Origin of the sequence: Companilactobacillus sp. (genome assembly GCF_022484265.1) — a bacterium.
Classification (GTDB): domain Bacteria; phylum Bacillota; class Bacilli; order Lactobacillales; family Lactobacillaceae; genus Companilactobacillus.
On sequence record NZ_JAKVLR010000001.1, the window covers coordinates 922,742 to 980,412 of the forward strand.

The 57,671-nt window shown below is 37.8% G+C and carries 60 protein-coding genes (2 of these 60 running past the window's edge); 10 read left to right on the forward strand and 50 right to left on the reverse strand.

The genetic code is table 11. The features are described from left to right. The 16 genes from hprK to LKF16_RS04700 form a co-directional block, all read right to left on the reverse strand. A protein-coding gene (hprK, locus tag LKF16_RS04625) for an HPr(Ser) kinase/phosphatase (RefSeq protein WP_291469089.1) crosses the window boundary here: on the reverse strand, positions 1-154 show its beginning. Its footprint begins 806 nt before the window's first position; 154 of the gene's 960 nt are visible here — the first part of the coding sequence; the start codon lies at positions 152-154; the stop codon falls past the left edge of the window. Between the two features lie 65 nt (positions 155-219). After that, a complete protein-coding gene (locus tag LKF16_RS04630; RefSeq protein ID WP_291469090.1) occupies positions 220-585 on the reverse strand; it encodes a phage holin family protein in 366 nt (121 codons plus the stop codon). Then, on the reverse strand, positions 586-873 hold the full coding sequence (locus LKF16_RS04635; protein ID WP_291469092.1) for a PspC domain-containing protein: 288 nt from the start codon (positions 871-873) through the stop codon (positions 586-588). 55 nt (positions 874-928) lie between these two features. Further along, positions 929-1,612: a phosphate signaling complex protein PhoU gene (gene phoU, locus LKF16_RS04640; RefSeq protein WP_291469095.1), complete on the reverse strand. Its 684-nt coding sequence runs from the start codon at positions 1,610-1,612 to the stop codon at positions 929-931. Positions 1,613-1,623: 11 nt separating this feature from the next. Continuing rightward, entirely contained in the window at positions 1,624-2,388 is a 765-nt protein-coding gene (gene pstB, locus LKF16_RS04645; protein ID WP_291469097.1) for a phosphate ABC transporter ATP-binding protein PstB, read from the reverse strand. Positions 2,389-2,400: 12 nt separating this feature from the next. Then, complete coding sequence (pstB, locus tag LKF16_RS04650) at positions 2,401-3,210, reverse strand: phosphate ABC transporter ATP-binding protein PstB (RefSeq protein WP_291469099.1); 810 nt, start codon at positions 3,208-3,210, stop codon at positions 2,401-2,403. 1 nt (position 3,211) lies between these two features. Continuing rightward, positions 3,212-4,099: a phosphate ABC transporter permease PstA gene (gene pstA / locus LKF16_RS04655; protein WP_291469100.1), complete on the reverse strand. Its 888-nt coding sequence runs from the start codon at positions 4,097-4,099 to the stop codon at positions 3,212-3,214. Beyond that, positions 4,099-5,019: a phosphate ABC transporter permease subunit PstC gene (gene pstC / locus LKF16_RS04660; protein WP_291469101.1), complete on the reverse strand. Its 921-nt coding sequence runs from the start codon at positions 5,017-5,019 to the stop codon at positions 4,099-4,101. Before pstC ends, pstA begins: the two co-directional genes overlap by 1 nt. Continuing rightward, a complete protein-coding gene (locus tag LKF16_RS04665; protein WP_291469102.1) occupies positions 5,020-5,895 on the reverse strand; it encodes a phosphate ABC transporter substrate-binding protein PstS family protein in 876 nt (291 codons plus the stop codon). A 111-nt stretch (positions 5,896-6,006) separates the two neighbouring features. Further along, positions 6,007-7,656 carry a sensor histidine kinase gene (locus tag LKF16_RS04670; protein ID WP_291472676.1) on the reverse strand — a complete coding sequence of 550 codons (1,650 nt, stop codon included), beginning with the start codon at positions 7,654-7,656 and terminating at the stop codon, positions 6,007-6,009. Continuing rightward, the gene (locus LKF16_RS04675; RefSeq protein ID WP_291469105.1) at positions 7,656-8,324 is read right to left on the reverse strand and encodes a response regulator transcription factor; all 669 of its coding nucleotides are present in this window, start codon (positions 8,322-8,324) and stop codon (positions 7,656-7,658) included. The genes LKF16_RS04670 and LKF16_RS04675 overlap by 1 nt, the downstream gene beginning before the upstream one ends. 2 nt (positions 8,325-8,326) lie before the next feature. Further along, positions 8,327-9,443 (reverse strand): peptide chain release factor 2 gene (gene prfB / locus LKF16_RS04680; RefSeq protein WP_291469107.1). Its coding sequence is split into 2 segments (ribosomal slippage): positions 8,327-9,370 and positions 9,372-9,443, totalling 1,116 coding nucleotides; the frame shifts between segments, so codons are not numbered across the junction. 48 nt (positions 9,444-9,491) lie between these two features. After that, positions 9,492-11,852 (reverse strand): preprotein translocase subunit SecA, encoded by a 2,361-nt coding sequence (gene secA, locus LKF16_RS04685; RefSeq protein WP_291469109.1) that lies wholly within the window; start codon positions 11,850-11,852, stop codon positions 9,492-9,494. Between the two features lie 234 nt (positions 11,853-12,086). Then, entirely contained in the window at positions 12,087-12,635 is a 549-nt protein-coding gene (gene hpf, locus LKF16_RS04690; RefSeq protein WP_291469111.1) for a ribosome hibernation-promoting factor, HPF/YfiA family, read from the reverse strand. A gap of 98 nt (positions 12,636-12,733) precedes the next feature. Beyond that, positions 12,734-13,417 (reverse strand): ComF family protein, encoded by a 684-nt coding sequence (locus LKF16_RS04695; RefSeq protein ID WP_291469113.1) that lies wholly within the window; start codon positions 13,415-13,417, stop codon positions 12,734-12,736. Further along, the gene (locus LKF16_RS04700; RefSeq protein WP_291469115.1) at positions 13,414-14,736 is read right to left on the reverse strand and encodes a helicase-related protein; all 1,323 of its coding nucleotides are present in this window, start codon (positions 14,734-14,736) and stop codon (positions 13,414-13,416) included. The genes LKF16_RS04695 and LKF16_RS04700 overlap by 4 nt, the downstream gene beginning before the upstream one ends. Positions 14,737-14,767: 31 nt before the next feature. On the opposite strand from LKF16_RS04700, the gene LKF16_RS04705 reads away from it, so the two are divergent. Further along, positions 14,768-15,406 (forward strand): YigZ family protein, encoded by a 639-nt coding sequence (locus tag LKF16_RS04705; protein WP_291469117.1) that lies wholly within the window; start codon positions 14,768-14,770, stop codon positions 15,404-15,406. 165 nt (positions 15,407-15,571) lie between these two features. Here the strand turns inward: LKF16_RS04705 and LKF16_RS04710 are convergent, their stop codons facing one another. The 13 genes from LKF16_RS04710 to LKF16_RS04770 all read right to left on the reverse strand — a co-directional run bounded on the left by LKF16_RS04710 (position 15,572) and on the right by LKF16_RS04770 (position 29,981). After that, a complete protein-coding gene (locus LKF16_RS04710; protein WP_291469119.1) occupies positions 15,572-16,669 on the reverse strand; it encodes a glycosyltransferase family 4 protein in 1,098 nt (365 codons plus the stop codon). Positions 16,670-16,785: 116 nt separating this feature from the next. Next, on the reverse strand, positions 16,786-18,351 hold the full coding sequence (gene rny / locus LKF16_RS04715) for a ribonuclease Y (RefSeq protein ID WP_291469121.1): 1,566 nt from the start codon (positions 18,349-18,351) through the stop codon (positions 16,786-16,788). A 134-nt stretch (positions 18,352-18,485) separates the two neighbouring features. Continuing rightward, positions 18,486-19,580: a recombinase RecA gene (recA, locus tag LKF16_RS04720; protein WP_291469123.1), complete on the reverse strand. Its 1,095-nt coding sequence runs from the start codon at positions 19,578-19,580 to the stop codon at positions 18,486-18,488. Between the two features lie 93 nt (positions 19,581-19,673). Further along, on the reverse strand, positions 19,674-20,219 hold the full coding sequence (locus tag LKF16_RS04725; RefSeq protein WP_291469125.1) for a CinA family protein: 546 nt from the start codon (positions 20,217-20,219) through the stop codon (positions 19,674-19,676). A gap of 24 nt (positions 20,220-20,243) precedes the next feature. After that, positions 20,244-20,828, reverse strand: a complete 585-nt coding sequence (gene pgsA / locus LKF16_RS04730; RefSeq protein WP_291469127.1) for a CDP-diacylglycerol--glycerol-3-phosphate 3-phosphatidyltransferase — start codon at positions 20,826-20,828, stop codon at positions 20,244-20,246. Positions 20,829-20,930: 102 nt separating this feature from the next. Further along, complete coding sequence (locus tag LKF16_RS04735) at positions 20,931-21,782, reverse strand: helix-turn-helix domain-containing protein (protein ID WP_291469129.1); 852 nt, start codon at positions 21,780-21,782, stop codon at positions 20,931-20,933. A gap of 59 nt (positions 21,783-21,841) precedes the next feature. Continuing rightward, positions 21,842-22,561: an elongation factor P 5-aminopentanone reductase gene (ymfI, locus tag LKF16_RS04740; RefSeq protein ID WP_291469131.1), complete on the reverse strand. Its 720-nt coding sequence runs from the start codon at positions 22,559-22,561 to the stop codon at positions 21,842-21,844. Position 22,562: 1 nt separating this feature from the next. Continuing rightward, entirely contained in the window at positions 22,563-23,804 is a 1,242-nt protein-coding gene (yfmH, locus tag LKF16_RS04745) for an EF-P 5-aminopentanol modification-associated protein YfmH (RefSeq protein ID WP_291469133.1), read from the reverse strand. A gap of 1 nt (position 23,805) precedes the next feature. Next, on the reverse strand, positions 23,806-25,083 hold the full coding sequence (yfmF, locus tag LKF16_RS04750; RefSeq protein ID WP_291469135.1) for an EF-P 5-aminopentanol modification-associated protein YfmF: 1,278 nt from the start codon (positions 25,081-25,083) through the stop codon (positions 23,806-23,808). Continuing rightward, positions 25,080-27,524, reverse strand: coding sequence for a DNA translocase FtsK (locus LKF16_RS04755; RefSeq protein ID WP_291469137.1), 2,445 nt, complete (start codon positions 27,522-27,524; stop codon positions 25,080-25,082). Before LKF16_RS04755 ends, yfmF begins: the two co-directional genes overlap by 4 nt. Before the next feature lie 79 nt (positions 27,525-27,603). Continuing rightward, complete coding sequence (locus LKF16_RS04760) at positions 27,604-28,053, reverse strand: DUF1149 family protein (RefSeq protein ID WP_291469139.1); 450 nt, start codon at positions 28,051-28,053, stop codon at positions 27,604-27,606. 11 nt (positions 28,054-28,064) lie between these two features. Continuing rightward, positions 28,065-28,574 (reverse strand): tRNA (uridine(34)/cytosine(34)/5-carboxymethylaminomethyluridine(34)-2'-O)-methyltransferase TrmL, encoded by a 510-nt coding sequence (gene trmL / locus LKF16_RS04765; protein WP_291469141.1) that lies wholly within the window; start codon positions 28,572-28,574, stop codon positions 28,065-28,067. Positions 28,575-28,751: 177 nt separating this feature from the next. Next, positions 28,752-29,981 carry an AI-2E family transporter gene (locus tag LKF16_RS04770; RefSeq protein WP_291469143.1) on the reverse strand — a complete coding sequence of 410 codons (1,230 nt, stop codon included), beginning with the start codon at positions 29,979-29,981 and terminating at the stop codon, positions 28,752-28,754. Positions 29,982-30,051: 70 nt separating this feature from the next. Between LKF16_RS04770 and LKF16_RS04775 the strand changes: the two genes are divergently transcribed. The 3 genes from LKF16_RS04775 (at position 30,052) to LKF16_RS04785 (ending at position 32,655) form a co-directional block, all read left to right on the forward strand. Then, positions 30,052-31,071, forward strand: coding sequence for a lactonase family protein (locus LKF16_RS04775; RefSeq protein ID WP_291469145.1), 1,020 nt, complete (start codon positions 30,052-30,054; stop codon positions 31,069-31,071). 26 nt (positions 31,072-31,097) lie between these two features. After that, entirely contained in the window at positions 31,098-31,934 is an 837-nt protein-coding gene (locus LKF16_RS04780; protein WP_291469147.1) for an undecaprenyl-diphosphate phosphatase, read from the forward strand. An 82-nt stretch (positions 31,935-32,016) separates the two neighbouring features. After that, positions 32,017-32,655, forward strand: coding sequence for a copper homeostasis protein CutC (locus LKF16_RS04785; protein ID WP_291469149.1), 639 nt, complete (start codon positions 32,017-32,019; stop codon positions 32,653-32,655). A 62-nt stretch (positions 32,656-32,717) separates the two neighbouring features. On the opposite strand, the gene LKF16_RS04790 is transcribed toward LKF16_RS04785, so the two are convergent. The 4 genes from LKF16_RS04790 to LKF16_RS04805 all read right to left on the reverse strand — a co-directional run bounded on the left by LKF16_RS04790 (position 32,718) and on the right by LKF16_RS04805 (position 37,199). Next, positions 32,718-33,551 carry a carbohydrate ABC transporter permease gene (locus tag LKF16_RS04790; RefSeq protein ID WP_291469151.1) on the reverse strand — a complete coding sequence of 278 codons (834 nt, stop codon included), beginning with the start codon at positions 33,549-33,551 and terminating at the stop codon, positions 32,718-32,720. Positions 33,552-33,553: 2 nt separating this feature from the next. Then, complete coding sequence (locus tag LKF16_RS04795; RefSeq protein ID WP_291469153.1) at positions 33,554-34,432, reverse strand: carbohydrate ABC transporter permease; 879 nt, start codon at positions 34,430-34,432, stop codon at positions 33,554-33,556. A gap of 50 nt (positions 34,433-34,482) precedes the next feature. After that, a complete protein-coding gene (locus LKF16_RS04800; RefSeq protein ID WP_291469155.1) occupies positions 34,483-35,739 on the reverse strand; it encodes an ABC transporter substrate-binding protein in 1,257 nt (418 codons plus the stop codon). Positions 35,740-35,939: 200 nt separating this feature from the next. Next, the gene (locus tag LKF16_RS04805; protein ID WP_291469157.1) at positions 35,940-37,199 is read right to left on the reverse strand and encodes an ABC transporter substrate-binding protein; all 1,260 of its coding nucleotides are present in this window, start codon (positions 37,197-37,199) and stop codon (positions 35,940-35,942) included. Positions 37,200-37,304: 105 nt separating this feature from the next. On the opposite strand from LKF16_RS04805, the gene LKF16_RS04810 reads away from it, so the two are divergent. After that, a complete protein-coding gene (locus LKF16_RS04810; protein ID WP_291469159.1) occupies positions 37,305-38,345 on the forward strand; it encodes an ABC transporter ATP-binding protein in 1,041 nt (346 codons plus the stop codon). A gap of 64 nt (positions 38,346-38,409) precedes the next feature. Beyond that, positions 38,410-38,784 carry a GNAT family N-acetyltransferase gene (locus LKF16_RS13070; protein WP_363305302.1) on the forward strand — a complete coding sequence of 125 codons (375 nt, stop codon included), beginning with the start codon at positions 38,410-38,412 and terminating at the stop codon, positions 38,782-38,784. A 64-nt stretch (positions 38,785-38,848) separates the two neighbouring features. Here LKF16_RS13070 and LKF16_RS04815 read toward each other — a convergent pair whose 3' ends face one another. From LKF16_RS04815 to LKF16_RS04835, 5 genes are all read right to left on the reverse strand, one after another. Continuing rightward, a complete protein-coding gene (locus LKF16_RS04815; RefSeq protein ID WP_291469161.1) occupies positions 38,849-40,543 on the reverse strand; it encodes a DUF4091 domain-containing protein in 1,695 nt (564 codons plus the stop codon). Positions 40,544-40,747: 204 nt separating this feature from the next. Further along, the gene (gene mgtE, locus LKF16_RS04820; protein ID WP_291469163.1) at positions 40,748-42,121 is read right to left on the reverse strand and encodes a magnesium transporter; all 1,374 of its coding nucleotides are present in this window, start codon (positions 42,119-42,121) and stop codon (positions 40,748-40,750) included. Positions 42,122-42,126: 5 nt separating this feature from the next. Further along, a complete protein-coding gene (locus LKF16_RS04825) occupies positions 42,127-43,032 on the reverse strand; it encodes an RluA family pseudouridine synthase (protein WP_291469165.1) in 906 nt (301 codons plus the stop codon). Beyond that, a complete protein-coding gene (locus tag LKF16_RS04830; RefSeq protein WP_291469166.1) occupies positions 43,022-43,831 on the reverse strand; it encodes an NAD kinase in 810 nt (269 codons plus the stop codon). The genes LKF16_RS04825 and LKF16_RS04830 overlap by 11 nt, the downstream gene beginning before the upstream one ends. Continuing rightward, positions 43,828-44,484, reverse strand: coding sequence for a GTP pyrophosphokinase (locus LKF16_RS04835; RefSeq protein WP_291469168.1), 657 nt, complete (start codon positions 44,482-44,484; stop codon positions 43,828-43,830). Before LKF16_RS04835 ends, LKF16_RS04830 begins: the two co-directional genes overlap by 4 nt. A gap of 143 nt (positions 44,485-44,627) precedes the next feature. Between LKF16_RS04835 and LKF16_RS04840 the strand changes: the two genes are divergently transcribed. After that, entirely contained in the window at positions 44,628-45,290 is a 663-nt protein-coding gene (locus LKF16_RS04840; RefSeq protein WP_291469170.1) for a DsbA family protein, read from the forward strand. Between the two features lie 8 nt (positions 45,291-45,298). Here LKF16_RS04840 and LKF16_RS04845 read toward each other — a convergent pair whose 3' ends face one another. The 8 genes from LKF16_RS04845 to LKF16_RS04880 form a co-directional block, all read right to left on the reverse strand. After that, entirely contained in the window at positions 45,299-45,487 is a 189-nt protein-coding gene (locus tag LKF16_RS04845; RefSeq protein ID WP_291469171.1) for a hypothetical protein, read from the reverse strand. After that, positions 45,484-46,155: a competence protein CoiA gene (locus LKF16_RS04850; protein ID WP_291469173.1), complete on the reverse strand. Its 672-nt coding sequence runs from the start codon at positions 46,153-46,155 to the stop codon at positions 45,484-45,486. The genes LKF16_RS04845 and LKF16_RS04850 overlap by 4 nt, the downstream gene beginning before the upstream one ends. 87 nt (positions 46,156-46,242) lie before the next feature. Next, on the reverse strand, positions 46,243-47,016 hold the full coding sequence (locus LKF16_RS04855) for an SDR family NAD(P)-dependent oxidoreductase (protein WP_291469174.1): 774 nt from the start codon (positions 47,014-47,016) through the stop codon (positions 46,243-46,245). A gap of 30 nt (positions 47,017-47,046) precedes the next feature. After that, positions 47,047-47,520, reverse strand: a complete 474-nt coding sequence (locus LKF16_RS04860; protein WP_291469175.1) for an S-ribosylhomocysteine lyase — start codon at positions 47,518-47,520, stop codon at positions 47,047-47,049. Positions 47,521-47,564: 44 nt separating this feature from the next. After that, complete coding sequence (locus LKF16_RS04865) at positions 47,565-48,407, reverse strand: MetQ/NlpA family ABC transporter substrate-binding protein (RefSeq protein WP_291469176.1); 843 nt, start codon at positions 48,405-48,407, stop codon at positions 47,565-47,567. A gap of 755 nt (positions 48,408-49,162) precedes the next feature. After that, a complete protein-coding gene (locus LKF16_RS04870) occupies positions 49,163-49,837 on the reverse strand; it encodes an adaptor protein MecA (protein WP_291469403.1) in 675 nt (224 codons plus the stop codon). Between the two features lie 126 nt (positions 49,838-49,963). Further along, positions 49,964-50,362 (reverse strand): transcriptional regulator SpxA, encoded by a 399-nt coding sequence (gene spxA / locus LKF16_RS04875; RefSeq protein WP_291469177.1) that lies wholly within the window; start codon positions 50,360-50,362, stop codon positions 49,964-49,966. A gap of 261 nt (positions 50,363-50,623) precedes the next feature. Beyond that, positions 50,624-51,355, reverse strand: a complete 732-nt coding sequence (locus tag LKF16_RS04880; RefSeq protein WP_291469178.1) for an MBL fold metallo-hydrolase — start codon at positions 51,353-51,355, stop codon at positions 50,624-50,626. Positions 51,356-51,394: 39 nt separating this feature from the next. On the opposite strand from LKF16_RS04880, the gene LKF16_RS04885 reads away from it, so the two are divergent. Further along, a complete protein-coding gene (locus tag LKF16_RS04885) occupies positions 51,395-51,847 on the forward strand; it encodes a hypothetical protein (RefSeq protein WP_291469179.1) in 453 nt (150 codons plus the stop codon). Here the strand turns inward: LKF16_RS04885 and LKF16_RS04890 are convergent. Further along, a complete protein-coding gene (locus LKF16_RS04890) occupies positions 51,844-53,850 on the reverse strand; it encodes a hypothetical protein (protein WP_291469181.1) in 2,007 nt (668 codons plus the stop codon). The genes LKF16_RS04885 and LKF16_RS04890 overlap by 4 nt on opposite strands. Continuing rightward, positions 53,831-54,601 (reverse strand): ABC transporter ATP-binding protein, encoded by a 771-nt coding sequence (locus LKF16_RS04895; RefSeq protein WP_434735158.1) that lies wholly within the window; start codon positions 54,599-54,601, stop codon positions 53,831-53,833. Before LKF16_RS04895 ends, LKF16_RS04890 begins: the two co-directional genes overlap by 20 nt. 77 nt (positions 54,602-54,678) lie before the next feature. Between LKF16_RS04895 and LKF16_RS04900 the strand changes: the two genes are divergently transcribed. Both LKF16_RS04900 and LKF16_RS04905 read left to right on the forward strand, forming a co-directional pair. Then, complete coding sequence (locus LKF16_RS04900; protein WP_291469183.1) at positions 54,679-55,353, forward strand: response regulator transcription factor; 675 nt, start codon at positions 54,679-54,681, stop codon at positions 55,351-55,353. 9 nt (positions 55,354-55,362) lie between these two features. Continuing rightward, the gene (locus LKF16_RS04905; RefSeq protein WP_291469185.1) at positions 55,363-56,355 is read left to right on the forward strand and encodes a sensor histidine kinase; all 993 of its coding nucleotides are present in this window, start codon (positions 55,363-55,365) and stop codon (positions 56,353-56,355) included. A 65-nt stretch (positions 56,356-56,420) separates the two neighbouring features. On the opposite strand, the gene LKF16_RS04910 is transcribed toward LKF16_RS04905, so the two are convergent. Together LKF16_RS04910 and LKF16_RS04915 are read right to left on the reverse strand one after the other, a co-directional pair. Beyond that, a complete protein-coding gene (locus tag LKF16_RS04910; RefSeq protein WP_291469187.1) occupies positions 56,421-56,843 on the reverse strand; it encodes a hypothetical protein in 423 nt (140 codons plus the stop codon). A gap of 418 nt (positions 56,844-57,261) precedes the next feature. Further along, positions 57,262-57,671: the end of a heavy metal translocating P-type ATPase gene (locus LKF16_RS04915; RefSeq protein WP_291469189.1), read on the reverse strand. It continues 1,663 nt past the right edge of the window; only the last 410 of its 2,073 coding nucleotides appear in the window; its start codon lies beyond the right edge, outside the window; it ends in the stop codon at positions 57,262-57,264.

Here is a 57,671-nt window from a genome sequence, read left to right on the forward strand (position 1 = left end):
CACTAGGATAATAGTCAAAATATCCTGTCAATTCGATCCCGGGACGAGAAATATCACTCGTTGTGATACGCTTTTTATCCAATAATTCTTGTCCACCGTAGACTTTTAAATTATTTTCTTTAACTAATTCAGAAACAGTAACGTAGTTTGCCATACTTTAACCTCTTCATAGCCTTTTTATTAATTCTATCATCAATTGTGAAATAAAAAAAACGCGTTTTAGACGCGTTTTTGAAAATTATCCATTGTAAAACTATTAATAATTGAATTGCAAATGGCCAAAATAACTGCCACGACCAAAGCGGAACCGAATCCGTTGAAATAAAAGCGTTGGGCTCCCATGATTGCGGAAGTCAACTCTAAGGTAATTGCACTGATCACAAATGAGAATAATCCAAACGAAATAATTGTGATCGGCAATGAAATGACGTGTAGCAACGGCTTCACAGTCCAATTCAATAGCACCAATACGAAACTAGCGATGATAGCTGTTAATACCGTATCAATTCGGAACATATTCGGTAAAACTCGTGCGATTGCCATAAATAACAAAGTATAAATCGCAGTCTTGATCAGTAATTTCATCTATTTCCTACCCTTTTTGTGGGAATCACGTTGATCGATCCGACGTTGAACTCGACGCAAAACATCAGTCATGTTTCCCTTAAAATTAGTTTGTTGGATATTACGATTTTCTGGCATTAACAATACGCATGCGATATATAAAATAATCGATGTAAAGTAACTGAATGGCGTGATCAACACGAATGCCAGTCTAATCCAAGTAGAATCAATTCCGAAATACTCACCTAGACCACCACAGACACCTGCCAACAATCTATCGGTACTTGATCTAGTTAACCGTTTTTTCATGATATCCACCTCAACTTGTTACAAAATATATAACAATGCGGCGGAAAATACAAGATTACTCGTTTTCGTCGTCCGCCACATGCTTCTGACTTAGTTCTACCACATGTCCGGTGTTAAGGTAAACAACCCATTCACAAATGTTAGTTGCATAATCGCTGACACGTTCCAAGTAACTTTCCACAAGCATGTATGATGAACCGCTCAAAACATTGTCAACAGACTTTTGCATAGCAGCGATACTTGCATCGTTGATCTGTTTTCCCTCACGATGAATGTCGCCATCTTGTTCAGCTACTTCGCGCGCCATCTTGCTATCTTCTTTTAGATAAGCTTCTAGAGAATCTTCAACAATCCCCGTTGAAAGGTCTCCCATGTCAGCAATATCTTTTTCGATCTCAGGAATTCTGATCTCGCCTTTAACACGAATCGTCTCTTGAGCAATACTTACTGCATGATCGCCCATTCTTTCCAAATCAGAACTAGCCTTCAAGACCGTAACGACCATCCGTAAATCTGACGTTACAGGTTGTTGCAAGGCAATCATTTCAAACGACTTCTTCTCAAGATCAACTTCACGTTTATTGATAAAACGGTCATTTTCAATAACTTCTTTGGCAAGAGCCTTGTCATGATTTACGTAAGCCTTAACGGATTTCATGATTGCTTCACTAGCCATCATCCCCATCTCCGAGAATCTTAGATGTAAATTGTTTAACTGCTCTTCGAATGTACTTCTCATATTGTTTCCCCCTATCCGAATTTACCGGAAATATAATCTTCTGTTTGTTTTTCTGCTGGATTTAAGAAAATCTTCTTAGTATCGTTTACTTCAATTAAATCGCCATTTAGGAAAAAGGCGGTCTTATCGGAAATTCTTGAAGCTTGTTGCATATTGTGGGTAACAATAACAATCGTATATTGATCCTTTAAAGTCAAGAGCATGTTTTCAATTGAAGCCGATGAAATCGGATCCAAAGCTGATGTTGGTTCATCCAATAAAATCACATCAGGTTTAACTGCTAACACACGTGCAATACATACACGTTGTTGCTGTCCGCCTGATAATGACAATGCACTATCATGTAATTTATCTTTAACGTTTTCCCATACTGCAGCGTTTCTTAAACTAGTTTCAACCGCTTCATCCAAAGTTGCCTTGTCTTTGACGCCAGCAAGTCTCAAGCCATAAACCACATTGTCATAAATTGAAAATGGGAATGGATTAGGTTGTTGGAACACCATTCCAACACGTTTTCTTAATTCAACCGTGTCGACGTTTGGCGCATAAATGTTTTCACCATCCAAAGTAAAGTTACCAGTAATTGTAACATCTGGTATCAAATCATTCATGCGGTTCAAACAACGTAAATAGGTCGACTTCCCACATCCGGAAGGCCCAATTAAAGCAGTAATTTCGTGTTCATTGAAATCTAGATTAATACCCTTGAGGGCTTCTTTTTTTCCATAAAATAAATGGACGTCTGATGAAGTTAATAATTTTTTGGCTTCAACCATTTTTGTCTTCCTTTATCCAAAATGTCCGGATACATACTCTTCTGTTGTCTTGATCTTTGGACGAGTAAATATCTTTCGAGTTTCATTAAATTCCACAACTTGACCCAAGTGGAAAAATGCTGTGTAATCACTGATTCGTCCAGCTTGTTGCATGTTGTGAGTAACGATGATGATCGTATAGCGATCTTTCAAACTTAGCATTGTTTCTTCAACGTTTGAGGTTGAAATTGGATCCAGGGCACTGGCTGGTTCGTCCATCAACAAAATATCAGGTTTCATTGCAATTGCTCGGGCAATGCAAAGTCTTTGCTGTTGACCACCAGAAAGTGCCAAAGCACTCTTGTGCAAGTCATCTTTGACTTGATCCCACAATGAAGATTGCTTTAAAGTCGTTTCAACGATCTCATCAAGTTTTTTCTTGTCATGTAAGCCATGACGTTTTAATGCAAAAGTAATATTGTCATAAATTGATTTAGAAAACGGATTTGGACGCTGAAATACCATTCCAATATGTTTTCTAGTCTCATAGATATCGACATCATTTTTATTGATGTCTAATCCTCGATACAAAATTTGACCTTCAACTCGAGCTCCAGGGATATTATCATTCATCCGGTTGAGTGATCTCAAATATGTCGACTTACCAGAACCTGAAGCACCGATCAACGAAGTGATCTTGTATCTTTCAAACTGTAAAGACGCAGGCTGCATAGCTTGCTTATCGCCATAAAACACTTCCAAATTCTTAGTTTCCATGGCAATTTCATGTTCATTTTCATCAAGATGATAGATGTATTGTTCGTCTGTATTTTGTTCTTGCATATTATTCTCCAGTCATCTTCTTATATACTAAGTTTCCAATATATCTAGACAACAAGTTAAAGATCAACACAGCGATGATCAAAACTGCTGAAGCTCCGGCTGATACTTGCACCGCATCTGGGATCAATCCTTCTGAATTGACTTTCCAAATATGAACGGCCAAAGTCTCGGCTGGTCTAAATAAGTTCAATGGACTCGTAATACTGAAGATATTGAAATTGGTGAAATCTAATGGCGGAGCACTTTGTCCAGCTGTATAGATCAAAGCAGCAGCCTCACCAAAGACTCTTCCGGCACCAATGATCATCCCAGTAATAATTCCTGGTAAACCATCAGGAATAATGACATGGATCACTGTTTCCCATTTTGAAAGGCCAAGCGCTAATCCAGCTTCACGTTGAGACTGTGGCACTGAACGCAATGAATCTTCAACATTTCTTGTCAAAATTGGCAAGTTGAAAACAGTTAGTGTCAGAGCACCAGATAAAATTGAGAATCCAAACTTGAAACTAATTACAAAAATCAAGAAACCAAACAATCCAACCACGATCGATGGCAATGAACTTAATACTTCAATGGAGATCCGGATAATTTCAACTAGCTTATTTTTACCAGCATATTCTGATAAGAAAATTCCGGCTGAAATTGAAATTGGAATCGAGATCAACATTGATAAAATCAGTAGGAAAAATGAATTGAACAGCTGAACTCCAATACCGCTACCAGCTTGGAAAGCTTTCGAAGCTGACGTCAAAAAATGCCAGTTAACGTAACGCAGCCCACTACCCAAAATGTATAGCAATAATCCGGCCAAGATCAAAACGATAATTCCTGACATCACATAAATAACGGCAGTCGCAATTTTGTCTTTTGTTTTTTCACTAAACATTAGAATTCACCTCGCTTAGCGATAGATCTGATAATGAAGTTGAAGATCAATGACATTAATAGCAGCAATAGTGCCAATGACCATAACGCATTATTCGAGGTCGAACCTAAAATTGTGTTTCCCATGTTCATCGTTAAAACACTAGTTAATGTTGATGAAGGAGAAACTAAGTTTTGTGGCAACAGCATCGCATTACCAATAACCATTTGAACAGCCAATGCCTCACCAAAGGCACGAGACATACCAAAAACGACCGCAGTCAAAATTCCTGGTGTAGCTGATCGTAAGATAACTTTGGAAATTGTTTGCCAACGTGTTGCTCCAAGAGCTAGTGATGCTTCACGATAATATCTTGGCACTGCTCTTAATGCATCGACTGACATTGACGTGATCGTTGGCAGGATCATAACGAATAAAACAAATGATCCGGCCAAAATACCAAAGCCTGATCCACCAGCTACGCTTCTAACAAACGGTACCACGATTGTTAAACCGATAAAACCATAAACAACTGAAGGAATACCAACTAGCAATTCAATAACTGGCTGTAAAATCTTGCGTCCCCATTTTGGCGAGATCTCAGTCATAAAAATTGCCGCAGCAATCGCAAACGGAGTTCCGATCAAGGCTGCGATCACGGTAACCGCGAACGAGCCGACGATCATCGGTGCTGCACCGACGATTGGATGACCGGCACTATCTAATTTATTTGGTGACCAAACTGAATGAGTTAGAAAATCGATGGGATTAACGCCATCTTTAAAAAAGATGATCAATCCTCTCGAAGCTACAAATCCAATGATAGTAACAACTAAAATCACAATAATAGCAGTAAAACTAAATGATATAATCTTCCCCTTAGTTTCTCTTTTAGCTGAGACAGATTTCTTGAGTAAACTCTCTTTAATCGGATCTTTCAATTACTTTCCCTCCTGAGAAACAGGCGTCACGTTACCCTTAGTATCCTTTTGGAATTTCATTTCCTTAATAGGTACATAACGCAATTTCTTAACTACATTATTTTGAATATGGGTAGTCATAATGTAATCCAAAAACTCTTTTGTCATCCCTGTTGGTTCGCCATTAGTATACAAATGTTCGTATGACCAAATTTTCCATTTATTGTTCTGAATATTTTCGATAGTTGGTTTTACGTTATCGATCTTCATCGTTTTCACGGTGTTATTCAAATAAGGCATAGCAAGATAACTGATCGAACCCTTAGTGTTATCAACGATCTGGCGAACCATTCCACTAGAATCTTGTTCTTGAGCTCTCACGAATTGTGCATTCCCCATCACATCCGCTTGAAATGCTGCACGCGTTCCACTTCCGTCTGCACGGTTGATGATCGTAATCGGCAAATCTTCACCGCCAACTTGTTTCCAGTTAGTGATCTCTCCGGAAAAAATTTGACGTAGTTGCTTGAGCGTCAAAGTATCGACCGAAACGTTCTTATTGACCACTGGGACCATGCCGACAGCACAAATTCGATGATCGATCAATTTTGACGAATCGATTCCACTCTTTTGTTCGGCAAATAGATCTGAATCCCCAATGTCAACAGCACCTTGTTGAATTTGACTAAGGCCTGTTCCGGTTCCACCACCTTGAACATTGACGAATTGGTTAGGATTATTCTGGGTGAACTCTTCACCAGCTAATTCAACCAACGGTTGTGCAGCAGAAGAACCAACAGCTGTGATAGTTTGTTGTCCCTGGCTACCTTTGCATCCCGTTAAGACAAAGACAGCTGAGAAAAGCAGGACAAATAAAGCGACAATTCTTTTTTTCAATATTCTCACCTCTACCACAGTATATTAATCTAATGATGTATATTTTTTGTATAAAAAAGTGCTTACAAAAAAAGATTGAGTAAAATACTCAATCTTTATTAATTATCTATTCTATAAAGGTATTTCAAAAGTGAATTTGGTTCCTAATCCTAGATTAGATTCGACTTGTAAATTGCCATCTAAACTATCAAGGGTTTCCTTAACGATTGCCAATCCTAATCCAGTACCACCCGTTTCAAGGCTTCGTGAACGATCAACACGGTAAAATCTCTCAAAGATCCGTTCTTGATCTTTTTGCGAGATACCGATACCGGAATCGCCAACGATCACTCTCAGACGATTTTCGACCTCATCGTGATGAACTTCAATGTCGATGCTGCCATTTTCGGTATTGTACGAAATAGCATTTTTGATCAAATTGTTCAAAATGAGATTGACCTTCGACTTGTTGATCGAAACCTCTTTGTTGCCAAAGAACTGTTTGTTGACCTTCAAGTGGTGCTTGTCGATCGACACTGCCAAACTCTTCAACAATCCGTCGATATCTTTTTCCATATCAACTAGTTGAGTCTCATCGTCATCCTTTTTGATCTTGGACAACGATAAGATATCTTGGATCAAATCAGTCAGACGAACGCTTTCGTCATGAATGATATTCAAGAAATGCTCACGTTTTTGAGGATCGTCTTGAGCTCCATCAAGCAAGGTCTCTGAGAATCCCTCGATCGAAGTGATTGGAGTTTTCAATTCGTGACTGACATTGTTGACGAAGTCGACTTGCATTTGTTCCATGCGACGACTAGCTGTCAAATCATATAAAATAACTAAAATTTGCTTGTCGTAATCTTCTTGCGAATGAACTAAGTGAATGACGTTAGCATCGACATAGCGTTGCGAATTACCAACAAGTTGAATCTCGCGACGATAGTTTTTATTTTTACGCAATGCGTGTTCGATCATTCGACTTAAGCCATAAGTTTTAACATCCTCGATAAATGGATGAATATCGTCTGAAATATTTTGGTCCAACAATTGTGCCATCGACTGGTTGTGCATTAGGACTTCGCCTTGAGAATTCAAGAGCATAACGCCAATTGGCAAATGTCCAATCAAACTCTTAAAGCGACGTTCACGTAACTTGGCATTGTCACGCAACTCACTGATATCTTGGTTGATCTTGTTAGTTTGCTCAACCAAATTATACAGATCGTCATCCGGCGAAAGAATCAACGACGTAATGTCCTTATTTTTACGAACTCGACGCAAGTTAGCTGTCACGCGGTCAATATCATTCTGGATATTTTGACGTTTGCGATAATATAGCAAGATTGTCGAATCCGTAATGATAAAGTACATGATCGTCAACAGTGCAAATGAGACCCAGTTTTGATACCACAGACGAGAATATTTTTTGGCAACGACGTAGTTACCGTTATTAAAACGATAAAACATCGTCCGATATCCAAATGAGACGTCAGTGGCATATTGTTCGCTCATTGAAAGGTTGCCACGGTGAATCTGGTCTGACGCTTGTTTAGAGATCTTGGAATCATCATTGATGTTCACATATTTTAAACTAGTGACATCAGCAGCGTCTTCCTTAGTATGGTTCTTTCGCAACTCAGTAAATGACTCCACTTCTTCAGAAAAAGAATTTTGTTGCGAATTACTGAGGATGTTATCTGCAAACAGCGATAAAGCGATAAAAAGGAGAATCGAGATCGAGATTGCTATTACTGGTCCAAATCTTTTTTTCATCATTACACCTCTAAAATATAACCAAAACCGTGAACAGTTTTGATGATTTGTGGGTCTTTAGTTTCCTTTTCGATTTTATCACGTAAATGGCTGATTTGAATGTCAACCATACGAATTTGTGAATTTGAATTAATTCCCCAAACATTGTCAAAAATCTGATCGCGTGAGACCACGATTCCCCTGTTTTGAATCAAAAATTCCAACAATTCGTATTCTTTTCGTGTTAATGAAATATCTCGACCATCCATCTTCAAACTTTTGAGTGCCTTATTAAGTTTAAACTCATGTTTGGTTGAATCATCTTTGTTAGTTCGTCTTAACACCACTTCGATCCGTGCCAGCAGTTCCTTGACGCTAAACGGTTTCGTGACATAATCATCGGCACCGCTGACGAGGCCATCGATTTTATTTTCTTCAGTATCTACGGCTGTTAAAAAGATGACCGGTGTCATATCGCCACGCGAACGCAGCTTTTTTAAAACATTTAATCCGTCGACTCTTGGCAACATTTGGTCAAGTAAAATCAAATCAAATTTACCATCGGCTAATTTATCTAAAGCCATCTGACCATCGGTTGCAGTGTCAACTTGATAGTTATTGCTTTCTAGATTATATTCGATCAATTCCAAAATTGATGGTTCATCATCAACGCATAAAATTTTGTTTGTCATAATTACTTTGGACTATCCCCTTGAAGTTTCCATTGCAAATAGGCATAAATAAATGGATCTAAATCACCGTCCATCACGGCTTGACCGTTACCGGTCTCATAATTTGAGCGATGGTCTTTGACCATTGTATATGGATGGAATACGTATGAACGGATCTGCGAACCCCAGCCGATATCCATTTGCTCGCCTTTGATTTCAGCATTACGTTTAGCTTGCTCTTCTTGTTCTTTTTGAAAAAGTTTTGCTTTCAACATACTCATCGCAGTTTGACGATTCTGCAATTGCGAACGCTGTGCTTGAGAACTGACTACTATGCCAGTGGGTAAATGGGTAATTCTGACTGCAGAAGACGTTTTATTGATGTGTTGTCCACCAGCACCTGATGAACGGAAAACATCGACACGCAGGTCGTCATCATTAACCTCGATGTCAATTGAATCATCTAACTCTGGCATGACATCTACTGAGGCAAATGAAGTATGCCGTCTACCGGCAGAATCAAATGGAGAAATCCGAACGAGACGATGAACGCCACGTTCTGATCTCAATAATCCGTATGCATTAGTTCCTTTGATCATGATCGAAACACTCTTGATACCTGCTTCATCGCCGGGTTGATAGTCTTCGACTTCGACGCTGAATCCATGTTGATCAGCCCAACGTTCATACATCCGTAACAGCATGGCACCCCAATCTTGAGATTCGGTACCACCAGCTCCTGGATGAATTTCTAAAATTGCGTTGTGCGAATCATATTGTTCAGACAAAAGCATCGTCAATTCATAAGAACGCATTTCTTTATCAACAGTTTCTAAGTTAGCTTCCATGTCGTTTAAAAGATCATCGTCAGGATCATCTTCATACAATTCAGCCGAGACTTCTAAATCTTCAGAGGAACTTTCGATTTTTTTGAAATCGAGGTATTTGGCTTTTAATGAATTAGTTTCGTCGATCAATTTTTGAGCTTTGGCGTGATCATCCCAAAAACCATCCTCGGTCATCTTTGCTTGATTTTCAGCAATACTTTCCTCGAGGTTATTGAGGTCAAAGAGACCTCCGGAACTGATTTATTTTTTCTTCAATCTCTTGGATTCGACTTTTAATTTCTCCAAATTCCATATTTTCACCCTTTAAACAAAAAAAGCAGGCCTTAGGCCTGTTTTTTTGTTATCTTTCCATGTTTTGTCTAATTTCGGCCTTCATGAACAATCTAGTTACATCATATTCAATATCTGAAATCATTTCTTCAAACATACGATATCCTTCTTCTTGGTACTCAACTAAAGGATTAAGCTGTCCATAACCACGTAAACCAATTGATTGACGTAGTTGATCCATGGCATCGATATGGTTTGTCCAGTGTTCGTCAACAACACGTAGGATTACAACCTTTTCAAATTCAAGCATTTGTGCTGGATCGCCAAGATCTTCAGCTTTCTTATCATAGTTATCGTGAACCATGTCCATCAAGAACTTCTTGATTCCATCGGCATCACGCATTTGAATGTCAACAACACTGAAGTTTTCATCAGAAGTAAGAGCTGCTTTAGCAAAATCAACGATTGCAGGCAAGTTCCATTCTTCTTTTTTACCTTGAGTATGAACGTCTACTTGAGCGTCAATTGTACGTTCGATCATTGGCATCAGAACCTTATCAAGGTCTTCATCCTCAGAAATAACATCCATTCTCTCTTTATAAATAACTTCACGTTGTTCACGCATAACATCATCATATTGAAGGGTATTCTTACGAGTATCGTAGTTGTTACCTTCAACACGTTTTTGAGCTGATTCAACTTGACGTGTCATCATTCTACTTTGAATAACAGCATCGTCGTCTTCGATTCTAAGTGTTTGAAGCACACGCTTGATACGTTCTGAACCAAAACGTTTCATCAAGTCATCTTCAAGTGACATGTAGAATTGTGTACAACCAGGATCACCTTGACGTCCTGAACGTCCACGAAGCTGGTTATCAATACGACGAGACTCATGTCTTTCAGTACCAATAACAGCTAAACCGCCAAGTTCAACAACACCAGGTCCAAGTTTAATATCAGTACCACGACCAGCCATGTTAGTAGCGATAGTAACAGCACCACGTTGACCAGCGTTCATAATGATCTCAGCTTCCTTGGCATGGTTCTTAGCATTAAGAACGGCATGAGGAATGCCTTTTTGATCAAGTAATTTTGAAAGATATTCTGATGATTCAACCGCAACAGTACCAACTAGAATTGGTTGACCCTTAGCATGTCGTTTCTCGATATCTTTAACTACAGCGTTGAACTTACTCTTGATAGTTGGGTAAAGGACATCGTCGTAATCCTTACGGATAACTGGTTTGTTAGTAGGAATTGAAATAACTTCCATGTTATAGATTTCTCTAAATTCTTCAGCTTCTGTCTTAGCTGTACCAGTCATACCGGCAAGTTTGTCATACATACGGAAGAAGTTTTGGTAAGTAATGTTGGCCATTGTCTTAGTTTCATCTTGGATCTCAACACCTTCTTTAGCTTCAATAGCTTGGTGCAATCCATCTGAATAACGACGACCTTCCATTACACGACCAGTAAATTGATCAACGATCTTAACTTGATTGTCTTGAACCACGTAGTCGATATCTAAACTCATGATTTCATTGGCACGCAAAGCTTGATCCAAATGGTGGTTCAAAACTGTGTTGTCAATATCATACAAGTTATCAAGACCAAAGTAATCTTCAGCCTTACGGATACCAGTTTCAGTTAAACTGATTGACTTTGTAGGCCAATCGATCTTGTAATCATCTTCATCAAGCGTCTTAACGAATCTATCAGTACGAACATACATTGCTGTAGATTTTTCAGCAGCACCTGAAATGATCAAAGGAGTTCTAGCCTCATCAATTAAAATTGAATCGACCTCATCAACGATGGCATAGTTCAAAGGACGTTGTACCATTTGTTCCTTATAAACAACCATGTTGTCACGTAGGTAATCAAAACCTAGTTCTGAGTTTGTTGAGTAAGTGATATCGCAATTGTATGCATCACGCTTTTCTTCAGCATCCAATTGGTTAACGTTAAGTCCAACAGTCAGACCTAACCATTTGTATAATTCACCCATCTCTTTAGCATCACGGCCTGATAAGTATTCGTTAACTGTAACAACGTGAACACCTTTACCAGCTAATGCGTTTAAGTAAACAGGTAGAGTGGCTGTCAAAGTCTTACCTTCACCAGTTTTCATTTCGGCAATGTTACCTTCATGAAGGGTGATACCACCAATTAATTGCACTCTAAAAGGATAGAGACCTAGAACTCGTTTGGCACCTTCACGGGCGGTTGCGAAGGCTTCTGGCAAAATATCATCCAATGTTTCGCCCTTTTTAAGTCTCTCTTTAAATTTAGGTGTCTTAGCTTGAAGTTCTTCGTTTGATAATTTGCTAAAATCGTCAGCATAAGCTTCGATCTTGTCAGCAATTTTACCCATACGTCTGACTTCTCTTTTATCGCTTTCGACCCATCTTCTTAATGGATTTGCCATATTTGTATATCTCTCCTAAACGTTATAAACATATCTACTATTCTATCATTATTTAATGTACTTTTAAACTTAATATTGTCCACAGTACAAAGTACACTTCCAGATTTTTAATTTTACACCTATTTTGTTAAATGTCTAAATTATCTGCCCAATCTTAACTTTTTGACTTGAAAAATTAATATAACCGCAAAAAAAGAGCTTGGGAAAAATCCCAAGCTCGATAAATATAATCTATTATTCGTTTGTTTCGATCAAACCATACTTGCCATCGTTACGTTTGTATACGATGCTTGCGCCGTTAGTTTCTGAATCTTCAAAGATGAAGAATTCATGGCCTAACATTTCCATTTGAAGAACTGCTTCTTCGGCATCCATAGGTTTCAATGAAAGACGTTTTGTTCTAACGATTTGTGATTCGTCTTCTTCAACGTCTTCTTCAGGAACATCATCTAAAGGAATATCCTTGATTCCTGGTTGGTCGCGGTCTTTACGGTTGACCTTAGTCTTGAATTTTCTGATTTGTCTTTCAAGCTTGTCAATTACTAGATCGATACCTGCGTACATATCGTCGTTCATTTCTTCAGCTCTTAAAGTGATATATGGAAGTGGTATTGTAACCTCTACCTTTGTACCCTTTGATGGGTAAATCTTCAAGTTTACATGTGCAATGGGATTGCTGTTTGGACTAAAGTACTTTTCCATCTTCGTAACTTTTTTTTCAACGTAATCACGAATTGCAGGTGTTACCTCAATGTTTTCGCCTCGTACATTAATTGTTAACATAAAAATCTCTCCTTCCGATGATCAGGAATTACTTCAGAGCCAAGATCAACTCTTCACTATGATTATATAATTCTATCATCAAACTGGCAACGGTTTCACTAACGAGTTAATGAAAAAGTATGAATATTTTGAAAACCGACAAAAGTTAACAATTGTCTCGCATGCAACAGCGTTCGGCCGGTTGTATAAATATCATCGAGAATTAAAACCTTGCTATCAATCGGTTTTTTCGGAAAATCGGGCTTGATATTGAAAGTCTGAGGGGTCAACATTCGCTCAATTTTATCCTTTTGAGCCTGTGGTTTATCGGCATCTTCTTTCAGAAAAATATCGTTTAAATCAAAAATATTTTTGTACATCTCCAAAACTGGATCAAAACCACGTTTTTTCAAATGAGAATTGCTGGCTGGAATATAGGTCACCAAATCGTATTGATGTTGACTTTGCCATTTTCTGAGGTCAGATTCAAACGCCTGGGCAATCAAAATATCGCCATATCTTTTGTAGCGTTTGAAATAATCGTGCATAAATTCATTGTATTTAAAAATTGCAAAATGTTGATTAAAAATATTGTATTTTTTCTGCCAAATTTGGCAATCCAAACAAATCGGTTCTGGATCATCCTTCAAACAATACTGACAATGAGGGTTTCGTCCCAATTTTTCTAATTCTTTGCGACAAAACGTACATAAATGATCATCATCCAATGCTTTCCACTTTAATATTTCTTGAATCGATAAGTTCTTTTTGACTGCTTGTCCACAATTTAAGCACTGAGTCATTTCGTAAAGGCCTGCCGATTGATCTCTTTGATTTCACGACAAGCTTGTTGAACGCTGCGAGTGTAGTACTGATAATAAAAATGTACTTCGTCATTTGGATGATCCTTAGCTCGTCCGGCACGTCCCGCAATTTGGATCAGTGCAGTTTTGGAAAATTCTCTAGCATCGGCATCAATTACGATCACGGTTATTTTATGAAAGGTCACGCCTCGCTCCAAAATTGTGGTCGTCAAAATAATTGAAGCTTGTTCGTCGCGAAATTGTTGGACCTTCTCAATTCTTTGACCATCTTTTGAACTCACAGAAACAATTGAAACTTTTGGGAAGGCTCGTTTCAACTTTTGTTCAAATCTCAATAAGGCAGAGATTCGCGGGAAAAAGATCATGGCTCTTTGGTGATTTTTTACGATATTGGAAATACGATGTTTCAATCTCGGATTGATCTTCCAAAAGTCGCTAGCTTTGAATAATAAGTGACAATGGGGCTCTGGCAGTGGATGTCCGTGAAACCTTCGATGCAATTTCGAGATACTTATTTCACTTCGATTAACCCGATGTAACAATTCAACCGGCGGCGTAGCTGATAAATAAACGATGCTGCCGGATTTTTTCTTAGCTTTTGCGATAGCCCGTTCCAACATTTCATCACCAGCTAGTGGAAAGGAATCGACCTCATCGATCACTAGTACATCAAAGGCCGCTTCAAACCGGACCAATTGGTGAACGGTCGCTACCATAATCTGACACGGAAAATATTGTTGGTCAGTCTTACCGTGAAATAAACCAATCGAGGTTCTTGAAAAAGCTGCCTGAATCCTTGGATGCAATTCTAGACAGACATCGATCCTGGGTGAACAAATTGCAATTCTCTTCCCTGCCTGAATAACTTTTTCGATTAGTGGGAAAATGATCTCAGTTTTTCCAGCACCTGTGACTGCCCAGATCAAATGATCTGATTTATTTGCATATGCAGCGAGTAGCTCAAGGGAGACTTTTTGTTGCAGGTCAGTTAGCTGTCCAGTCCAACTCATCGGATTTTGCTGAATTGGAAATTTCAGATTACTAGTCGTGATCACTAATTTATCGTCGGTCAACAATTTGCCAAAATTCAGACAATTGCGACAATAAACTTTTTGATCAACGAAAAGATCTGTTTTAATCACAGATAAACACCGTCGGCAGACTGTTTTCCCATCCTTAGTCTGACTGGCTGGAACCACCTGTGCTCCCCGTTTCTTTAATTGACTAATCTGTTGATTACTTAGTAAGCTAGTATTAATGATTCTTCCACCGGAAAGTTCTTCTATATTATTTGTCATATAGTAAATTACGCATTGAAAGGTACTTATTTTGAAAAATTACAAAACTATCGCAAAAACTGCCGATTATCTCAAAGAAATCAAAAAGTCTAAATTTACAGTCCACTTGGCTCAGACTAATTCTGAAGCAGAAGCTAACGATTTTATCGAAAAAATCAGAACTCAAGAATCTGGTGCGACCCATAATTGCTTTGCCTTCATCGTTCAAGAAAATGTGTTGATCGAACGAATGTCTGACGACGGCGAACCTAGTGGAACAGCCGGTTCACCAATTCTCAACGTTCTTCAGCAACAAGGATTGGAGAACGTGACCGCAGTGGTGACGCGTTACTTTGGTGGCATCAAATTAGGTGCCGGTGGATTGATCCGGGCTTATTCTTCCACCACAGCTGAAGGTATCAAAGAAATTGGTTTAGTTGAAAACCGTCTCCAACAAGGTTATCAGTTACGTATTCCCTATCACATGTATGACAAGTTTGAGAATTATGCTAAAAATGAAAAAATTATTCTCGAGAACAAACAATTCTCAACTGACGTCTCCGTCGAAATTTACTTTGACCTGTCAAATGAAACTGAAGAATTGCAAAAGATGGTCGACAGTTTTCAAAATCAGATCAAGTATGAAAAAACAGACCAAGAGTTTAAACAAATCCCAATTGAAGCAAACTAAAAATATTAAATTTTGACATAACTCCAACATCAACAAACTTGCGGCATAAACGTGCGACAAAACATATCTCCCTCCGCCTAAATACAAAGAGGATCTAATTCAAAATACGAATTAGATCCTCTTTTATGTTGGTGCCCAGGAGATGACCATGTTTTGTCACACTCACTACTTTTTATTTTGATTATTCTTTTCGAGTCGTTTAATGAACTTTTGAATTGCGTGCAGCAATGGTTGGCGATTATCGCCGATCAAGCCGATCGATTCGACGAATAGTTCCAAGCCAATCAGCAATGCGACTGCTAATAATAAGCTACCCCAGAAATTAGATAGCGGCAATAGCAATGAAATGAAGGCAAATACTAAAGCCAAGCCATAAATTACCAACACAGTTTGACGATGCGATAATCCTAACTGCATTAATCTATGGTGCAAATGATGCTTGTCGGCTTGCGTAATTGGTTTCTTATTTAAGAATCGACGCAACATTGCATAGACAGTATCAGTGATTGGGACACCTAAGATGACCACTGGGATCAACATAGTAACGAAGGTAACATTTTTTAAACCCTTCAGTGAGAAGACAGCAATCATGAATCCAATAAACAGCGCTCCGGTATCGCCAAGAAAAATACTGGCTGGGTGGAAGTTGTGCGGCAAAAATCCAACCAACGCCGCAACTAAAGCAAATACCCAGATAGAAACATAAACGTTGGTAAGGTTTAAGAAGAAGTAACCCACGATTCCCATGGTGAACAACGCAATTATGGAAACACCAGTCGCCAATCCGTCTAACCCATCAATCAAGTTGACCGCATTGGTAATGGCCAAGATCCAAATGATCGTGATTGGAAAACTCCACCAACCAAGTTGGAACGTACCCAAATATGGAACAACAATTTCATTCATTCGGATTCCAGCTAAGAAGTAAATTACCAATGAGGCAACGAAAATCCCCGCCATTTTAGCTTTTGGCGACAGTTCTCGAATATCATCAATAATACCAGTCAAGATAATGATAACTTCAGCTAAGAAAACACTGAACAATTCATGACTAGGGAACTGATTACGCAACAAAACAAAGGTCGAGAAGGTAAAAGCAATAAAGATTGCTAACCCGCCCATTGTTGGCATCGGTTTTTTATTAACTCGCCGAGCATTGGGATTATCGACCGCTCCCAAAATATAGGCCAGTTTTATAACAAAGGGAGTTATCACGGCTGACAAGATCATCGTCAGGAATAACTTTACAATCACACTAAACATACTCGACATTTCCCCAAAACTCACTTTCCAATAATATTTCAATTATAACAATACCGTGAGCTAATACCAAAACATTATAAAAAAAAAGATAGTGATTTCACTATCTCCCCTAAAATCTATTTAGCTAATTCAACTTTTCTAACCTCACGTACCACAGTGACTTTAATATGTCCTGGATATTCGAGGTTAGCTTCGATTTCATTTTTGACGTCTCTTGATAAAATTGCTGCTTGATCATCAGAAATCTCTTCTGGTTTAACCATAATTCTGATTTCATGACCCGCTTGAATAGCATAACTGTGATCAACACCCTCATGTTTATTCGCAATTTCTTCAAGTTTTTCAAGACGGTGAATGTAGTTTTCCATAGATTCAGATCTTGCACCTGGTCTAGCAGCAGAAATTGCATCTGCGGCTGCAACGATGGTGGCAATCAATGAAGTTGGTTCTACATCACCATGATGAGAAGCAATCGTATTTACGACCACTTCTGGTTCTTTATACTTAGTGGCTATATCCACACCAATTTCTACGTGTGAGCCATCTACTTCACGATCAATAGATTTACCTATATCGTGTAATAACCCTGCTCGTTTTGCTAAAGTAACATCTTCACCCAATTCACCAGCCATAACTGCGGAAATCTTGGCTACTTCGATTGAGTGACTTAAAACATTTTGACCATAACTAGTACGATATTGCATACGTCCAATAATTTTAATAAGATCCGGATTGATTGAGCTGATTCCCAAACTGTAAACAGTTTGTTCACCAATTTCACGGATATGATCATCCATTTCTTTTCTAGCTTTATCAACCATTTCTTCAATACGTGCCGGATGGATACGACCATCCTCAATTAATTTCTCCAAAGCCATCCGTGCTATTTCCCGTCTGATTGGGTCATAAGCACTTAATGCAACCGCTTCCGGAGTATCATCAATAATCAAGTCGACACCTGTCAAAGCTTCGATAGTCCGGATATTACGACCTTCACGGCCGATAATACGTCCCTTCATATCTTCGTTTGGCAATGTGACTGTTGATACTGTAGATTCTGAAACGGTGTCTGCAGCACTTCTTTGAATAGCTGCGACGATTAATGACTTAGCTTCTTTGTCAGCATATTGTCTTGCTTGTTCATTACTTTCGTTGATCATTGTGGCACGTTCGTGAACAAGATGCTTGTTTAGATCATCTAAAATTATTTTACGTGCTTGGTCCCTAGTTAAGTTACTTACTCTTGTCAATTCCGCTTTTTGTTCTTCAAGAGTATTAGTCAATTGTTTATCTTTTTCATCAAGTTGTTTTTCTTTAGCGGAAATATTATTTTCGTTCTTCTCAATATTTTCTTCACGTTTTTCCAACGATTGATCTTTACGATCTAAAATATCCTGACGTTCAAGATTGCGATCTTCTTGTTTCTTAACATCTTGACGACGTTCATTAAGTTCGCTTTCTTGTTTCTCGCGGTACTTGTGTGCTTCATCCTTAGCTTCAAGAAGAGTTTCCTTCTTGAGAGACTTAGCAGACTTTTTCGCATCTGAAATAATATCTTCAGCTGTTTTCTTAGCTTGTGAAAGTTTCTTCTCATAGGAGTCTTTACAGAGAGCATATCCGAAAAAGGCACCTACAATCAATGTTATTAAGGCAAAAAAGAGGGTTATGATAGCATTCGGCATGCTATCACCTCCACTTATTTACTAATTAAATTTGTTTGTAAAATCTTAATATGTACAAAACTTTTACATACAACTTTATATTATAGAATAAAATCAGCATGTCAACAAAACAATCTGCAAAAAAAACGAGACCATTACTTGGTCTCGTTGTCTGAATCCTTAAGCATGTCAATGCTTTCGCCGGTTTTGTCAGTGTCTGCATCTTTTTTATCATCTGATTTATCTTCGTCGGCTTGACCGTCCATATTATAAGCTGCACGAACTTTTGCCATAATCTCGTCCATTTTTTCAGGATTTTCTGACAAGAAGGTCTTAGCATTTTCACGACCTTGTCCAATTCGCTCATCTTCATATGAATACCAAGATCCAGCCTTCTTGATAATGTCCTTTTCGACGGCCATATCAACTAGTTCACCAGTCTTAGAAATACCATGACCATACATGATATCAACGATTGCTACCTTAAATGGAGGGGCAACCTTATTCTTAACGACTTTGATCTTAACCTTGTTACCAATTACATCGCTACCATCTTTGATTTGTTCTGAACGACGTACTTCTAGTCTAATTGTTGAGTAGAACTTCAAAGCTCTACCACCAGGAGTAGTTTCAGGGTTACCAAACATGATACCAACCTTTTCACGGATCTGATTGATAAACAAGGCGATTGTCTTAGTCTTGTTGATCGAGCCAGAAAGCTTACGTAAAGCTTGTGACATCAAACGAGCTTGCAAACCAACGTGGGCGTCACCCATTTCACCTTCGATTTCTGCTCTAGGAACTAAAGCAGCAACTGAATCGACTACAACAATGTCGACCGCACCACTGGAAACCAGTGCGTCAGCAATTTCTAGTCCTTGTTCACCTGTATCAGGCTGTGACAGAAGCAAATCATCGATATTTACTCCTAAAGCGGTAGCATAGGCAGGATCCATGGCATTTTCAGCATCGATATATGCTGCTGTACCGCCTTGCTTTTGAACTTCAGCAACGGCATGCAAAGCAACGGTTGTTTTACCAGAACTTTCTGGTCCATACACTTCAATAATTCTTCCTCGTGGAAAACCACCAACTCCTAGTGCATTATCTAGAGCCAATGATCCAGTTGAGACAGTTTGAATTTGAGTATTCAAGTCGTCTCCCATACGCATAATGGCACCCTTACCAAAGTCTTTTTCGATCTTCTTTAGGGCAACATCTAATGCTTTTTGACGTTCATCTTTTGCCAAATTGTCTTCCTCCTAATGCTTTCATCATTATAAATAGTATTAGTAAATCGTCCAAAAAGCAAGAAAAAAGCAAACATTTGTTCGCTTTTTTTTCTAGGCAATATTTCTAACGAGTACAAAGGCAGATATAACAGCCTTTCGACGAATAGCATTTCGACTTCCATCAAAATGAAATTCTTTTACTTCAACGTTATTACTGATTTTATCGTACACTCCAATATAAACTGTTCCGACCGGACTTCCTTCTAGCGGATCTGGTCCAGCCACTCCGGTCAAGCCAACTCCGATATCCTTTTCTAAGATGATCGCAGTTGATTCAGCCATCTGTTGTGCCACTGGTGCGCTGACCACAGTATGCATTTTGATGACCTTTGAAGGTATGTGCAACATCTGTTCTTTCATTTCGTCAGAATAGGTCACATAACCTCCCTCAAAGACTTTTGATGCATGAGGTACGTCTGCTATCGTTGACTGGAATAATCCAGCAGTCAAGCTCTCAGCAGCCGTAATGGTCTTGTTATCAGCTAATAGCTTCGACACAGTTTCTTCGGGAATATTTTGGTATTCCTCAGGAATACCATTTTCAAAATCTGCAACTTCGATCTGTTCACGAAAGTTTTCAAAAATATCTTTATCCATTGTTCTCTCTTCTAAATTACGACATTATTTTTTAAATACATCTCTGGCTTGCCAGAAGTAATCAAATCCGGAATATAAAGTAAAGAATAAGCAAATGTATAAGAAAATCTCACCGATTGGGAAATTAATAGCTGAGAAGAAGATGTTGTGCATTAACAAGAAGATAATTGCCAACATTTGGGTGGTAGTTTTGATTTTACCAGGCATTTGAGCAGCCATAACTGAGCCGCCTTCTTCAAGTAGCAACATTCTCAATCCAGTAACTGCAAGTTCCCGACAAACAATGATTGCGATAACCCAAGCTGGTGCCATCTTCAATCCAACTAAAAAGACAAATGCAGTCATTACTAACATTTTGTCAGCTAACGGATCTGCGAATTTACCAAAATTAGTCACGATCTTATTCTTTCTAGCAATTTTACCATCAGCTAAGTCAGTCAATGATGCAATGATGAAAACAATTGTTGCAATCACATGATTCATCGGTATGAGGTCATCCATCACATAAATGTCACCCCAGCTAGTGAAATTAAAGGCCAGTAAAATAATAAAGACCGGGATCAAAATAATTCTGAACATTGTTAATTTATTTGGTAAATTCCATTCCATTGTTAGCTTCCTCCACATTATCTATAAGTCATAAATCCCTTGATACCAAGAAATGGCGCCACTCTATTCTCTTAAGCAGACACCATTTTCTTTTTCAAAAAACTATTCAATATTAAATGTTAGTGTTCTTACAATCGAAGAACTATTGCTTGTTGTACCCAGATCTACACTCTTACCAGCCACGGTGATCTTAGTGTATTGGATATTACCAGTGTGGATACTAAATGTCTTAGTATCAGCAGGTACGCTAGTAGACTTCTTATCGCCAGAACTGATTGCTTGTTGCCAAACCATGTTGCTAGTTCCCTCAGTAAATGAGATCCAAGCTTGGCCACCATCAGCAGAAACGACAACATCAGTATCTTTGTTTGCGGGCAAGTTCTTGATTGTGTAAGTACCTTGCGTTGCTGATTCTTTGATACTTACTTCATTAGTAGTTGCCTTCTTAGCAGTAGATTTCTTCTTAGTTGAAGAACTGCTCTTTGACTTGGACTTAGATGTCGTTTGGCTGCTAGTATCCTTCGGAATCGTAACTTGAGACGAGCTCTTGCTACGATTTACCATACCAAAAATGATCACGCCGATAATAATGATAACTACGATTCCGACAATAATTTGAGGAACATAGTTACGCAAGCCTGATAAAAAGGAATTTGAACTTTCAGAGATAGCTCGTTTCTTGGTTGTATCTTCTTGTGTAACTTCTTCATGTGGTTGAGAATCAGGAATCTCAGCCTTGTATTCATCTAGCAATTCATTGCTATCTAAATCAACAGCTTCGCAATATTGCTTGATAAATGCACGAACATAAAAATCACCAGGAAGATGATCAAACTGACCTTCTTCAATGGCAATCAAATATCTCTTTTGAATCTTTGTGACTTGTTGCAAGTCATCAATTGTATAGCCCTTTTTGATACGAGCATTTCTTAACTTTTGGCCAATTTCGTCCATTTCATACCACCATTAACTAATTTTTATAAGTATAACATATCATAAGTATCATCGTTGAATTACAGGAGCCATCCACCTGCAAAATAAATGGTTTGTCCTGTTAAATAATTCGATTTAATTTGTACTAAATATCCAACCAGATCAGCAATCTCATCTGAGTTAGCTAATCGATTGGCCGGGATCTCTTCACGAACGGCTTCTAGATCTTGACTAGAAAACTCATTGTTCATTTTCGTATCTACAGCCCCGGGAGCCACTACATTGACTGATATTCCCAAAGACGCGACCTCTTTAGCGTAAGCATCTGCAAATGAAGACATCGCGCCCTTCACCGTGCTGTAAACAACTTCCATTGCTGAGCCAATTTTCCCATAGATGGAACCAATAAAGACGATTCGTCCATGATGTTTAGTAGCCAATTTATCCTGCAGTTCTTTAAGAATCAAGATTGGTTGCTTGATGTGAATGTTCCACAACGAATCCAATTCCTGCTCATCCATATCTACCAATAATTTATAGTAAGTATTTCCTTGGGCAAAAATTATTGCATCAAGTCCAAAAATTTGCGAGGTCAATTTATCTACATGATCTTTTTCCATATCATATTGAACTGGAATAAAGTCCTGATGTGGATATTGATTTCTTAATTCTTGATACAAGTGATCGATCCGCTCACGATTCTTATTGTAATGAAGGTAAAGCGACCAACCTTTATTAGCTAAATTTTTCGCAGTGCTAGCTCCGATATCGCCGGAACTACCCATTATCAATGCATACATATTATTTTCCATCTGCAATCAAATTATAGTAAGTAAAATTATCATTCTTAAAAACATCTTTTGATGCTTGGAGGACTTCTTCTAGACTGATTGAATTGAGCAATTGGACCAATTGTAAATAATCCACGTCATAAAATTGCAATTCAGCGATTTGATTAGCAATCGCATCAGGTGAATTTTGAGCAAAAAGATATGCTCCAATTGCATCGCGTCTGATCCGTTCAAATTTATCCTTGGTTAATATTTTATCGAGATCATTGTTAAGGAAATAATCACGCAAATATTTCTGAAATTCATCAGGTTTATTCGTCGACCCACTAACAATGATAAAACAATAGTCATTTTCTGCAACAACATTATAAGAAAAACTATCGTCGATGAGGTTTTTATTAGTCATAGTTTGATAATTTTCTGATGATTCTCCAATCAACGTTTCCATGATCATATTCAAAATATATTGATACTTGACCAAGTCGTAGCCTGTCAAGTCAGTATCGATCCGAATTCCAAAAGCAGCTCGACTCTGACTGATCTTCATAGTCGATTGACCGCCAGGACCGATTGGCTCAAATTTATTTTTTTCAATTTCAGTTTGACTATCCATTGATTCAAATGGCGACTGTTCAACCACATCAACGATCTTGTCAAAATCGACATTTCCAACGATCACTAGATCCATATTTGCTGGACGATAACTATTCCGATAAGTAGCCAAAAGATTATCCTTATTGATCATTTGCAATGACTCCGAAGATCCCGCAATATCGGCAGAGATCGGATCATGTGGATACAACTGACTCAAGATCTTTTGTTCAAGGACCCATTCTGGCATATCCAAATACATTTGGATCTCTTGATTGATAATGCCACGTTCAGATTGAACATTCTGCTCAGTGAAGTATGGATGCTCCACCAAATCTAGCAGCACCTTGAGGTTGTCGTAAGGATTTTCTAAGGTTTGAAATAAATATGCTGTCTTTGTATAGCTAGTATATGCGTTTGAATTAGCACCATATTCAGCAAACTTCTCGGACACATCATAACCAGGCTTTGCAAAAAGTTTATGTTCGATAAAATGGGCGATTCCAGCTGGCAAATGTTTTCCAGAACCTAGATTGGTATCAACTGAACCAAAATCGGTCATGGCTACACTATAAGTTTGTTTGTAACCAGGAAGCGGTACAGCAATTACCTGAAAACCACTCGGCATCGTTTTAATTAATTTTGTGAGTTTTTCTGCCATACTATTCTCCAATCAACTTGTATTCAGCAATCAAATGTAAATTATTTGCTACGGAAATAATATGCTTTCGATCTAGTTTGGCTAATTCTTGTTTATATTCTTCTTCGTCGAGCATTGCTTCTGGGTATACGCATTCCCAAATACTACGCATAATATAGTGTTGAATACTATCCGAACTAATGGCTCGTCTAGTAAAAAGCACCTTTTTAGCATGTTCGATCTGATCATCAGTGAATTTGCCATCTTTCATAAATTGCAACTGATCATTGATCAAGGAAATTGCTTGATCCATTGAACTTGCATCAAGTCCGGCAGAAATTGACAAAAGATGATTATTGGGCTGATAAGTACTTGAAACTGAATAAGCTAAACTATTTTTTTCTCTGACTTGTAGGAACAATTGCGATTGATCATCCCCACCAAAAATCAAATTCATTGCTTGAGGAGCAATGTGACTTGAACCCTTTTCTAATTTATCTGATACGTATCCAATAGCTAAACGACTTTGGTTAACTTCCTTGTGGTCAGCTTTTTTAGCAGGATTTTCGATCAGATCGTCAAAGTTCTCAAATTTGATTTTTAAATCTGAACGTTGTTGTTTCAGCAAAACATCTGCAAACTGGCTCTTAAATAAATCCAGGAATTTTGAGCCATCGACATTCCCAACCACGTTGATCAAGACAAAATCATTTTTGACGACATCACGGTAGTAGTCCAATAACTCAGCATTTTCAAGACTAGCAAGTTGCGTCTTATCCCCAAAAAGCGGGATCAACTTGTCAGGATTAGCATGATGAATTAATTTAGACAACTCAAGCATGCTGACCAAATCCTGATTATCAACAACAGCTTCTAAGTTCGACATCATGTTTCGTTTCTCGACGTCAAATGCGGTTTGGTCAAATTCATGTTCGTTCTTCAAATTTGGCTCAAAAATAATTTCTCGCAATAATTCCAAATTATTTTGAACTTGGTTAGTGTCGCCGATCAAAAAGCCTGGATCAGCAAATTCAATACTGAATCCGAGGTCATTAAAATTTAACAACGAACGTGTATAGGCACTGATTTCAGCTCCATATAATTCCATTTCACGATCGTTTAAGGCTTTGAAACTTGGAAATTTTTCGGTCGAATTACTCAGGACGTTAGCTAATAAACGTCGTTTGGTAGATTCATCTTTATTGATCGGACGTAAAAAATCGATTTGGATCTTAATCGTCCGAAATTGATTTAATTGTTTAACGTTTAGTACTACATTTTTGGCTAAGGTTTCTCTCAATTTTCCACCTGTTTTTTCCGTATAGATTCTAACTGTTCAGGAGTCAGCAATACTTTTCTAGGCTTGCTTCCTTCTGATGGACCGACAATGCCTTTTTCTTGCATTTGGTCAACGATCCTAGCAGCTCTATTATACCCAATTGAAAACCTTCTTTGTAACATGGATACGCTGGCTGACTGTTGGTTGACGATCAAATCGACAGCATCGTCCCAATATTCATCGTTTGGCTTGTCTTTGCCGCCTTCGCCACCATCTTCAGAAACATCGGTTGGGATCATATCTTGATCATATTCGGCTTGTTGTTGCGAGCTAACAAAGTTAACAACGTTTTCAACTTCTTCTTCAGAAATATAAGCACCTTGTAAACGGACTGGCTTGCTTTTTCCAATTGGTTGAAAAAGCATATCTCCTCGTCCTAATAGTTTTTCGGCACCAACCGAATCCAAAATAGTTCTTGAATCGACACCACTAGATACCGCAAAGGCAATTCTAGAAGGAATATTTGCTTTGATCAAACCAGTAATAACATCAACTGATGGACGCTGGGTAGCAATGATAATGTGCAATCCAGCCGCACGTGCCATTTGAGCTAGACGAACGATGGCTGCTTCGACTTCGTGTCCGGCGACCATCATCAAATCAGACAATTCATCAACGATAACTACGATAAATGGCAAACGTTCCATTTGCTTATCTTTAGGGGCTGTCTTGTTGTACTCATCAACTTCTTCGTTGTATTCACCAATATTACGATGATTAGTTTCGGCAAAAAGCTTATAGCGTCGTTCCATTTCAGTCACGGCTTTTTGCAAGGCACCAGCCGCCCTTCTGGCATCAGTAACTACAGGAATCAACAAATGTGGAATCCCATTGTAGACGTTTAACTCAACCATCTTTGGATCGATCAAGATGAGTTTGACTTCGTTAGGCTTAGCTTTCATCAAAATACCAGTAATGATGGTATTGATGGCAACTGATTTACCTGAACCAGTCGAACCGGCAATCAACAGATGGGGCATTTTGGTGATATCTGCTTCAATGATATTTCCCGAAACATCTTTACCTAGTGGGACGACTAACGGATTCTTGTTAGCCTTTTGATGCTCCGTGATGTCCTTGAATGAAACCGAAGAGACAGTCTTATTAGGAACTTCGATCCCGACAAATGACTTACCTGGAATCGGTGCTTCAATACGAATATCTTTTGCTGCTAATGCTAGTGCCAAGTCATCAGCTAAGTTGACGATCTTGCTGACCTTAACACCGATAGCTGGTTGAACTTCGTATTTAGTGATTGTCGGACCTAAGCTAGCTTTTTTGACATCAACGTCGACGCCAAAACTCTTAAAAGTACGTTTTAATTTATCTTTATTTTCATCGATCAATCGAACTTCAGCACTCTGATCAACGTTAGGAACTTGTTTCAACAAGTCGACCGATGGCAATTTATAGTCGTCATCAGAAACGTTGTTATGTTCTGCTGCTGAACGTGGAGTTGGCAAATCTTTATCAGCGGTCGCTCCATCAACGCCATAAGGTTTTGAAACCACTTCAGCTTTATGTGCGATTGGTTCAGGCGCGGAACTATCTTGATTTGGCACATCGATGACAAAACCAGTATCTTCATCTCGTGGACGTGTGTCATCAGATTTAGCATCAGGTTCAGAATCATTTTTGTGAGCAAAGCTGTTCACATCTTGATACTTGTCATCTTCACGTTCAACTGCTGCTGTACTCTTAGCCTTTGGTTTAGCAACGGGCTTATCTTTATCCTTGTTGTCGACGTAGTTTTCATATCGTCCGGAAAATGCATCTTTTACAGCGACTAAGCCGTTGCGACAGTGTTGCATAAATGACTTAGTCACATTTGAGAATTGTTCCATGGTTACGTTAAATAACATTAAAATTCCGACTACGATCAGTAAAATCGAAACCAGTGTCGTTCCTAAACTTGAAAATAGAGGCATGCAAATACTGTATAAATAAGAACCGAGCATTCCTCCGCCGACTGAGTGGTAAACCGAGTTGCTGCCCATATCAGCCGTGATGGTATTCCAAGTTACCAGGTTGTAGTTATGATACAAGTCAAGTTTTGAGAACATGAGCTTATGCAGAAAAATCAATACTCCCAAATATGTGAAGACGAAACCAAAATTCCGTTTTGGATTCATCTTCGGCAATTTACCAGTTGCAATCAAAAATGCACCGGCAAAAATACTAACTAGCAATAAGAATTGGTAGCTATCTCCCACGACGATCCGATACAAATTATCGTAGAATTTACCGACGATACCCAACTTGAATAAGCCTAGGACGGAAAATATTATCAACCCTAGACCTACCAATGATTTTATTAGTCTGACATTATCAACTTTATTTTTTTTAGTAGTGCGTTTACGTGTTGTTTTACTAGGTGTCTTCGTCGACTTTCTTCTAGCCATAAATACCTCACCTTAAATTAACTTCATCTTAAAAATTATACATTTTTGTGGCACAAAAAAAGCGCATTTCTGCGTTTTTTTAATCTTTCTTATTCTTCTTTTCACGAAGTTTTTTCACATTTTCATTTGGCTCAACTGAATCCTCAGCAGTGAAGTTTAATGACACGCCTTGATTTAAAGTAACTGCAGTTACTTGATAAGTCAAAGTCTCAATATATTCCACGCATTCGCGCGAAATTTGTTGAACTTCTTTATCTTTGAGGTCTTCTGGGTTGTCGTGGAAATCGATCAATTGTAGCACTTGACCAATTAGACCTGAAACTTTAAAAGGTGCTCCTTGAGGATGAATTTCAAATGGCACGATCACTTGATAGATCTTACCTTTTGTCTCATCCATTGGATTGCCATTTTCATCCTTCAATTCCGGATGCTCGATTGAAACATGGATCTCCTGTTTGACTTCATCGCTAGGATTAGCCATGTCGTAATGAAATGATTGGACTGTAATTGGACCTTTGTTTGTTTTCATGATCTAGCTCCTTAATCTAATTTGTCGTGCTCATAATGATGACTTAGTTCAAGACCTGCAAAATGCTGTTGACGAACTGCTTCATAGATCACCAATGCTGCAGTGTTTGATAAATTCAAAGCACGGATATTATCGCTCATTGGAATTCGCAGACATTTTTCAGGATTTTCACGCATGAATTTTTCAGGCAATCCGGTAGTTTCCTTACCGAATAAAAAGTAGTGGTCAACGCTAGTATCCGAAAAGTCTGTGTCACTATATACTTTATCAGAAAACTTAGTGATCAAATACAAGTATTGTTCATCAGGAATGCTGTTCATGAAGTCGTCTAGATCATCATGATAGGTGATATCGACTTTGTTCCAGTAATCTAGGCCAGCACGTTTCATATGTGCATCGTCAGTGCTGAAACCTAGAGGTCGGATCAAATGTAATTTTGTGTTAGTTCCTGCACAAGTACGAGCAATATTCCCGGTATTTGCAGGCATAAGTGGTTCAAATAATGCAATATGATTAGTCATTTTTATCTCCTTAAAATAAAAAACGCATTCCCTCGGTGAAGACCACAGCAAGGGCATGCGTTATGAAACTTATCTATTTACGCGCTTTTATCAAAATCTCTTCTGATAAAAACACGCAATGAAAAAGTTTAAAATCATTATAAACTATGATTTCAGCCCATTCAATAGGTTAATGAATTATTTGTGATTTTTTTCCGAATCTTTTGTGACATCAGAAATTGGTTCAGGTTGTGGATTCTTTGGTGCTTGTGATTCTTCTTCGATAATATCTTCATCGGTATACCAAGAAGAATTTCGCTTGAACCATCTGAAGATACGAGTACAAATAATCTTTAAAATGGCAAAAATTGGAATACCAGCGATCATTCCGATCAAACCATACATCCCTGCCGACACTAGTAAAACTAGAATAGTCGTGACCGGATGCATTTGCATCTTATTACCAACAATAATTGGCGAGATCACACGAGTTTCAATGGTCTGTTCAACTAAGAACACGATAATTACTTTCAAAACCATTGATGGTGCAATAAAAGCAGCAATTACCAACGATGGCAGCAAGGCTAGCGTTGAACCAATGTAAGGAATCAAGTTTAAGATACCGGCAACTATACCTAATACTAAGGCGTAACGCTGACCGATAATCAAATACCCAACAAAGAACATTACCGCTACCCAAAAGGCCACAGTCAATTGACCAGTAATGTATGAACTTAATGATTGACTCATTTCAGTAAGCATTTCGCTAGTTGACTGTCTAGCACGATTAGGAACAAATTTGATAACAGATTCCTTAAATTTCTTATCGTCTTTTAGCATGAAGAACAAGATAAAAGGTGCTGTCAATAAGATCATCACTACATTAGTAACAACACTCAAAGCAGACCCAATATTGTTAAATGTCTGGGGAACGATCGAGTCCATCGACTTTTCAAAACTCTTGCTGATGTTTTGGTCAGCCGACATCAGACGATCCCTAAAGACGTGCATCTTAGGATCTGAGAACAAATGTTGCAATCCTTTATTTAATGAATCCCAATAACTAGGCCAATTCTTGATCAATGAAGTGATCTGACTTTGAACTAATGGAATCAATGACATGATTCCCCAAACTATCAGTGCTGCGATAATAATAAATACCACTGAAATCGACAATATTCGATTAACGTGAAATTTCTTTTCAAGCACATTGATCAATGGGTTGATCAAATAGTACAAAATCAACGCTAAAATCACAGGAGGCATGGTAATGCCTAAAATTTGGCCAACTGGCTGAAATACAAAGCTGATTTTTGAGAATAAAAAGATAATTAAGAAAACAATTAAAATGTTGATCAATAAAACAGTTGCGTGGTTATTCAAAAACGAACGATAAAACCAACTTTTTTCTTTTCTTGATTCTTTCATGGATAGCCCCCATATAATTATTTGGCATTAACCATTATACTGTAGAGTATACACGTTTGGAGGTAATCTGATGTTAGAAAATGTTCTACTTAGTGGCTACACTAGAAAAACTGGAAAAGGTATTTATAAATCTCAATTAGATACTGATACCGGTGAATTAACAGATCCAAAATTATTTATCGAATTAAACGGTCCAACCTACATTGATGTGACCAATGATCTCAAATTAGTTGCCATCGCAAAAGATGACAATGGCGGCGGTATCGCACTCTACGATATCAGTGGCGACGAACCGAAATTTTTGGATAAGGACTTATCTGAAGAGACTTCCCCTTCATACGTCCATGTCGACAAAAGCAGCAATTTAGTTTTCAGTGCCTATTTTCATTTGAGCGAAGTAACGATTCATCAAATCACCGCTGACAACAAACTTGAATTACTATCAACAATTCATTTTGAAGGAACTGGCCCTCGTCCCGAACAAGACCAATCAAAGCCTCATTACAGCGTTTTAACGCCAGATGGCAAGCTGATTATTTGCGACTACGGTGCAGATAGAATTTACTTGTATGACATTTCTGATCCAAAGAATCCGCAATTGTTAACTAGCTACATTGCACCAGCTGGATATGCACCAAGACATTTGGTGTTCCACCCTACTAAGCCATATATTTACGTGGCTTGCGAATTATCTTCAAAAGTTTTAGTGCTCCATTACGATGCCAAAGAGTCACGCTTTACATTAGTTGACGAAGCCAGTGCTGCTAAAGACGAGCAAAAGAATACTACCGCAGCTATTCGGATCACGAAAGACGGCAAATTTTTATATGTATCGACTCGTGGAGCTGATACTATTGCTAGCTTTGAAGTCAGTGAAGATGGCTCTCGCTTGAAGGAATTAGGCACAGCTAAGACTAAAGGTAAAGGACCTCGTGATTTCGAGTTAGACCCTTCTGAAAAATTTTTACTAGCAGCAAATCAAGACTCTGACAATTTGACACTATTTAAACGTAATCCTAAAAAAGGAATCTTAACAATTACTAAAGATAGTATTGGCATTCCTGAGTGTGTATGTGTACACTTTATCTAGTTTCAAAAAATGTAGGAGAATAGACTATGCTCATTGAAATTATCAAGACTATCATTCTTGGTATCGTTGAAGGATTTACAGAATTCCTGCCAATCAGTTCAACCGGACATTTGTATTTGGCTAATGAGTTCGTCAAACTAAGCGAACCCAAGGCATTTATCGACATGTTCATGGTGGTTATTCAGTTTGGGGCAATTTTAGCGGTTATCTTAATTTACTTCCACAAATTAAACCCCTTCTCACCGAAAAAGAACCGAGAAGAAAAGAATCAGACTTGGCAAATTTGGTTTAAAGTTATCATCGCCATTCTACCTTCAGTCATTATTGGTTTACCATTAAACGACTGGATGGAAGAGAACTTAACTAGTTGGCAAGTAATTGCTGCCACACTATTGATTTACGGTATTTTATTCATCGTCGTTGAAAATTATTTCAAAGGCAAAGAAGCTCGTGTGACTGATCTAAACAAACTTTCATATGGAACAGCTTTGGGAATTGGATTATTCCAAGTCCTTTCATTAGTTCCTGGTACATCACGTTCAGGAGCAACTATTCTTGGTGGTATCTCAATCGGTACTTCAAGATACGTAGCAACAGAATTCTCATTTTTCTTAGCTATCCCAACCATGTTTGGTGCAAGTTTGTTGAGGATCTTCTCATACTTCCACAAAGGAAATTCCTTTACTGGCGACCAAACAATCATCTTATTAGTCGGCGTTTTAGTATCATTTATCGTCGCTTATGCCTCAATCAAGTTCTTGCTTAACTATATTAAGAAGAATGACTTTAAGGCCTTTGGTTGGTACAGAATTATTTTAGCTATCATCGTTATTTTGTACTTTGGATTTATGAAACGCGCATAATCTTAAAGCTGAGACGTAAGTCTTGGCTTTATTTTTTTGTGTTATACTAGTTGAACATTTTGAACCTATTTGGAGGATGTCTATGTACAAAGAAATTGCTGTCGAAAACTTTACTAATATTCCTCATGCTGTTCTAGCAGGAGCTAACAGAATCGAATTAAACGATAACCTAGCTGTCGGTGGAACAACGCCCAGCTTAGGTGTCTTACAAGAAACTAGTAAGTATCTCCAAGAAAAATCGATCCCACTCGTTGAGATGATCAGACCTCGCGGCGGTAACTTCGTTTATAACGATATTGAGTTAAAAATGATGGAAACTGACATTTTTCAAGCCCAAAAATTAGGTATCGATGCAGTCGCCTTTGGTGCCTTGACCAAGGATGGCCAACTGGATGAAGATGCTCTAGAAATGATGATTGGCGCCTCTTCTGGTATGCAAGTAGTCTTCCATATGGCCTTTGACCAAATTGATCCTAAAGACCAACCCGCTACCATCGACTGGTTGATCGACCACGATGTTGATCGTATTTTGACTCACGGTGGAACATTGGATCAACCAATCGAAGCAACTATCCCAAACATTAAAAAGACGATTGCATACGCTGACGGTAAAATCGATATTTTACCAGGCGGCGGAATTACTTTTGAAAATGCTGATGCAGTCGCTAAAGAATTAAATGTAAATGCCTTGCGTGGAACAAAGTTGATCGACTTAAATTAGAATCAAGTAATGTAAATAGCCATACCCCGTTATCTTTGGGATATGGCTATTTTAGTGTCTAATTAAACTTTTCCCTGTGCAGAAAAACCATAGATCAAGAATTTTCTAAAGAATACCGCAACGATTATTGGTGGAATGATGGAGATTATTCCAGTCGCAGCAATCAATCCATAATTAATTGAATCTCTGGTCATAAAATCTGAAAGGATCAGTGTCAATGTACGATTTTTATAAGTAGTCAACAGAATCATCGGTATCATATATTGTTTCCAAGTAGCTAAGAAGATGATCAAAGTGCTGGTTACTAAAATCGGACGACAAAGTGGCACGGCAATTTCAAAAAATGTCTGTGGTCCAGAAAAACCATCAATTTTAGCGGCTTGCCAAATCTCAGGAGAAATCGATTTGAAATAGTTTAAATTTATCCAAGTCAATAAAGGCATAATTGATGACGTGTATATGATGGCCGTCCAGAACATGCTGTCCAATAGACCCAAGTTTTTGAACACGTTATAAATTGGGATAATAGTTGTCAGCACTGGGAAAACCAGTGTTAAAAATAAAATTGTGATAAATAATTTCTTAAATTTGAAATCATATTTGAATAAAGCGTAACTAGTAATAAAAGAAACTGGTAAGGCAACAATGATAGTCAAAATTGAGATTTTTAAACTATTCATTAAACCTAACATCACCGTTTCGCTTTGCGGAGTACTGAAATTAAAAATTGTTTGATAGTTATCAAATGTCATACTCTTGCTGCTGAATTGAAATTGCGATGACAGCATTTCTGATTCTGGCGTCAGACTGATAACCAAACACCAAATAATCGGCAACAGCGTCAAGACAATGATTAACAAGCATGAAATTGTATACCCAATAGTTGATTTTTTCATTTTCATCCCTTAATATCTCTCGTCATATTTTTGACATAAAAATAACCAACGATTCCAGATAGAAGCATGATTATGTATGAAGTTGCGCTTCCCATTCCAAAATCTAAGAAATTGAAAACAGTGGAATAATTATAGACTAAAAGCGTTGCGTTATCCGTTTGATAACCTGACAATGCAATCACCTCATCAAATACATTCATTGCCGTAGTGGTCAAATTTATCAGCACGACCCCTAGAGATGGCAACAATAGTGGCAAAGTTATTTTGGTAAACGATTGCCATTTTGACCCACCTTCTAGTCCAAACGACTCAGCGTAAGTATCTGGAATGTTTTGTAAGTTCGCCAAAATTAAAATTGCACAAAATGGAACAGATCTCCAAATTATAATAATTGCAATCACAATCAAAAATAATGAACGACTAGTTATCCAGGAAATTGGTGCGTTAATTAAATGTGATTTTACTAGCAAGTTGTTTAACAAACCATATCCAGGAAAGAAAATAAACTTCCACATAATTCCATTGACTAGCGGTGGCAATGCCCAAGGGATAATGACGATTGCAGTTAAGATGGATCCAAACTTGGTACTTTTATTCAAAATAACCCCGACAAAAATACTCATGATCAAGCCAAGGATAACTACGAGTATTAAAATTGCGATGTTATTGATCAAAGCATCGCGAAATTCAGAATTAGTTAATACTTTTCGATAATTTTCGAATCCGACAAAATTATTCTGTTGGCCTTCAGTCAGATTCATGTTTCTCAAACTATAGCTAAATGTTGTTATGATCGGATAAAAAACAGTTCCACCAATTATCAAGATGCACGGTAATAACAAGGCAAAAGCTATGATATTTTTATTTCGTATTTTTCCCATCTATCTCACACAAAATAAAAAACGGTGAATAAAGACACCGTTTTTTGTTTTTATTCCTTAACAATCTTATTGATTTCTTTTGCCAAGTAATCAGTTGCCTGTTGTGCTGTTAATTTTTGACGGCCAACTTTGTTAACAGTATTGAAAATAGCACTGCTTATCTTGGAATAATTTTGAGGCACTCCATTTGGAAATGGCATGCCAACGACTTTATTTGAGTCCACTAAAACTTCACCGTTTTTAATAGACTTATCGTCTACTAATTGTTGCAAAACACTAGTTCTAGTTGGAATATTATTTAAGTTCTTGTTCAACTGCTTTTGGACTTTCGCTGAAGAATACCATTTAACGAATTTTGCAGCAGCTTTTTTATTCTTAGAAAATTTAGAAATACCAACGGCTTCTGTAAAGGCAACACTCTTAGATGATGCACCTTTATCTGAGGTTACCTTGATTGGTTGAATTTGACCAACAACCTTTGAAGTTTTCTTGTTGTTAGTACTTACAGTAAATGATGATGGGCCGATCAGGAATGCACCTTTGGCATTATTCAATCCATTGTAAGTATCCATTCCATCAGTTGAAACACTGTTTGGATCGATATATCCTGATTTAACGCCATTTTCAATAAACTTGAATGTATCTAAGGCACTAGCCTTGTTTAAGGTATTATCCTTATTGAAAATAATACCGTTTCTCAAGTATGCATATGTTAAAAATGTTGTTGTAGCATTTTCCTCTGCCCTTAGTGGAAATTGAAGTGGGTATTTTACTACATCCTTATCCTTAAGAGCTTTCATATCCTTATCCAAACTCGACCAGTCAGAAGGCATTTGATCAACCCCGGCTTCGGATAACATTTTTTTATTGGCGTATAGCATTCTTACTCCGTTGGAATAAGGAACTGCGTAATAATTTCCGTCGACCTTAAAAGTTGAGAGCGATGGCATATCTTTGATGTCATTTTTGCTGACATCAACTTTTTCTAGCCAATTGGCTTTTTCAAATTCTCCGACCCACGACCAATCAACTTCAATGACATCTGCTGGTGCTTGTTTACCATTGGATGCAATCGAAACTTTACTCTTGATATCATCCCAAGAAGTTGGTTGGACATTCGCCTTGACTCCAGATTCTTTTTCAAAATCCTTTAACATGCTCTTACTTGGTGCTCCCCAATCTGGCACCATTACGGTAATTTCTTTGCTGGAATTATTTTGGCCATTCTTAGATGAATTTGAACATCCGGACAAAAGAATAACGAACAATAATCCAAAAATCCCGTATTTAATCCACTTTTTAAACATTAATTTACTCCCCTTTTTATCCCAATAAATATCTTATCATAGATATCTTCAGATTAATGTAAGCGCATAAATTTTTATTAGATATTAAGAAAAGAAATAAATTTTATGAAAGTTAAATTGCGTTTTCACTAATCATATCTACAAAAAAACGTTACCTGACCATACAATACAATTGCATGATCAGATAACGTTTTGATGCTTTACTTATCCTTATTAATCTTATTAATTTCTTTTGCTAAATGATTTGTTGCCTGTTCTGGAGTCATCTTTTGACGACCAACCTTGTTAACTGTATTGAAAATAGCACTGCTCAACTTGGCATAGTTGTCTGGAACTCCATTAGGGAATGGCATTGCAACGATCTTGTTTGAATCAACCAAAATCGAGCCATTCTTAATAGTTTTATTATCAACTAATTGTTGGAGGACACTAGTTCTAGTTGGAATATTATTTAAGTTCTTATTCAATTGTTTTTGAACTTTTGGTGTTGAATACCATTTAACAAATTTAGCCGCAGCTTTTTTGTTTTTAGAGAATTTCGAGATACCAACAGCTTCAGTAAAGGCAATAGTCTTTTGAGAAGATCCGTCGTTTGAAGGTATTTTGAGTGGTTCAACTTGGTTGACTACTTTAGATACCTTTTTATTATTTGAACTTACTGTAAATGAAGAAGGACCAATCAAGAAGGCGCCCTTTCCCTTGTTCAAGCCATTGAATGTATCCATGCCGTCAGTTGAAACACTATCAGGATCGATATATCCGGATTTAACGGCATTTTGGATATATTTAAATGTGTCTAAAGCGCTAGCTTTATTCAAGCTATTATCCTTATTGAAGATTACACCATTTCTCAAATATGCATAAGTTATGAAGGATGTAGTCGTCTTTTCCTCTGCTCGAAGTGGAAATTGGAGCGGATATTTGACAACATTTTTATCTTTGAGTGCCTTCATATCTTTATCCATTGCTGACCAACTGTCTGGTGTTTCCTGAACTCCAGCATCTGACAACATTTTTTTGTTCGCATATAAAATACGCACATCATTTGAATATGGTACTGCATAATAATTACCGTTGATTTTAAAAGTCGAAAGTGATGGCATATCTTTAATATCGCCTTTACTTACATCAACCTTTTCAAGCCAATTGGCTTTTTCAAATTCCCCGACCCATGACCAATCGACCTCAAACACATCAGCAGGTGCTTGCTTACCATTGGAAGCAATTGATACTTTACTCTTGATGTCATCCCAAGAAGTAGGTTGTACGTTTACTTTTACACCAGATTCCTTTTCAAAGTCATTTAACATGCTTTGAGTAGGTGCTCCCCAATCTGGCACCATGACAGAAATCTCGCTATTAGAATCGCTTTGACTATTCTTCGAATTTTTAGAACAACCTGATAAAAGAATGACAAACATCAGGCCAAAAACCCCGTATTTGATCCACTTTCCAAACATTAATTAACTCCCCCTTTTCATACCATGTTGTATTTTATCATAATATATTGTTAGATTAATGTAAGCGCATGAAATTTATTATTTGACAAAAAGGACTGGCGATGCATGACCACTATTGAATTAAAAAATATCAGCAAATCGTATGACAATAAAAACTATATTTTCAAAAACTTAAATTTGGAAATAGATTCTGGGGAGTTTCTAAGTTTAGTTGGGCCCTCTGGTTGCGGCAAAACAACCTTGCTACGAATCATATCTGGTCTTGAAGACATCAATGAAGGAACCATCTTATTTGATGGCAAGGATGTAAAGTCAATCGAACCAAAAGATCGTGACATATCGATGGTTTTTCAAGACTATGCACTTTACCCACACATGAACGTATTCAAAAACATTGGTATCAACCTAATCCTGAAAAAAATTCCAAAGAACGAATTAAATCAACGAGTCCATGACATTTCAAAAATGCTAGGGATCGATAATTTGCTTGATCGATACCCTCGTGAACTATCTGGTGGTCAAATGCAGCGGGTTGCTTTAGCTCGAGCCATGATCAGACAACCAGAAATATTTTTAATGGATGAGCCATTGTCCAATCTTGACGCAAAATTGCGTAATCAAGCCCGAGCAGAAATAATGGAATTGTATTTAAAATTAAAAAAGACATTTGTCTACGTCACTCACGACCAAAAAGAAGCCATGAGTATGTCCACAAAGGTCGTTTTAATGAACGATGGACAGATTATGCAAATGGGCGAGCCTGAACAATTGTACGAGGACCCGCAAAATATTTTCACAGCATGTTTCATTGGCAATGTCCAAATGAATTTCTTTAATACTGATGACGATTCAAAATTTATCCGCGAATATTTAGATCCAGAAATCAATGGCTCGATTACTGTAGGAATCCGTCCCGAAGATATTAAATTGGCTTCTGGCGATGACTGGAAAATTGAACTAGTTGAAAACTTAGGTAGTGAAAAAATCATTACTCTATTTCATCCAAAATTTGAAGTACGCATGACAGTTCAGACCACTAAAGAATTCTCTTCAAAAATCGGCGAAACTTTGAACTTGATTTTTCCAAAGGACAGATTGTATTATTTCGATTCTGAAACCGAAAAGAGAATTGAACATGCAAAATAATTTAACCTTAATTTGGACTGAAGACTTACAAAGTTGAGCATATCAAGACTTAAAAAAATTACGAATTGCAGTTTTCGTCAAGGAATTACATGGTGACTTACCAACAGAAATTCATGATGAAGAAAAATGTCGATACCTAGTAATTTACAACAAGAATCACCTTTGCATCGGCGGAGCGAGACTATTAAAACTCGATGCTAATACGATGCGTATCCAACGAGTTGCCATTGCAAAGCCATATCGTGGAAATGGGATCGGTCACAAATTGCTTTCTGAGCTTGAACAAGCATGTTTTAGATCAAAGTGTCAAAGAATAGAAATAGTTGCCCGATACACTGCCCAAGATTTTTATGCGTCACTTGGCTATCAGCCAGAAAATAGTGATACATTTATCCGCAGCGGAGTTCCTCACCAATTATTTTATAAAGAACTAAACTGAGCGCTAAAAAGACCTCTCCTAGTTGGAAATTCCAACTTAGAGAGGTCTTTTAGATTGAACAATTTTAAAGTGAATCGTTTTTGATCTTATTGACCAGTTCTTTCTTGATCTGAGAAAGAATATTATAGTCGTCATGATATTTAAGATTTATCGTGTCATCCTGCTTGTTATAACTAACGTCATCAATTTTACCAGTTAATTTCTGCACAGTTTCGATTACAGCAGCTCGTCCGAGTTTTGTTTCACAATATTTGAAGAAATTAAAATCCTGAATTCCGTAAATCAATTGTTTAAATCTTAAACTATATTCAGGCTTGCCATTCTTCCCTGGGTAAACGAAAAACATGTCCCCTGCGGCCCATTTCCAATCTTTATAGGTCACGTCAGAAAATGGATCTGTGGTCCATAAGCAATAATTCCAACGTAAAAAGCCCTTCATGTTGAATAAATACGTCAATGGCCCTACTAGTCTGGATTCCATTAAGGGACTGTGGATAAACTGATTTAAATTTTTGGGGAAGCAGCAAGTATACCAGGTAAGATTTGGAAGTGATTTCGTCACAATTGAATCCGGTTGATGAATATTGTCGCAAATAATTGAACTGATCAACGAATAATTTTTTAGCACGTGATCCTGTTCTTTGACGACTCGATCATGTAAGATGGCTAATTTATAATTGATCGGCAATTCGCTACAGCTTTGAAGAACAGCCTGATATCCCTCCATAACCTTTAAATCGCTGGGTTCATCTGCCATTACCAGTACTTTGTCCCAAATACCAAGTTCTTGAAGGTGTTTAAAAACTAATTCTAAATACTCTTTGACCTGGGCTTTACTTTCAATAAAGGCAAAGCGCTTTTGATCAACGTCATAATAACGAATCCGCAATGGGTCGCGGTAATCATTTATTGGGTTGCCAAAATCTTTGGCAGACCAGTTGCCCACCAATCCAAATAAGTCAATTTCATCATCCATTTGATACTTCTCAGCCAACGCTAAATAACGATCTAGATGTGAAAAATCACAGCTTATTTTTCCGTCAGTTTGATAAACTTCAACAATGTTGTATTCATAAAGACTGCTGGGATTAGTATCTTCTGCAAAACATCCTTGTCCGGCCCATGGGAAATCTGTCAAAACCAAATCACAGACCTTTTGATCAGCCTCTTTAAGTGGTTCAAGATAATTTTCAATTAATTCAAAATGTTCATCAGACCACAGTGGCACCTGATAATATCTAGCTAAACTACTCAAGTGCTGCCATAAATCCAAATAAAAGCTCTGATTATCTGCAGTTGGAACATTTGATACTTCAATTTCTTGATTGGCAGTTTGTACTAATTTTTCTGGATCATAATTAATATTTTCAAATTGTTTTAAGGTTAAGTTCTGTTTCCCAGGAGTGGCAAATTGCAGATCTGCCCACAGAAAATGAGTCCCCTTTTTCAATAATTGAGCTGTTTTTGTACTGATCAAATCTCTTTTGGAAATATTGTCATCATCATTGACCAAATCTTCAAAATAAAGTTTTCCATTCAAGAAATCACCATCAAGTGCTAGACGACATCTTTTTACTAATCCTTTGAATGGCAATGACTGATCATCATTTAAATTTACCCAAGTGTCTTCGTCCAAAGTTAAACTGACTTGCAGTCCAAACTTCTCATTTTTCAAAGTAAAAACATTTAAGGATTCTTCGTTGACCATTTGACGATATCCTTCTTGTCTTACTGTTGGTGAAACAAATGATATTTCCACGATAATTATCCCCCTAGATATGGCTTCTGAAGTATTCCTGTAAAAAATGAGTGATTAGAATATTCGAACATTAATACATCAGCTTTACTTGAAAAAAGTTATCCGCTTACAATTATATCAATAATCTTATAATTACAAACAATCATTAAGAACGAAAAAAGCCTTCGCAAATTATTAATTCAATTTGCAAAGGCTATTCTATTTTCATTTTCCAACAAAATATTGCAAAAACATCCCTGCGATACTGAAGTAGATCAGCACACTGGTCAAATCGCTCAGTGTGGAAATAAATGGTCCACTGGCCACGGCCGGATCAAATCCTAGTCGAGACATCAGCATTGGGATAAAACTACCAGCAACGTTGGCGACGGTGATGGCAGCACACATCGCTACACCAATAACTAGGCCTAGAACGAAATTGTGCTTCCATAATCCTACAATCACAAAGATCGATACTCCAGTAACGATACCGGTCATTAAACCTGTCAGCAACTCCTTACCGAGCAACTTGAAAAAGTCGCGACGGTCGATTTCTTCGGTTGCTAAACGTCTGACGGCAACGGCCAAACTTTGGGTACCGGCATTACCGGCAGTACCAGTAATAGTTGAAATAAATACCGCTAAAATACTAGCTTCAGCTAGCAATCCTTCATAGTGATTCACTAAAGTTGCAGTAAACATACTCAGCAGCAGCAAGGTGATCAACCAAGGCAAACGTTTGGTGGCTGCTTGAAATGGATTGTCATTGATCGATTCATCAACGTCAACACCAGCAAGTCCTGAATAGTCTTGTTGGGCTTCGTCATCAATAACTTCAATAACATCATCAACCGTGATGATACCGACTAATTTATTTGAGTGATCAACTACTGGTACAGCCAGTAGTTCGTAATCTCTAAAGACTTGAGCGACTTTTTCTTGTTCGTCGTCAACATTTACTGCGACGACGTCGACATTCATGACTTCGCTCAATTTGGTCGAGGCAGAAGCCAAGATCAAATCACGCAAAGACATAACGCCGACAAGGTCTTTATTGTCATCTAAAATATATAAGTAGTAAATCGTTTCAGCGTCTCCAGCTACCCGACGTAATTCCTTGATAGCTTCGCTACAAGTGAGATCTTGACTGAACTTAACGAAGTCAGTGGTCATAATACCACCGGCGGTCTCAGTGTCGTAATGCAATAATCCACGTAAATTATTAGCATCAGTCTTTGGCATTTCATTTAAAAATGCGTCGATCTCGCTTTTATCCAAATGTTCCAACACGTCGGCTGCATTATCGTCGTACATGTAGTTCAACATTTGTGATGCATATTTGACATTCATCTCCGCTAAAAATTCAGGGATCTCTGGCAGATCATCCTCGATGGTATCGAACATATCGCCCATCTCATTTGGCGATAGGATCTTGTAAAGCTTCATCCGATCTTCTTTTTTTAACCCTAAATAAAACGTACTTTGGTCATAAAAATGCATATCCAAATACGTTTTACGGAATTTAACGATGTCATCATGGTCAAGAAAAGTATTTAGTACATGAAATTTCTCATGCAGTCTCTTCTCTGCTTCTTCCATTTGACTCACCCCCTAAGTGTCTGGCAAAGTCTCGTCATGTCTTCTGGCAGTGGTGCCTGCAAGTCCAATAGTTCTCCGGTCACTGGATGCACTATCTTTAATTCAGCACAGTGAAGAGCTTGACGATTGATCAAAGGCTCTTCTTGATTAGTGTACATATAATCCCCAAAAATTGGATGGCCGCTCGCTTTAAGATGGACTCTGATTTGATGCGTCCGACCAGTCAATAACTTCAATTTCAATAAACTACCACGCGAAAAACGCTCAACAGTTTTGTAAATCGTTTTAGATGGTTTTCCGTTATCATGGTCAATGGTCCGCAAGTAAAAAGCGGATTGATCGATCCCAATCGGTAAGTCGATCAAGCCTGATTCTGGCTCCATATGCCCGTAAATAATTGCTAAATAATATTTTTGAAAATGGTCCGAATGCAAGATCTGATCAAGCATCGAATGGGCATATGAATTCTTGGCAAAAACCATTAATCCGGAAGTATCGCGATCCAATCTCGTCACTAAATGGATCGTCCCGTTCTCACCATTTTGCTCCAAATAATATTTTACGATATTCGCCATGGTCTTGCTAGTTAATGCCTTTGCAGGCAAAGATGCGATCCCTGGTGGTTTATTGATCACCAAAAAATACTTATCCTCATAAATCACATCAACTTGTCCCGGCATGGGCTTAATCAAGTCTGACGGTGTCTCGACACTCATGACGATCAAGATCTCGTCCCCAGTTTTCATTTGATAGTTAAAATGTCGTTGGCGATGATTAACAAAAATTAGTCCACCTTTATTTTTCAAGTTGTGGAGCTGGCTTGAAGAAAACTTCTTGTGGACTAAAAATTTGCGAATAACTTTCTTATCGGTCTCAGTAACTCGATATTTTAAATAGCGTCTACTCGTCATTTTGACCTAAGAATGCCGTTTCCACACGAGTCCAGAAATGGCGGTGACGATATTGAGCAAATTGAGCACGTTGCTTGCTTAATTGAATCTTGATGCATTCTGTATTCTTTAATTCGACCACAGTACCGTCAAAGTTGATGACGTAATCTTCAGCATCTTGAGGATACAAATGAACGACTTGATTTTCCGGAATGATCAAAGGCGATGAGATTGTCCGATAAACTCGATTGTTGATCGAAGCCATCTCGACCATTTGAAAAACATTTACTTTCGGATGGATCAAGGCGCCACCAATACCTTTTGAATAGGCCGTTGATCCAGTTGGAGTAGCAAAACAGAGGCCATCGCCACGAAAGCTCTCAAAATATTCGCTGTCAATATCGACCCGTGTCTTCAAAGTTAAGGCAGACAATCTACGAACAGTAGCTTCATTGATGGCGATTCCGTGCTGCGTCGAGCCATCTTTTGCTTCAATATCCACCTCGACCAATGGATAAGTCGTCGATGGAATATCCGAACCATGTTCAACGATCCGTTGAATCAACTCTTCAATTTCGTCATCAGTCCAGTCAGAATAAAAACCAAGATGACCAGTGTGCAATGCGACAAACTTTACTTTATCCAATTGATTGATGTATGAGTGAAAAGTACTGATCAGAGTACCATCCCCTCCGACACTGATCACTAGTGCCGGACTGTTTTGATCTAACTCAAAATCATGTTCGATCAGTTCGCGGCGAATCGTATCAGCCGCTTCGACTGATTCTTGTTTTCCATTATTATTTACCCAGAATTTCATTTCTTCGTCGACCTCGTCGTGTTATTTGAATCGCGCTTATTATCTGTAAAGTATTGCTGGGCATCCTGAATTTCTTCACGAATCTTCGACATTTCTTCATCCAATAAAAATGAAGCTTCGGCGGCACGCTTCAATCGTTCGTTGATTTCTTCAGGGAAATCGCCCTTATATTTGTAGTTTAGTGAATGTTCGATGGTGGACCAGAAATTCATAGCTAAAGTTCTAATTTGAATTTCAGCTAAAATTTTCTTTTGGCCAGTCGCTAGTTGAATTGGATATTCAACTACCACGTGGTAGGAACGGTAACCACTAGATTTACTATTGGCAATGTAGTCACGTTCTTCGATCACTCGCATATCTTCTCTTTGATGTAATAGTTTGGCTACGTCATAAATATCTTCAACAAATTGGCACTGGATCCTAATACCTGCAATATCTTGCATATCTTGTTCCAATAAATCTTCAGAAATATATCGACGTTTCATCTTCTCTTTAATGCTTGGAACAGTCTTAACTCGACCAGTAACGAATTCGATTGGAGAATGATTGTTCTTTTCCAAAAATTCTTTTCTAGCATTTCTAAATTTGAGTTTGAGTTCATCAACTGCTTGTGTGTACGGAATTAAAAATTCATTCCATTTAATATCTGACATTATGACCCCTCTTTACTATTTAAATATAGCTTACTCTCCATTAATATTCATCTAAAATTATTTTTATGTAAATAAAGCAGTTTGTTTTACCTTTTTTCTGATTGCTGTTAGAATGATTTTGCTAAAGAGATGGAGGGAATATTATGTGGGAAGTTTTTTTGTATATTAATCCCTTATGTTCGTACTGCTTGAAAGTCGAGCGTTCAATTATCGACTTCACTAGAAAAAATAATATCGATACGCAGTACCACTTCGTGACTACCTTCAATATGGCTACCATCACTGATTATATGTTGATGAAAGGTTTTAAACCAGCCGACTTAGAGAAAAGAAACGAAGTTACGGAAAATATTTACGAAGCAGCCCTGCTATATAAGGCTGCCGCCTGTCAGGGGAATAAAAAGGCAAGAAATTTCTTAATGAATATCCAAAATGAAGTCAACGTCTTGGATAAACCATTTAACGAGGAAACGATCAAACTAGCCGTTGATAAAAGCGGTCTAGATTTCAAGGCAATCATTACGGAAAAGAACAGCGAAGCTGTCAAAAAAGCCGTCAAGAAAGATCAAGAATTGACTTGTGAAATGAAAATTGAAAAAGCCCCAACTGTCGTTGTCTTCGATGACGACAACCCGCAACAACCAGGACTAATGATCAATCGATTTGGAAGCGATACTTCAGAAGATACGATCAATGATAACTTGACCGCAATGCTTGAAAGAACCATACCCCAACCAGACGAAAACATTCAAAGTGGATATGGACATCAGAGCAGGATCATTAATATAGAGAACTTCAGAAGATAATCATTGGATTATCTTTTTTTATTCAGCAATGGTTGCTTGAGCCGTTGTACAGGAGCACCACTTTTGATCATCCAAAGCTGCGTTTTATAAATAGGCTTTTGCATCTTAAATTCCTGGTCGAGCAAATATTTTTCGACTGGCAAACTATTTTTTTGGAAAAAAGCCATCTTGAATCGATCAACAATCTTGCTGTTCAACTTTTGGATCCTGTTGGCATGAAACTCCGTGAATTTGATGTTTTTAAGCTAGTAAATTTTGGCTTAAAGTTTAACAGATAGCGCAAATTGCAACTATTAAAACTCTTTTTGCGATAAGCGATTTTATTAAATGGTCCGACAAATCTGATTTCATAAAACAACGTGAATTTCTGTTTGATCGAGTCTAGCATTAAAATATAAAAGCCCCATTCCGGCTTATGGTTGATAAATTTCAAATGCTGTTTAGTCAACTTATCGTCTAAATAATCTCCACCCAAGATCCAGTAATTGTCGATTCCAGCATGGTAATAACTCATGACTCGTTGAGATAATTTTCGGAGATCAATTTTGGCGCACTGGTATTCGATCACGGTTTGTTTATTGACCATAATATCCGGTCGCTGTTCGAGTTTGCTTAAAAACACTTCAGATTTGATTGGCCGACCGTAGGCTTTCGACAATCCTTTGACCAAGATATCTTTTCCGTGTTTATGAATATCGCGCTCATTAGTTTCGTTAAAATGGGTATTTTCATGTCGAAAAAATGGCGTACCTTCATTGATGGTCAATTTAACTGGCATTTGACACCTTGGACAAAAATATTTACCTTCATTTTTACATTGTATTGCATTGATCAATTGCTGTTTTTCATTTAATGCAGCATACATTTCACATCACCTCTATAGAGATTACGTGAAAAAATCAAAGGGAGCTCGGATAATTTCCGAACTCCCTTTTTAGTTACCATATAACGACTAATTCATCGTCATTCCGCCGGTCACATTGATTGCTTGACCGGTCATGTAATCCGATAACGGACTAGCAAGAAATAATACCACATTTGCAACATCTTGAGGCCTACCAGTTCTCCCTAATGGGACTTGGCTATTGTCTTCTTTTTCAATATCGTCAGGTTCAAGCCCTCTGATCTTAGCACCATCTTTTCTCTCACGATGCTTCATGGCAGTTTCGATAATACCTGGACAAACCGCATTAACATTAATGTGCTTGCCAGCAACTTCGATTGCCAAAGTTTTCGTCAATCCTAAAACAGCATGCTTTGAAGCTGAATATGCTGCCATTGCCCGATAACCATTTTTACCAGCTTGAGAAGCCATAAAAATTACTTTACCTGGTTGATTATTCATCAACATCAAATTGACGATGTTTTTAGCAATCAAATAAGTTCCGCGAGTATTTACTGCAATGGTTTTATCGAAGTCGCTGGTCTTGCTATCGACTAAGTAGTCCATAGTTGAGATACCAGCCACATGTGCCAAAACATTAGGAATCAATCCGGCTTCGTGCAAATCTGTTGCGACACGCTGCACTGATTCCTCATTAGCAACATCAACGTGGATCTGATACAAATGATCGGTCACTTTGACGAGGTCTTTATTTTCAAAGGCTAAGTCAGCTTCAATCACGATCGACCCTTCATTGATAAAGGTATTAGCAACTGCTTCGCCAATACCTTGATGAGCTCCGGTTACGAAAACAATTTTGTCCTGCAATTCTGGAAATGTCATATATTTCTTACCTCTTCTCTAATTAAAAAATTAGATCACGTGGCGTTCGTAAGGATCGTTGCTGATTCCTTCTTCAAGAATCTTCTTTGACCATTCTTTAGCTGAGAATAATGAGTGGTCACGATAGTTACCACAGCTATACTTGTCTGTTCCTTGAACGTCTTTCCATTCGATCTTGTTTGCAATATCGTCAAGTGCACCCTTCAAAGCTTCAGCAACTTCTGTAGTGGAGTGTTCGCCCCATGTGATCAAGTGGAAACCTGTACGACAGCCGAATGGTGAACAGTCGATAACGCCTGTTAGACGGTCTCTTAATAGTCCTGCTAACAAATGTTCGATTGTGTGTAATCCTGCGGTAGGAATAGCATTTTCGTTAGGTTGAACTAGACGTAAATCGTAGTTTGAAATAACGTCGCCTTTTTCACCATGTTCTTCAGTGATCAAACGTACATAAGGTGCCTTAACCTTTGTATGATCCAATGTAAAACTTTCAACTTTTGCCATAATTTAAAATCTCCTCTTCTTTTTGATACATCTATAATATTAGCCTAATTATCAAAATATGATAATGGTTTATTAACTTCTATTTTGGTTCCGTAATACTTTTTCTTGATCCAAGCTTGAATATCTTTGTTGTGGTAAAGCTTGACCAACTTCTTGTAATTCTTGTTGTTCTTGTTTTTAGCGGCCGTTGCTAGAATATTGACATTGTCTTTGGTACTTTGATCCAGTTTTTCGTGGAACAGTGAATCTGTCAATACGTGCAAGCCACCATCAAGTGCAACTGTGTTTGAGATCAAGACGACATCGACATCATTTAAAACACGTGGTCCAGTAGTATCGTCGATCTCCTTAAACTTCAAATGCTTAGGATTGCTAGTGATATCTTTAGTATCGCCTAATGCTGAAAAATTCTTTTTCAACTTGATCAATCCAGCTGTTTGTAATAATTCCAATCCTCTGGAAGTATTAGCAGGATTATTAGCGATGGCAATAGTTGATCCATCTTTTATCTCATCCAACTTCTTGAATTTCTTAGAATAGATTCCCATTGGTTCCAAATAAGTTGTCCCCAGTGCTGCTAATTTACCATTTGGATTTTCGCGGTTATATGCTTGGTAATACGCCCATGATTGAAAGGCATTTACATCAACTTGGCCCTCAGTAGTAGCTTTGTTTAACTGTGTTCCATCAGTGATTTCTTTGACTTGGATCTTTAATCCGGCATCTTTTGCTTGTTTGCTTTTAGCAATGTGTTCCCAGATCTGAAGATCTGAGCCTTGGGAGCCGACAGTGATTGGACCATCGGCGCTCTTATTTCCACATCCTGCTAAAACTACTAACAACAGGCTGGCTAATATACCAACTAATACCTTTCTATATTTTCTCATCGTTACCCTCCTAATTTATTTAAGACCCCTTATTCAAGTTGGTCTTAAATAATTTCTTTGTAGATACATGGAATCGCCTTCTTTGGTCTTTTTTAGTTATTTTGGTTGGTCGGTTCACTTTGGTTCAGTCTGGTTTATTTTGTTTATGAATTTGACTCAAGTTTTTTTTAAAAAGGAATCGCGGACTCCCATTCGGTCGTTCGCGCAACCATCGCTAAGCGGCAAAGCCGCAAAACGATGGCGAAATAAAAAAATCGTCCCTATTCAGGACGATTTTTTTATTCCTGAATAGGGACGACTCAACGTGGTACCACCCTAATTCATATTTTGCTTGCACAAAATACCTCAACGACACTTACATGTCCGGGATGATATCGCATCCTTGCGTACCTTTGGCTTTCACCTCAGTAAGACTCCAAGCTCATGTTCAAATTATCGTTCATTCCGTCCTTTCACTGTCTAACGGTCGCTTCTAATTACTTAATAATTCTACTCTTCTCTTCAACGTCTAATGAAATTAGATTTGCTTTAATTGATATGAATAAGATAGTACCGACGTTTATTTTTGTCAATGGATTTTCTGAAAAAAGTTTTCATGAAACTGATCAAACACTGATATCAATGGCAATTTTACGTTTCAAAAAAATTGTTATTATGCGTATTTATTGATTTATAACACACTCACAATATCACGAAATTTTGATCCAGAAAACAAAAAACCACTAATTTGAAAATACAAATTAGTGGTTTTCTCATTAATCTTTAAAATAGTATCTAGTCAATTCAAGAGCAGTCTTGCTCATTAATTCTTTTCCGTATTCGGATAATACTGCAGCAGTAACTTTTGTCCGATAGCTATATTCACTCAATAGCGCTAAGACATCGTTGTAAGTCATATCATGCATCTCGTCAGTAAACAATACCAGTTGGAGATAGTATGAACCCTTATATTCCCATAAGTTAGAAATTCCACTCTCTAAGCGAAGGATCTTCGCCAATTGAATGTAGTCCTCGAAGTTCTTGAATTCCACAATAATGGTCTTTGTTGGGGTATCTGGATCATTCAAATAAGGCGCAGTGTCTGCGTCGTACTCTTCATGACCAAGCTCGTTAGAACCAATTGGAGCGATTTGCTCGTCATTAGCACCAACTTGCTCATTGTCCAATGGCAATGAACCGTCAACATCTTCATCATTTGTTTTACTGATAAGCAATTCTAAACCAGCCTTGTTGGGCATGATTTGGAAAGTAACCGGTTCATTATTAGAAAAAGTATGATTCTTATCAACTTCATCTAAAATGCTATAGAAAAATGATTCAATTTGTTTCTTATTACCTAATAAATCTAATACAGTTACTCCACGATCCTGCAAATCCTGCGTACTAAGAATGACTCTGATCGTATTTTCATTAATATGATCCATTTCCATCATAGTCACCTCAATTCTTGTATCTACATTTTAACAGTCTTCAGTTTCTTGTAAAGCAAAGAACTCTTGAAAAACAAAATGAAGAGCCTAATTCAAAGATTAGACTCTTCATATTTATGTCAGTTATTAAAGACCTGCCATGAGTTGAGCTTTTTGAAGCTCCATTGTCCGAACGCTTCTTGGCAAGAATCTTCTGATTTCGTCTTCGTTGAAACCAACTTGGAGACGTTTGTCATCCATGATGATTGGACGTTTCAAGAGACCAGGATTTTCTTGTACCAATGTTAATAGTTGGTCGATCGTAAGATCTTCCAAGTTTGTCTTTAAGTTTTGGAATGCCTTTGAACGAGTAGAAATAATTTCTTCTGTCCCGTCTTCAGTCATTTGTAATACTTGTTTGATTTCTTCTTTATTTAATGGTTCGGAGTAAATATTTCTTTCTTTGTAGGGAATGTCGTGCTTTTCAAGCCAAGCTTTTGCTTTACGGCATGAAGTGCAACTTGGAGATGTGTAAATAGTTACCATAATAATCTCTCCTTTTTCACTAATATGTGCCAAGGTAATTCCTTAACACAATATATTGTAGCTCAAAGAATTTATAAAATCTACACTATTTGAAATATAAATAGCGAATATTCGTTCTCATAGTTAATAATTGTGAAACACTAATCCGCTAATAATCAGTATTAAACACATAGTTCACAATCTAACATAATCAAATTTTTATTTAATAAATAAGAAATAATTAATGATAGTCTAATTTAAAACTTATAGATGTTGTGGTGTCTAGACTTCCACTTCGAGTCCAGTAAATGCATTAATTGTTGGAACATTTCCTGCATAATTCTGTGACTGTTTTAACATAGTATCTACATCTATCTTTTGAGGAAGATGACTGATCATTAATCTCTTTACGCCGGCATCTTTTGCCAATTTACCAGATTGTTTCGTAGTCATATGCCAAATTTTGCCAGTTTTGTCTTCAGCGAAGTTAGTATCGGTTATTAACAAGTCGCTGCCCTTTGCAAAATCGATCAACCCATCAAAATAAGCAGTATCTGATGTATAGACAATTGATTTATCGTCCTTAGTGATCTTCATTGCATAGGCAGGAACTGGATGGATCGTACGTAAAAATTCGAACTTAAATGGCCCAATTTCACTAGTTTCATAATCATTGTAAGCAATGCCCTGGCTAACTCCGTCCATTGTTAATTGAGCGAAGTTTACAAAATCTTGAGTATGACCATAAATAGGTAATACCTCATGCTTGCGATTTTGTGGGTCCAGTTGCCAGTTGTATTGCAAGACGCCTAAATCTGCTGTATGGTCATGGTGGTAGTGCGAAAGGACTACGGCATCTAGTTGTAGTGGGTCAATGTAATTTGATAATTCATTCAAAACGCCGCTTCCGCAGTCGATCAAAATATTTTGGCCTTCATCTTGCAATAAATAACCAGATGTACCATGTCCCTTGTACGGATAACCACCGTAATAACCAAGTACTGTAATTAACATATAAACCCTCCAAATTTTTTAGAAAGGATTCCAATAATTATGAACATATCATTAAAGCTAGGCACAGATAATTTTTTAAAAAATCAGCTAACTTCTGCTGATACCTTATTAAAACCCTTATTCGATAATAGTGGAGACCATCTTTTAATAAAAGAATTAACCACTTCTGGTGACTATCGTTCCCTAAGAGGTGAATTTGATTCTTCAAACAGTCTCTATTTACTAGTGTACATAAAACTCAATAACGAGCAAATCGCTATCTTTGAAGATAAAGTGTACTACAAATTTTCCGAATTTGTCGAAAATAATCACGAACCAACTGTTTTCCAAAACAATGAAGATCACACTCAATATTTGTTGATCAATACTTTCAAGACTGAAGCTGATCTAAATGATTGGAAAGATTTGATTTATAAGGAAATCAAAGATGGTCTGCAAGGCGCGTCCAAAGAACCATTTGGCTTTTATACCAAGGCTTATCAAGTAGACTAATTGATCTTTTGCCGGACGCCACGCCAAGACAAGATATACGTCAAAAAGCCGACTAGTCCGTATAAGACGAGATAAGCTATCCCAATCAATAAGAATGGAATAAATGTTGGTTGGTTGACGGAAAGATTGGCCACGCCCACGACTAGAAACGACTGGATTAAAGCAAAGGTCATAGGGATCGCAAATAAAAATTTAGTTTCCCGTTTAACGATTTGTTTTAATTCTTGATTCGTCATCCCGATTTTTTTCAAAGTCTTTAATTGACGCCATTCATAATCGTCACGCAATAGCACTTTTAGCGTCAATAAACTTCCCAGTGCAATCAATAGTGCCACACTGAAGATCGAGACTAAGAATAAAAACAATCCAGTCGCTTTACGCATAATACTTTTAGCATCCGCCTGGCGAAGATAGCCAGCCTGCAAATAATCATTTACCTTCAGCTGGTTCAGTGGCACGGCTGCCTGTTTAGTTAAATAAGAATCATCCAAAGAGGATCCTACGTGTACATTCAACAAGTAGTGATTCTTTTTTTTGTCCAATTGTTTAATAAAATTCTTCGACAGCTTATCCGAGCCTTTGACATCCCAGCCATAAAAAGTATCGCTAGACTCGCTCTTGATAGTTTTGAAGTAATTATCCGGTACGATCATCATGAATCCCGAGAACATCCCAGTTCCATATGGGAAAAACGAGCCAACCTTGCGATCTTTAATTGGCTGCGAATCTTTGATCCTGACTGGATATTTCGTTGAGCGATATCCTGGCGTCAACGATTGCATGTCGTACTTTAATTCCAAAAATTCGTTCGAAGTGATAGTCGGATTATGGTCTTTGATCCGATCCGGCAATTTTGTGTAATCTGAATATGACATAAAAGAAATTAGTTTTGGTTCATAACGAGCATTACCATAGTCGAACGTATAGGCAACTGTTCGTTTGATATCCGAATGATATTCCATTTTGACATTCACATTTTTACTAGCAAGTTCTTTTTGAATAGCTGGAGCATTTTGTTTGATCGAAGCTAGTTCAAATGGATATGCACCGACAAAATTTTGGTAAACCACTTGATAACCGGCGTAACAATAAACTAGTAATGCGATTGCCAAAGCTGATAATTCAGTCACGAACCAGACGATTGAAGTGTTTTTGATCAACCTAGCCCGTAAGTATTTGAATGAAAATAAATTGATGCCACGATATGAAAAAATCTTCAATCGGTCGCAAATGTCTAAAACTAGCGGCAAGAATCCGAGATAGATGAAATAAGTCCCAAAGAAATACAGCACGCCAATGATAAAGGCTCGAATCAAGGCGTTATCGATCTTAGCAGTATCGGTAAAGGACTGAAACAGCGAGATCGTTAAACCTAGTCCAGAAAGGAACATCAAAACTCCCAAAATGCCGAGTACCGATTTGACGAACCAATTCAAGTGGAGCTTGCGATGATTTTTAGAAGTCCGGACCATGTAGTATGACCTGACCCCGTTGACTAAACTTAGAAATAACGTCGAATAGATACCAACGCGCAAGATCAGCCAAGCAATGTCCCAAGTAAAGAAAAATTCAAAGTTCAATTTGATCCGCATCAAATAAACTAGTAGCATTCCGATAAATTTTTGCAAAACGACCGCGACGATCATTCCCACGATCCAGGCAAAAATTTGGATCACAAAAGTTTTGCCAAAGCCGATAACGCTGATGACGAACCGCGACATGCCAAGTTTTCGATAGGTCAGAAATTCCTGTTGCTGTTGCTTAACGAAGAAACCACCCACGTAGATCATGTAGATAAACGTGAAGAACGCGAAGACGAAAACCATTGCGTACATGATCGACTGCAAAGTTTGGTCCCAGTAATGGACTGTCTGTAATAGCGGATCTTGGATCAAGGTAGTCAACAGTGTTAAGACAGCCACAGCAAAACTGGATGAGAGGATATAGATCAAGTAGCTGTCGCGTAAATTGTAGAGACCACGTCTAATTATTTTCAGGTACATTGAAATAGCTACCACCCCCGATCGTCCGTTGCATATTAATGATCTGTTCAAAGAAGTCGTTGCGATTGCCAGAATTAACGATCTCTGAAAAAATCGAACCGTCTTTGATAAAGACTACCCGTTTGCAATAACTAGCTGTAAAAGCATCATGAGTCGCCATTAGGATAGTTGTATTTTCCTTCTTATTGATCAACTGCATGTAATTCAATAAGATCGTAGCCGACTTAGAATCCAAGCTCCCCGTTGGTTCATCCGCAAACAAGATCTCTGGATTATTGATCAGAGCTCTAGCTGCAGCAATTAGTTGACGCTGACCTAAAGACAAGTCATCAATGCCACGTTCGCTCAAATCTGAGATATTCAATAAAGTGTTCAAATGTTTGAAACGTTGGTCGATCAATTTTTTCGAAGCGTGATTCAGCACTAACGGCAAAATGATATTTTCTTTAACGTTTAATGAATCTAACAATTCAAAACTTTGATAAATAAAGCCCATTTTATTGCGACGATATTTGGCCAGCACTCGATCATGTTCTTGCGTCATGTCAATCCCATCAATAATAACTTGACCATGGTCTGGTCGCTCGTTACTTGAAATAATATCTAATAAGGTGGTTTTCCCCGCACCAGATGGTCCCATGATCCCCAAAAATTCACCTTGCTCAACTTGCAAGTCGATATCTTTGATGGCATGAACAGCGTTTCGCTTTTTTCCAAAGTCTTTGGCAATGTTTTTCACGATTATTTGCAAGACAATATCTCCATTAATATTTAATTATTGGTATCATTTAGATAGTGTATTTATTTTATCACGAGGGTGGTTTAAACATGGCTAAAATAATGATTATTGAAGACGACCCTTCAATTTCTAAACTCATAAGCGAGAACCTTGCCAAATGGCAGTTGGATTCTTACGTGGTCACAAATTTTGAAACAATTATGGAACAATTTAAAGATTACGCCCCAGACTTGGTATTGTTAGATATCAACTTGCCAATTCGGGACGGTTATTTTTGGAATCAAGAAATAAGAAAGGTTTCGAAAACTCCTATCATTATCATTTCGTCGCGCAATTCCAACATGGACCAGATCATTGCAATGAACATGGGTGCTGACGATTTCGTGGAAAAACCTTTTTCGATCGATATTCTGATTGCCAAGATCAATGCGTTGTTGCGTCGAACTTACGATTTCACCCAAGCTAGTGGCGATATTATTGAACACAACGGTTTAAAATTGAATTTATCCGACAGCACGGTCGAAATTGGCGAAAATAAAATCGACTTATCTAAAAATGAATATAAGCTCCTTCAGAGACTTTTACGGGACCAAGGTAAGATTGTCTCTCGGGAACAGTTGCTCAACTTCATGTGGGACGATGAGAGGTTCGTTGACGATAATACATTGACAGTCAACATCAACCGACTCAGAAATAAATTTGAAAAAAATGGGCTTTCCAATTATATCGTTACCAAAGTTGGACAAGGATATATCATCCCTTAGGAGGTCATGATGTCTTTTTACAAATATTTACGTGATCATCTTTTATTAGCTGTTTCGGTCATACTTGGCGTCACATTCATCGAGATCGTCCTATTTTTTGACCCCTTCGTCAATTTTCAAAAAGGAACGCTGATTTACACCTGGGTGTTGGCAATCATCATTACAATCGCCTGTATCGGCTTTTCTTATTATCGTAAAAAATCTTGGTACATCAATTTGAACAATTACCAAGAGGATTTGTCCAAAGAATTAGGCGGCGCTAAAAATAACGAACAAAAATTTATTCAAGAAAAAATCAATAATATTGTGCTTGAATATCGTAAAGAATTAACTGACTTGTATCAGAATCAAAAAGAACAGCAAGAGTACACTGAGTCGTGGGTCCACGACATCAAAGTCCCCTTAGCAGCTTTAAAACTGGCTCAAGACACAGACTTAGACCCGCAACTGCTCAGCGAAGAAACTGAACAGATCGATTATTTAGTAGATCAAGCCTTGTATTTTGCTAGATTAAATAATTTTTCCAACGATTATTTGATCCAAGAGCAAAATTTAAACGACATCGTCAAAGCTTCCATCAGAAATAATAAACGTAATTTCATCAACAAACGCATCAGTATTAATTTGAATATCACTGATGACAAAGTTTTGACTGATGAAAAATGGCTCAGTTTCATTCTGAACCAGATCATCGCTAACAGTTTGAAATATACTGACCAAGGCGGTCGCATTGAGATATTTACCACGACCGATGAAAACGATATTTCGCTTCACATTAAAGACAACGGAATTGGGATCGAGCCACAAGACTTGAGCCGAATTTATAAAAAAGGCTTTACCGGATCAAACGGCCGCAAGACCGGCAGCAAAGCAACCGGTATCGGCTTGTACTTAGTTAAAAAGATGATCGATAAATTAGGTCATCAAATTTACGTGAAATCTACCGTTGGCAAAGGAACCGAAACAATCATTACCTTTGCTGACTTGCCATATTACCAATAAAAAAGTGTCCCATAATCAAACAGACTTTGAAGTTTGTGATTATAGGGCACTTTTTTCTAAAAATATTAAACTCTCGTATATACCTGAATATAGTCGTTATTGCTTGATCGAAGAACAATTCTCTCCGTATTAGTTTTGATAACTTCTGGAATATCATCACCCCAGTCAGTAGCACTTAATGCTATTCCCTTCGGATAAAAACAAAAAGATACGAAGGCCGCACCGGCATCACCCATAATTTCTAAAGCTCCATTATCATTTCGAAATTGTGCCGGATTGGATTGATTGTTTCCACCTGTAATCATATTTCCTGACAAGGTACTATCCATATTAACAATCTGAGAATTGGAAATGGTTATCTTATCATCTGGATTTACTGGTCCCCAGTGGCTGCCAGTCATGTCTTGATGATTGGCACTTGTGGCCACTTCCTTCCAATTACCAACTATACTTGCATACGATCCATTCTTGATCTCATTTAAGTTCATTGCTGGCGTCTTGGGTGGTTGTGGTGCTGCATTTGTTTTTTGTACTGGTTTATCAGCAGCAACATTATTTGCTTGCTGGTTGTTTTCAGCTGTAGATTTCTTTGGCTCAGCTGGTTTCTTTTTCTTATGAGCAACTTTAGTTGTTGTGTCCTTTTTAGCTGACGCTTTAGTTGTTGAATTTGCTTGGTGGCTACCACAACCACCTCACAACAATAACGAAATCAGCGACAAACTGAGCAAATATTTATTTTTCATTGTGCTTCCCCTATCAGAATTTAATCATGATCCCTGTAAATTTTTCCAAAAAAAATGAATTACATCAAAATTTAAACTCTGACGTTTGCTAACTGTCAACGAAATACACCTTTCTCAAATGCACAAAAATAGCTTGGTCCCATCTGGAATCCAAGCCATTTTGCTATATTTTTCTTAAAGTCATTGCATTCAACGAAACGATCACGGTTGAAAGTGACATTACGATTGCACCGACGGCAGGACTGAGAATAAAGCCTATTCCTGCTAGAACGCCGGCTGCTAGTGGGATAGCGATGATATTGTAGCCTGCTCCCCACCATAAGTTTTGAACTTGTTTACGATAAGTTTCTTTTGCTAAATCCAAGAACTTGATGATGTCATGTGGATCACTATTGTACAAAACAACATCAGCTGAATCGATGGCAACATCAGTCCCTGCACCAATGGCAACGCCAATCGTGGCACTGGCTAAACTTGGTGCATCATTGATACCATCGCCAACCATCATTACTCGATGACCATCTAATTCGAGATCTTTTATCACTTGATGCTTATCTTCGGGCAATAGTTCAG

Excerpts from the sequence above, each read along its gene's own strand:
- LKF16_RS04630 (WP_291469090.1), bottom strand. The coding sequence starts at position 585 with ATGAAATTACTGATCAAGACTGCGATTTATACTTTGTTATTTATGGCA.
- LKF16_RS04635 (WP_291469092.1), bottom strand. The coding sequence starts at position 873 with ATGAAAAAACGGTTAACTAGATCAAGTACCGATAGATTGTTGGCAGGT.
- phoU (WP_291469095.1), bottom strand. The coding sequence starts at position 1,612 with ATGAGAAGTACATTCGAAGAGCAGTTAAACAATTTACATCTAAGATTC.
- pstB (WP_291469097.1), bottom strand. The coding sequence starts at position 2,388 with ATGGTTGAAGCCAAAAAATTATTAACTTCATCAGACGTCCATTTATTT.
- pstB (WP_291469099.1), bottom strand. The coding sequence starts at position 3,210 with ATGCAAGAACAAAATACAGACGAACAATACATCTATCATCTTGATGAA.
- pstA (WP_291469100.1), bottom strand. The coding sequence starts at position 4,099 with ATGTTTAGTGAAAAAACAAAAGACAAAATTGCGACTGCCGTTATTTAT.
- LKF16_RS04670 (WP_291472676.1), bottom strand. The coding sequence starts at position 7,656 with ATGATGAAAAAAAGATTTGGACCAGTAATAGCAATCTCGATCTCGATT.
- LKF16_RS04675 (WP_291469105.1), bottom strand. The coding sequence starts at position 8,324 with ATGACAAACAAAATTTTATGCGTTGATGATGAACCATCAATTTTGGAA.
- secA (WP_291469109.1), bottom strand. The coding sequence starts at position 11,852 with ATGGCAAATCCATTAAGAAGATGGGTCGAAAGCGATAAAAGAGAAGTC.
- hpf (WP_291469111.1), bottom strand. The coding sequence starts at position 12,635 with ATGTTAACAATTAATGTACGAGGCGAAAACATTGAGGTAACACCTGCA.
- LKF16_RS04695 (WP_291469113.1), bottom strand. The coding sequence starts at position 13,417 with ATGACTCAGTGCTTAAATTGTGGACAAGCAGTCAAAAAGAACTTATCG.
- LKF16_RS04700 (WP_291469115.1), bottom strand. The coding sequence starts at position 14,736 with ATGACAAATAATATAGAAGAACTTTCCGGTGGAAGAATCATTAATACT.
- LKF16_RS04710 (WP_291469119.1), bottom strand. The coding sequence starts at position 16,669 with ATGTTTAGTGTGATTGTAAAGTTATTCCTGACGATGATCTTGTCAGCC.
- rny (WP_291469121.1), bottom strand. The coding sequence starts at position 18,351 with ATGCCGAATGCTATCATAACCCTCTTTTTTGCCTTAATAACATTGATT.
- LKF16_RS04725 (WP_291469125.1), bottom strand. The coding sequence starts at position 20,219 with ATGGATAAAGATATTTTTGAAAACTTTCGTGAACAGATCGAAGTTGCA.
- pgsA (WP_291469127.1), bottom strand. The coding sequence starts at position 20,828 with ATGGAATGGAATTTACCAAATAAATTAACAATGTTCAGAATTATTTTG.
- LKF16_RS04735 (WP_291469129.1), bottom strand. The coding sequence starts at position 21,782 with ATGGACGAAATTGGCCAAAAGTTAAGAAATGCTCGTATCAAAAAGGGC.
- ymfI (WP_291469131.1), bottom strand. The coding sequence starts at position 22,561 with ATGTATGCATTGATAATGGGTAGTTCCGGCGATATCGGAGCTAGCACT.
- yfmH (WP_291469133.1), bottom strand. The coding sequence starts at position 23,804 with ATGGCAGAAAAACTCACAAAATTAATTAAAACGATGCCGAGTGGTTTT.
- LKF16_RS04755 (WP_291469137.1), bottom strand. The coding sequence starts at position 27,524 with ATGGCTAGAAGAAAGTCGACGAAGACACCTAGTAAAACAACACGTAAA.
- LKF16_RS04760 (WP_291469139.1), bottom strand. The coding sequence starts at position 28,053 with ATGAAAACAAACAAAGGTCCAATTACAGTCCAATCATTTCATTACGAC.
- trmL (WP_291469141.1), bottom strand. The coding sequence starts at position 28,574 with ATGACTAATCATATTGCATTATTTGAACCACTTATGCCTGCAAATACC.
- LKF16_RS04770 (WP_291469143.1), bottom strand. The coding sequence starts at position 29,981 with ATGAAAGAATCAAGAAAAGAAAAAAGTTGGTTTTATCGTTCGTTTTTG.
- LKF16_RS04775 (WP_291469145.1), top strand. The coding sequence starts at position 30,052 with ATGTTAGAAAATGTTCTACTTAGTGGCTACACTAGAAAAACTGGAAAA.
- LKF16_RS04780 (WP_291469147.1), top strand. The coding sequence starts at position 31,098 with ATGCTCATTGAAATTATCAAGACTATCATTCTTGGTATCGTTGAAGGA.
- LKF16_RS04785 (WP_291469149.1), top strand. The coding sequence starts at position 32,017 with ATGTACAAAGAAATTGCTGTCGAAAACTTTACTAATATTCCTCATGCT.
- LKF16_RS04790 (WP_291469151.1), bottom strand. The coding sequence starts at position 33,551 with ATGAAAAAATCAACTATTGGGTATACAATTTCATGCTTGTTAATCATT.
- LKF16_RS04795 (WP_291469153.1), bottom strand. The coding sequence starts at position 34,432 with ATGGGAAAAATACGAAATAAAAATATCATAGCTTTTGCCTTGTTATTA.
- LKF16_RS04800 (WP_291469155.1), bottom strand. The coding sequence starts at position 35,739 with ATGTTTAAAAAGTGGATTAAATACGGGATTTTTGGATTATTGTTCGTT.
- LKF16_RS04805 (WP_291469157.1), bottom strand. The coding sequence starts at position 37,199 with ATGTTTGGAAAGTGGATCAAATACGGGGTTTTTGGCCTGATGTTTGTC.
- LKF16_RS04810 (WP_291469159.1), top strand. The coding sequence starts at position 37,305 with ATGACCACTATTGAATTAAAAAATATCAGCAAATCGTATGACAATAAA.
- mgtE (WP_291469163.1), bottom strand. The coding sequence starts at position 42,121 with ATGGAAGAAGCAGAGAAGAGACTGCATGAGAAATTTCATGTACTAAAT.
- LKF16_RS04825 (WP_291469165.1), bottom strand. The coding sequence starts at position 43,032 with ATGACGAGTAGACGCTATTTAAAATATCGAGTTACTGAGACCGATAAG.
- LKF16_RS04830 (WP_291469166.1), bottom strand. The coding sequence starts at position 43,831 with ATGAAATTCTGGGTAAATAATAATGGAAAACAAGAATCAGTCGAAGCG.
- LKF16_RS04835 (WP_291469168.1), bottom strand. The coding sequence starts at position 44,484 with ATGTCAGATATTAAATGGAATGAATTTTTAATTCCGTACACACAAGCA.
- LKF16_RS04840 (WP_291469170.1), top strand. The coding sequence starts at position 44,628 with ATGTGGGAAGTTTTTTTGTATATTAATCCCTTATGTTCGTACTGCTTG.
- LKF16_RS04850 (WP_291469173.1), bottom strand. The coding sequence starts at position 46,155 with ATGTATGCTGCATTAAATGAAAAACAGCAATTGATCAATGCAATACAA.
- LKF16_RS04855 (WP_291469174.1), bottom strand. The coding sequence starts at position 47,016 with ATGACATTTCCAGAATTGCAGGACAAAATTGTTTTCGTAACCGGAGCT.
- LKF16_RS04860 (WP_291469175.1), bottom strand. The coding sequence starts at position 47,520 with ATGGCAAAAGTTGAAAGTTTTACATTGGATCATACAAAGGTTAAGGCA.
- LKF16_RS04865 (WP_291469176.1), bottom strand. The coding sequence starts at position 48,407 with ATGAGAAAATATAGAAAGGTATTAGTTGGTATATTAGCCAGCCTGTTG.
- LKF16_RS04870 (WP_291469403.1), bottom strand. The coding sequence starts at position 49,837 with ATGGAAATGGATCATATTAATGAAAATACGATCAGAGTCATTCTTAGT.
- spxA (WP_291469177.1), bottom strand. The coding sequence starts at position 50,362 with ATGGTAACTATTTACACATCTCCAAGTTGCACTTCATGCCGTAAAGCA.
- LKF16_RS04880 (WP_291469178.1), bottom strand. The coding sequence starts at position 51,355 with ATGTTAATTACAGTACTTGGTTATTACGGTGGTTATCCGTACAAGGGA.
- LKF16_RS04885 (WP_291469179.1), top strand. The coding sequence starts at position 51,395 with ATGAACATATCATTAAAGCTAGGCACAGATAATTTTTTAAAAAATCAG.
- LKF16_RS04890 (WP_291469181.1), bottom strand. The coding sequence starts at position 53,850 with ATGTACCTGAAAATAATTAGACGTGGTCTCTACAATTTACGCGACAGC.
- LKF16_RS04900 (WP_291469183.1), top strand. The coding sequence starts at position 54,679 with ATGGCTAAAATAATGATTATTGAAGACGACCCTTCAATTTCTAAACTC.
- LKF16_RS04905 (WP_291469185.1), top strand. The coding sequence starts at position 55,363 with ATGTCTTTTTACAAATATTTACGTGATCATCTTTTATTAGCTGTTTCG.
- LKF16_RS04910 (WP_291469187.1), bottom strand. The coding sequence starts at position 56,843 with ATGAACTTAAATGAGATCAAGAATGGATCGTATGCAAGTATAGTTGGT.